Genomic DNA, 55,661 nt, shown 5'->3' on the forward strand with positions numbered 1-55,661 from the left:
CAGAAGTGTTATGTGGACGAAATACAGTACAAATCCGTCCAGGTGTGCGGAATGAATTTAATTTAGAAGAAATTAAAAAGCGCTTACAAAGAAGTGTGGATGTAAAGGCTACTCCGTATTTAGTATCTTTTCTAGTAGAGGAATTTCGTTTTGTTTTATTTACAGATGGCAGAGCTTTTATTCATGGGACGAATGATATAAATGTAGCAAAACGTTTATATGCAAGATATATAGGTTGAACCTAAAGGGAAATCCTTTAGGTTCAACAGGGAGAAGGTTAAGACTTTCTCGCATAATCGCCACTTTTTCCACCTGTTTTTTCAAGTAAGTACGTTTCGCCAATAATCATACCTTTATCAACAGCCTTACACATATCATACACAGTAAGAGCGGTAGCGGAAGCAGCTGTTAAAGCTTCCATCTCAACACCGGTGCTACCTTCTGTTTTAACTTTTACTTCAATCAGTAATCGATATTGTTCATCGGATTGTTTCCAATCGAAAGAAACGTCAACACCTTTTAATAATAAAGGATGGCACATTGGGATAATGTCAGAAGTGCGTTTTGCAGCCATAATACCAGCGATTTGTGCAACTGCTAATACGTCACCTTTCCCAATTTCATTATGAGAGATTTTATCGTAAATTTCTTTTGTAACGACAATGCTAGAGCACGCAATTGCTGTTCGAACGGTTGCTTTTTTGTCGCTTATATCAACCATTTTCGCGCGTCCTTGGTCATTAAAGTGTGTGAATGAAGACATGGAATTCCTCCTTGAAGTAATTTCTATTTAATATATAAAGTGTAATCGAGATAAAAAAAATTGCAAATATGGGGTGAGAAACGATGGTAGAAAAACGAATTCCGATTCAAGTTGCTGAGGCAGTAGAGAGAGTAATGGAATACGCGAAAATTGGTGAAGTAGAAGAGATTTCTATTACGGAAAGTTACGGGAGAATTCTTGGGGAGGATGTTGTCTCTGATCATGACGTTCCTCATTTTGATCGTTCTCCTTACGATGGTTTCGCAATTCGAGCGGAAGATACGAAAGAAGCAAATCAAGAGAATGCAATTGAGTTTGAAGTAATAGGAGAAATTGGAGCGGGGTCTGTTTTTCTAGATGCAGTAGGATCTTTTCAGGCGGTTCGTATTATGACAGGAGCAGCTATTCCAGCAGATTGTAATGCAGTCGTAATGCTAGAGCTGACGGAAGGTTTTGAGAAGGACGGAAAAACATATATGAAGTTAAAGCGTCCGTTTCATAGTGGTGACAATGTGTCATTTAAAGGAGAAGATATAAAGCAAAATCAAGTTCTCGTTCAGAAAGGTGTTGCAATCAATCCAGGTGTTGCGGCCTTATTAGCGACGTTTGGATATAGTAATGTGAAAGTTGTAAAACAGCCTGTTGTTGGTATTGTGACGACAGGAAGTGAATTGTTAGAAGTACATGAGTCGTTACAGCCGGGGAAAATTAGAAATAGTAACTCTTATATGATTGCTGCTCAAATTATGAAAGCTGGAGGTAAAGTTCGGTATTATGGCCAACTTGCCGACGAGTTAGATGCATGTTTTACAGCTGTTCAATCAGCGATGGATGAAGTTGATATTTTAATTACGACAGGCGGTGTGTCGGTAGGAGATTATGACTACTTGCCAGCTATTTATGAAAAATTACAAGCGAATGTACTCTTTAATAAAATAGCGATGAGACCAGGAAGTGTAACGACCGTAGCTGAAGTTGATGGAAAGTTACTTTTCGGTTTATCAGGGAATCCGTCAGCTTGTTACGTAGGATTTGAGTTATTTGTGCATCCGGTTATAAAAACATATTTGTATGCGAAAGAACCTCACGTATATAGAGCAGATGCTATTTTACAAAAGGATTTTCCAAAGCCGAATCCGTTTACTCGTTTTGTAAGAGCAAAGGTGACAATCGTGGACGGGGCATTACAAGCGATGCCGGTCGGTTTAGATAAATCGAGTGCGGTATCTTCACTTGCAGATGCGAATGCTTTTATTGTGTTGCCTGGAGGAACAAGAGGCTTTGAGGCAGGAATGAAAGTGTCTGTATTATTGTTAGAGCACGCTGAGGGATGTGATTGGCCATGGGCAAAGCCCCTTCAATCTTACAAATAGTAGGGTATCAAAATAGCGGGAAAACAACACTTGTTGAGAAAGTAGTGTATGCATTAGCTGAACAAAACATGAAAGTTGCTACCATTAAACATCACGGACACGGAGGTTTTCCAGAAGTAGCGCAAAAAGATAGTGAAAGGCACCGAAAGGCCGGTGCGATCGTAAGTAGTGTAGAAGGCGCTGGATTACTTTCCATGTCGTCATTAAGAGAAGAATGGTCTTTGCAAGAAATTATTCGCCTATATGAGTTTTTTGAAGTAGATACAATTGTAATCGAGGGCTATAAAAAAGAGAGCTATCCGAAAGTGGTGTTACTTCGTTCTGAAGAAGACGTTGAACTTTTACATAAAGTAGAAAATATAGTAGCGGTTATTACGTGGTATGATGCTCCTGCACACTTACGAGAAGAATATAAAGTATTTCATATAACAGAAGAAGATTTGTATATAGATTGGTTTGTACAAACGGTAAGGAGAAAGAAACAGTAAACAAAAACATAGACAAAAGTAGGCATATATAATAAAAAAGTACTTATGAAACAATATAAACCGAAAGAATTTTCAGAAATGCTTCTTAATGTTTCTGTTAAGACATTACGAAGGTGGGACAATCAAGGTGCTTTAACTGCTTACCGAAACCCAAAAGGAAGAAGATACTATGTTTCTATACTCTGTGAAGTGAAAGAGGTAAAACCAAATTCAATTCTCAATGCAGTAGGTATAGGAATTGATTTGGGAATTAAAGACTTCGCTGTACGTAGCGATGGAAAAACTCACAAAAATATAAATAGAACAGTACAAGTAAAAAAGATAGAAAAACGGTTAAAACGTGAACAACGCTCTTTATCACGCAAATTTGAAAATATAAGAAAGAGAGGTGAACAACCTGTTACTAATAAAAGAGCGAATATAAACAAAAATATTCTTAGGGTGCAAAAACTACATGCTAGGCTAGCAAATATTCGATTAGCGTATGTAAAGTCTATTGTAAATGATGTGGTGAAAACCAAGCCAACGTTTATTACAGTAGAAGATTTGAATGTGAAAGGTATGATGAAGAACAAACATCTATCTAAAGCTGTAGCGCAACAATGTTTTTATGCTTTTAAAACATGGTTATCAACGAAATGTAGGGAATATGGAATTGAAATACGGCAAGTGGACAGATTCTATCCATCTTCTAAAATATGTTCATGTTGCGGTCAAAAAAAGTCGGATTTAAAGCTGTCTGACCGAGTATATACATGTGATTGTGGAAATGTAATGGATAGAGATTTGAATGCGTCAATCAACCTTTTACAAGCAAAAAAATATACAATACTAACGTAAATAGATTGTATATATGTACGGTGGGCTACATCGGAATTTACGCCTGTGGAGTGTCACAGCAAACTGTAGTAGCAAGAGTGATTAGCGAGGCAGGGCACGTAGAAGCAGGAATACTCTAAGAATATACATTTGTCTATATTTTTAGTAGCAGTGCGAAATGACAAATACGTATTATGAAGTAATTGATACAGAAATCTCCATTGAAGAGGTAGCGAAGAGAGTAATTCGCCGCGAATGTGGTGCTGTTACAACATTTATTGGAACGGTTAGAGAGTTTACGAAAGGGCGTCGTACATTATACTTAGAATATGTCGCTTATAAAACGATGGCAGAAAAGATGCTAGAGAAAATCGGATTAGAAGTGAAAGAGAAATGGCCAGGTACACACGTTGCGATTACACATCGCATCGGTACACTGCAAATTTCTGATATCGCGGTTGTTGTGGCTGTTTCAACGCCGCATCGTAAAGCGGCTTATGAAGCAAATGAATATATTATGGAACGCATAAAACAAATTGTTCCGATTTGGAAAAAAGAGTTTTGGGAAGATGGAGACTCTTGGATTGGCGATCAATTAGAAAAAACGCCATATCCGGCGGGAGAGCCTGGGAAGGAGTTATAAGTATGATTCGAGTATTGTTATTTGCGAACTTGCAAGAAGAAGCAGGAAGAAGTGAATTACAAATAGAGAAAGAAAATATTACGGTTGCAGAGTTAAAAGATATTGTTGCAACTGAATATAATGTGCCAGTATCGACACCAATTATGGTTGCGATTAATGAAGAATATGCAAATGAAGATGATACGATTCAATCTGGTGATGTTGTTGCACTTATCCCACCAGTGAGCGGTGGTTAATATTGGATTTATTAAAACGACTTTCCTACATAGGGAAAGTCGTTTTTTTATGGCAGTTTTGAGAACACTAATGTATAGAACAAGGAGGGAACTATGAAAAAAATATGTGCAGTTATAACAATGCTATGTGTGACCTTTTTCTCTTCTCCAAGTGATTCTTTCGCGAAAGAATCAAGAGAACAACTTTTAGAGAGTGCATTATCGAATAGGTACTATTCAGTTATTAGGCAAGTGACAGAAGATCAATATGAATGTGCTTCAGTTATCAATATAAAGCGTCTCGGCAAGAACGGTGAGTTCGTTCCTAGATTTGAAATTACGCTACAATTTCTTACGTTCCAAGGTGCGCATAATCCACCGAATGATAAAGTTACACTTACTTTGGAGGATCATTTAGATCACGTAAAGATACAGAAAGTGGAGCGGGAAAAGAATGTTTCTGGTGCTATTGCAGAAAAGGTTTGTGAACGTCAAAAAGAAAAAATAAAAGCTCACTCTACTGATTCAGAGTGATAACCTATGACATTTAGTAAAGAAAGGTAATGAGCGATGGATATATTTTTAGCGATTTTACCAGCTATATTTTGGGGAAGTATTGTGCTATTTAACGTGAAACTGGGCGGAGGGCCTTATAGCCAAACGCTCGGAACAACGTTTGGCGCACTTATTTTCTCAATTGTTGTTTATATTTTTATGAAACCAGTATTGACTCCTACTGTTATCGGAGTTGGGATTGTATCAGGTTTATTTTGGGCGCTTGGTCAGGCGAATCAATTAAAAAGTATTGATTTAATGGGCGTTTCAAGGACGATGCCCATTTCAACAGGACTTCAATTAGTTGCGACAACTTTATTTGGAGTCATCGTATTTCATGAGTGGTCCACAACAATATCAGTCGTCCTTGGTGTATTGGCTCTCGTTTGTATTATTATTGGTGTTATTTTAACATCGCTTCAAAGTGAAGAAGAAAAGAATGCAGAGCAAGCGGGGAATTTTAAAAAGGGCATTATCATTTTATTGATTTCAACAGTCGGTTATTTAGTTTACGTAGTAGTGATTAGACTGTTTAACGTAGATGGTTGGTCAGCTTTGTTGCCACAAGCAGTTGGTATGGTGTTAGGAGGGATTTTGCTTACGTTTAAACATCATCCATTTAATAAATATGCAATACGAAATATTATTCCAGGATTAATTTGGGCAGCTGGAAATATGTTTTTATTCATTTCGCAACCGCGTGTCGGAGTGGCAACAAGTTTTTCGCTATCGCAAATGGGAATTATTATTTCGACGCTTGGCGGGATTCTTATATTAGGTGAAAGAAAAACGAAACGCCAATTAACAGGGATTGTTGTCGGTATCGTTTTTATTATTGCAGCCGGAATTATGTTAGGTATAGCAAAAAGTTAAAGGAGGTATTGGAATGTATAGTGATTTAGCAGGAAAGGTTGTCGTTATTACAGGATCAGCAACTGGTCTTGGAAGAGCGATAGGAGTAAGGTTTGCTGCGGAGAAAGCAAAAGTAGTAATTAACTATCGCTCACGAGAATCAGAAGCGAATGATGTGTTAGAAGAAATTAAAAAGGTAGGCGGAGAAGCGATTGCTGTAAAAGGTGATGTAACAGTCGAATCAGATGTGGTGAATCTCATTCAATCTGCTGTAAAAGAGTTTGGTACGCTTGACGTTATGATTAATAATGCCGGGATAGAAAATGCGGTACCATCGCATGAAATGCCGCTTGAAGATTGGAATCGGGTAATTAACACAAATTTAACAGGTGCTTTTTTAGGAAGCCGAGAAGCGATTAAATATTTTGTAGAACATGATATTAAAGGGTCTGTCATTAATATGTCTAGTGTTCATGAGAAAATTCCGTGGCCCTTGTTCGTGCACTATGCAGCAAGTAAGGGCGGTATGAAACTGATGACAGAAACGTTAGCGATGGAATATGCGCCAAAAGGTATTCGAGTAAATAATATAGGACCAGGTGCAATTAATACGCCGATCAATGCAGAAAAGTTTGCTGATCCTAAAAAACGTGCTGACGTAGAAAGTATGATACCGATGGGCTATATTGGAAAACCAGAAGAAATTGCAGCGGTAGCAACGTGGCTGGCTTCCTCAGAGGCGAGTTATGTAACTGGAATTACGCTATTTGCAGATGGTGGAATGACGTTATATCCATCGTTTCAAGCTGGGCGTGGGTAATAGAAAAGGACGAAGAGATAAAACTCTTCGTCCTTTTTTTACACAAAAAAATAGCGGCCAGCTATTTTAAATTTAGTGATTAATAGTGTCTTGAAGATATTCTGTTGCTTGATGTTCAGAAACATTTTGTACGAGTGCAACTTCACTAATCATCATTTTTCGGGCGTTATCTAGCATTTGTTTTTCGCTCGCATTTAAAGCTCTCTCTTTATTGCGGCGAAGTAAATCTCGAACAACTTCTGCACTATCTTGCAGATTGCCGTTTTTCATTTTTTCCATATTCATTGTATATCTTTGTTTCCAGGAAAGTGATGTATCTGATTCCCCGTTTTGAAATTCAAGAAGTATATCATCTAACGTACCTTTATCTACGATATAACGAATACCTGATTTTTGTAATTGATCCATCGGAAGCATTACTTGCATATCTTTACTAATGATACGTATCACACAATATTGACGTGTTGTTCCTAATATTTCTTTCTCTTCAATGGCTTCGATGACTCCTGCGCCGTTCATTGGATAAACGATTTTATCACCAATTTGAAACAAATCATCCACCTCCATATGTGGTAACCATCTTTAATGATAGCACAAGTGAATGAAAATGTCAAATTTTATATAATACCATAATAATTATATTTGAGTCAATAAGTAAAAGTTCCTTTTATATATATTTTTTTGCTTTTACTTATTGATGATTTTGTTAGAAAAATAGTACAGGCGGAGAAAGGAGGCATATCCACTTATTTTTAAGCATAAAATGTAAAATCGCTAATACAATATACCTAAATCCGTTCTTTGCAAAGGAGGGAGAGAAGGTGGGGCGCACAATAAAAATTGATATTACAAATAAAGTTGTAGCTAAATTTAGGCCAGATTATTTGGAATTATATACGAGTAAATTTATGATAGGTAAGTTTTATGTCTATACTGAAGGTAAACAATATGTGTTAGAAGACGGATATATATATGAAGACGGAAAGTTTTATCGCATCATAGATACGCACCGTGGCAATAATCAAGTGGCGGAGGGCTGCGATCTAGGATGGTGTTAACATGATTCGTGTGAAAGTGTTTGATGAAAGTCACGAAAAAGACTTAGAAGACGCTGTAAATGTTTTTTTGAAAAAGATTGATGATAGTAACTTTGTAGATATTAAGTACCAAGTCGGTGTTTCTATTAATGATGACGAAAACCAAATTTATTGTTTTTCAGCAATGATCGTTTATAAAACATAAAAAAGAGCTGGGTGAGCCAGCTCTTTTTTATGTTTTATGTTGGGACAACATGTGTCGGTAATACGTTCATAATAGATTGGGTTGTGCCTAATTGTTTTGTAGTTAAAAGAGGCTCCCCTGTCTGATGATTTTGGGCATCTTTACACATACCAAGGTGATAACGATCACCTAAAAATGGATCAATATAAAAACCGTTTTTGAATACTTTATCATTCGGATGTTTTTCATGGTGAATGTCAGAGCAGTTAATGCAATAGAACATAGCTTTCATCCCCTTTTTATTTTTGTTTGAAAAAGTGAGTCGGTAGTCATTTCGCTCCTGAGGAAATGTTGAGGAGAAGAGAAATAACTACCTACTCAAATGGTGGGCATATTCCTTCTGATTTTTCATATCTCGCGTAGTGTCCCTGAGGGAAGGAGGAGAGACGAAATACGCATGATATACGTAAGGCGCTTCTTTCAAGATGAATGATGGAGTTTCATATTGAGAAAAGTTTTTATTTTTTATTGCCTTTGTGAGTATATTATGAGGGAATGCTCAGAGGGTGTTTGTCCTGTTGAAAAAATGTTGAGAATTTCTCAACAGTAAAAAAGAGTTAGCGTTGACATGAAACTAAAAGGTGTTATATTATCTAAGTGTAACCAAAAGGTGTTATATTTGATTGCCGAATAAAGGAGAATGAAAATGGAACAACAAAATACATTAACTGACATTAAACAAACGATCGTTTTTAACGCGTCTATTCAAAAGGTGTGGAATGTAGTATCAACTGCAGAAGGGATTGCCTCATGGTTTATGCCAAATGATTTCGTATTAGAGGTAGGACATGAATTTCATGTACAATCACCATTCGGACCATCACCATGTAAAGTATTAGAAATCGATGAGCCAAATCACCTATCTTTCTCATGGGATACAGATGGCTGGGTTGTTTCATTTCATCTGAAAGACCTAGGAGATAATAAAACAGAATTTACGTTAATTCACGGCGGCTGGAAACACCCTGATGAAATTCTTCCGAAAGCGAATGCGAAGAGCTCTATTATTCGCGACAGAATGAGCGGAGGCTGGGTAGCGATTGTAAATGAAAAACTGAAAAAGGTTGTCGAAGGCTAAGTGTCCTCATCAGCAGCGAAATATGATGTGTTTCAAGCAATTGCTGATCCAACCCGCCGAGAAGTAATACGGTTATTAAGTGATAAAGAGTTACCGATTTCCAAAATAACGGATCATTTTCCGATGAGTCGTACTGCGGTTGTAAAGCACCTTCATATTCTTTCAGAAGCGAATTTAGTAAGCGGAAGAAAAAGCGGAAGAGAGAAAATATATCGCTTGCATCCAGAACCATTAGAGGAATTACAACAGTGGCTCTCGTATTATGAACGTTTTTGGGATAATAAATTGTCCATGTTGAAACATATTGTGGAGAATGAGGAGTAAAAAGAGGATGACCATTTTGGTCATCCTCTTTCTTATTGCTCACTCGTTTGTGTAGCGGGCTTTAATAAAAGCCAAGCGATAATTAATGTACATACTGCCAATACAAAAGTACTCATATAAATGACGTGTACACTTGATGCTAATGCGGATTGCGATTCGGTTACTACGTTTGTTGTAGTACCTCCATGTCCGCCAGATACAAGATCAAGGTTTTTAATACCACGTGCGTGAATCATCGTATTGAAGATTGTACCGAATATTGCCGCACCTAACGTTTGGCTAAATGTATTAATAAATGTGTTTAAACCAACGGCTGTTCCGCGTGTATGAGCTGGTACGGCTGCTTGAATTGTTACCATGTAAATCGGTGTTACAAGCCCCATTCCTAAGCCGAATAATCCGACTGCCACATAAATAAGGAACGATGGTGAGTTTGTTGATAATGTAAATAATAAGAATGTAGCGACTGATAAAATGCTAGCCCCAAGTAAAATGATTTGTTTCGTTTTTAATTTTCCTACTAAGTTACCAGAGAAAATAGCGCCAAATGTCCACATAACAGGGATTGGCATTAAAATAAGTCCAGCTTCTGTCGCATTTTTTCCTAATACTCCTTGGCTCCAAATTGGAAGGTACATTGTAATACTAATAATCATTGCGCCAGCAATAAGCGTTAATATATTAATCGTAGATAATGTACGGTTAGAGAAAAGTGCTAGCGGAATTAATGGTTCCGGAGATTTTTTCTCGATGAATAAGAAAATAAGGAATGAAACGACGGCGAAGATTAATAGGCCGATAATTGTTATGTCTCCCCAGTTTTGCTTACTGCTACCTGTTAATAACGCGTATAGTAGAGCAATCGTACTTAATGAGAAGACTGTTGCACCAAGATAGTCGATATGGTGTTTAGCAGGCTTAATAGATTCTTTGTAGTAAATGGCAATCATTAAGCAGGCAATAATTCCAAATGGAACGTTTAAGAAGAAAATATAACGCCAAGAAAGAGAATCAACTAAAAATCCACCTACTAACGGTCCGATAACACCAGATACACCCCAAACGGCACTCATCCAGCCTTGTGCTTTCGCGCGGTCTTTCGCTTCGCTATATAAGTCTCCAATAATCGTCATTGTGATCGGCATAACAGCACCAGCACCGATACCTTGAAGAGCGCGGAAGAAGATTAATTGTTCCATCGATGTAACGACACCGCAAAGTGCAGAACCGATTAAAAAGATTGTAGCTCCGATAAGTAAAACCTTTTTACGGCCGAATAAATCAGCGAGCTTTCCGTATATTGGAGTTGAAACCGCTGTGGCAAGCATGTAAATTGCATAAACCCAGCTAACAAGTTCAACGCCGGATAAATCACTCGTTATACGAGGGATTGCTGTACTAACAATCGTTCCTTCTACCGCAGAAAGAAACGTCATTAGCATTAAAGACATCATGACTTTTTTTCTCATATGTTTTCCCCTTACCCTTTTTCAAATATTCAACAATATAAAATATAAAGGTACTAAGGTAAATAAAGCAACAAAAAAGCAATGGGAAGTTAGCTGGAGCGTATATTTGTCGTTTTTTGTCGGTAAGTCGATATATTTGAAAAATCGCCGATATAAGTTGCAGAATCGCTGATATATTTGAAAAATCGCCGATATAAGTAGTAGAATCGCTGATATAATTTCATGTACCTATAAAAAAGAAACAGGAATCCCTGTTTCTTTTTTTAATACTTCATTTTCGCGTTTTCTCCAGCTGTCGTTCCGGCAATTCTACCAGTAACGAGAGCAGATGTAATATTATAGCCACCAGTATAACCGTGAATATCAAGAACTTCTCCACAGAAATATAAGCCGTTTGTGAATTTAGACGACATTTCTTTCGGATTAATTTCTTTAACGGATACACCGCCGCCAGTAACGAATGCTTTTTCAATTGACTGCGTACCATTTACATTTACAGTAAATTCTTTAAAGTCTTTCACAAGTGCACGAATCTTCTCATGAGAAACTTGTCCAGCTTGCTCGCTGCCATCAATTTCATTTTTTTCTAATAAGAATAGGAAGTAACGCTCAGGTACATAACCTTTTAAAACGTTTTTAATTCCTTTTTTCGGATCTTCTTTCATTTGTTTCAGCATGCGCTGGAATAGTTGTTCACTATTTTCTTCTGGCAATGCATCGATGCTCATTTGCACTGTATTCGTTTTGAACTTCTTCAGTGCTTTTACAACGAATTGACTACAGCGAAGGGCAGCAGGACCAGATAGGCCGAAATGAGTGAAAAGCATGTCCATTTTGTGAGAAATGATAGCTTTTCCTTTCGGGTTTAATACGCTTAAGTTTACGTCTCGTAAAGCGAGGCCTTGCAGTGAACGATCTCGAATAAATGGTTCGTTTGAAAGGATTGGTACTTCTGTTGGGAATAATTCTGTAATTGTATGACCAGCTTTTTCTGCCCAAGCATATCCGTCTCCAGTAGAACCAGTTTGAGGAACAGATTTTCCGCCAACAGCGATAACGACGTGATTTGTTTCTAACACTTCGCCTGTTTGCAGTACAACGGCTTTCGTTTGACCATTTTCATATTCAATCGTTTCAACAGGTGTATTCGTGCGGATCTTTACACCTAAATCTTTTAATCGTGTTAAAAGTGCGTCTACTACCGATTGGGCTTTATTTGAAACAGGGAACATGCGGCCATGATCCTCTTCTTTCAGTTTTACACCGAGATTTTCGAAGAATGTAATAATATCTTCATTATTAAAAATAGAAAAAGCGCTGTATAAGAAGCGGCCATTTCCTGGTATATGTTTAACGATCTCATCAAGTGGTAGACGGTTCGTTACGTTACAGCGGCCGCCACCAGAAATCGCAAGTTTACGCCCTAGTTTATTTCCTTTATCAAGAAGTAAGACGCTTGCGCCTTCTTCTGCAGCACCGATTGCAGCCATTAGCCCAGAAGGCCCGCCGCCGATGACAATAACATCATAATGCATAATATATCGACCTCATTTTCTACATTTCCTGCCTAAAAGAATAGCATGTTTTCCCTTAAAAGAAAAATAGAGTGAAGTACTGCTTAAGGAGAGAATTGTGGTACAATACAAAAGTTAGAGTTCAGCACTATCCTGCTATTTGTGGGCCATAGGACTAAAACCTTATGAGTTAGGGGAAGTCTAATAGTTCTCGAATGCTCGAATAGTTCAATTTATTATAGTTTCACTTTACCCCGCATTAACGGGCAGTAAGACTCCCACCTTAAAGTTTGCTTAGGTCAAAGAAGTAGGTGGGAGATTAACTGCCCCTAAATGCCCGATTGGTTCAACTAATAATCAGTGGGGAAGAACACCCCACTGATTAAAGTTTCACTTTATGTAGATGTAGGAGGATTTTTGTATGTCCGATTCGAAATTTCTGCGCGGAACGCTTATCGTTACGTTAGGGACATTTTTAGTGAAGTTCTTAGGCATGATTTACGTCTTTCCGTTTCATGCATTAGTAGGGACAGAAGGCGGAACGCTCTATACATATGGATACATTCCATATACTATCTTTTTAAGTATTGCAACGGCAGGGGTGCCGCTTGCTGTTTCAAAATTCGTTTCCAAATATAATGCGCTTGGCGATTATAAAACGAGCCGGAGAATGTTCCGCTCGGGAATGGTTATGATGATAGTAACAGGAGTTCTTTCATTCCTAGTACTGTACATGACGGCGCCGTTGTTTGCAGAAGCAATGCTTGGTAAACAAAGTGTACACAGTAATATAGGAGAAGTTACGACGATTATTCGTCTTGTAAGTTTTGCGCTTATTGTTGTACCGGCAGCGAGTTTAATTCGTGGTTATTTCCAAGGTCACCAATCGATGGGACCAACTACTGTCTCGCAAATTATTGAACAAATTATTCGTATCGTCTTTTTATTAGCGGGTAGTTTTATCGTTATTAAAGTACTTGGCGGTACAGTTGCAACAGCAGTTGGGGTAGCGACATTTGCTGCATTCGTTTCAGCAGTTGGAGCGCTCGGTGTACTCATTTGGTACTGGCTAAAACGTAAAAAACATTTGGATCAATATTTAATTGAACAAACTGCACCAGAATCGACAGTGAGTACTGTTCAATTATTTAAAGAATTATTTGCATATGCGATTCCTTACGTTGTAATTGGGTTAACAATTCCTTTATATCAACAAATCGATACATTGACATTTAACTCAATTATGCAAGCGATTGGTCAAGGAGATATTGCAGAGCGAGCGCTCGGTATTTTCACAATGTGGACGCATAAATTAATTATGATTCCTGTATCACTTGCGACAGCGTTTAGTTTAACGCTCGTACCAGCGATTACAAAATCATTTACTGAAAAGCAATACCGTTATTTAAAGTTACAGATTACACAAACATTCCAGGCAAATATGTTCTTAACATTGCCAGCGGTTGTCGGTATTTCATCACTTGCCTATCCGATTTATACTGCATTTTACGATTCAGATCCATTAGGTGGACAAGTATTAATGTGGTATGCACCGGTTGCGTTGTTATTTGCTTTATTTACAGTAACAGCGGCAATTCTGCAAGGTATTAACCAACAAAAGCATGCGATTATCGCACTTATAATGGGTGTTATTTTGAAATTTGTATGTAACGTAATCTTTATTCGTTATTTCGGTACAGTAGGGGCGATTCTAGCAACAGCTGTTGGTTTCCTAGTCTCTGTTTGGTACACAAATCAACAAATTAAAAAATACGCACACTATTCATTCGGTGTTGTATATAAGAGAACATTCCAAATTGCAGTATTAACACTTGTAATGGTCGTTACTGTGAAATTATCACAATGGATTCTATCCTTCATGATTTCACCGGATGGCCGAATGGGCGCTCTTATTACGGTTGCGATTTGTGCAAGTATTGGTGGTCTTGTTTACGGATTGTTAGCAATTCGCACAGGAGTACTTGAAAGAGTATTCGGCGGAGAAGCGTTAGAGAAAATCCAACGTAAACTTGGCAATAGATTCAAAATAAAGTTGAAATCAAAAGGGGCGTAATTACGTCCCCTTTTCTATGATAAATAAAGAAGGTGAAGAACGTGAGATTAGATAAATTATTAGCGAATATGGGATATGGAAGTAGAAAAGAAGTAAAGAAATTATTGAAAGACGGCGTTGTAAAAATTGATGGCATATCAGTGAAAGATGCAAAGGTTCATGTAAATGTAGAAGAACAAGAAGTTATGATTCACGGTGAAGTTGTGGAATATAAAGAGTTTGTTTACTTAATGATGCATAAACCACAAGGCGTTATTTCAGCGACAGAAGATGATAATCATGAAACGGTAATAGATTTATTAGAGTTAGAAGATGCGATTTTTAATCCGTTCCCAGTGGGAAGACTTGATATTGATACAGAAGGTTTCTTATTAATAACAAATGACGGGAAGTTATCACATCAATTGTTATCTCCGAAAAAGCATGTGCCGAAAAAATATTATGCACATGTTGCAGGAGTAGTAACAGAAGAGGATGTAAAAGAGTTTGCTAAAGGTGTTATTTTAGATGATGGCTATGAAACAAAGCCAGGTACACTTACAATATTAAAAAGCGATGATATTTCTGAAATCGAGCTTGTCATTACAGAAGGAAAATTCCATCAAGTGAAGCGTATGTTTGAAGCGGTAGGGAAAAAAGTAGTCTACCTAAAGAGAACAGAGATGGGGCCGTTAGTGTTAGATGAAGAGCTAGAACTTGGACAATACCGAGAGCTAACAGATGAAGAAGTAGAGATGTTAAAAACATATCAAGTAGATACTGAGAAATAGTACTATTTTTAGGCGCAGAAAAGACCCCTTTCTAATGAGTTAGAAAGGGGTATGTATTTATTTACATACAATTATTTTTCGTTATGAGGTCATTCTCACTTTCTTTCCTGTTGTTGTCCACTTACCGCGGCAAGGGCTATACACGAGTTCATTAAACTGCAACACATTTAGATCACGTTGTATCGTTCGCGGTGTGATCCCGAACTCATCTACAAGGTCTTTCGTCGTTACCGTTCCGTTTTCATTGATGTACATATAAATTGATTTAATGCGTGTTAGCATACGAGTAGTTGTAGGTTTCAAGAGAAAACCACTCCTCTACTAGTTTTTTTGACCCCATTCAGGAAAGAAGGTCGTTACTACCATTGTACTCTACATGATAAAATTCATGCTTTAATCTACTTAAATTTTACAGAAATTTAACAAATATTCATATAGAAAAATATTGGTAGTTGACATTGTATATATGGTCAGTCAACTAACACATAAAATTCTACGTAAAACGCCAAATTCCTGCAATTTTTTTTAGAAAAATAAAAGAAAAACTAATAAGAAATATCTGAAATATTACAATTGTTCGGTATTTGGTTTTCGTATATGGCATAAGAGATTTCGGTTTGTTATGATGAAAGAAACAATATAGTGAAGGATGGATGCGTGATGTCAGCAATTAATTGGACAGAAGAAGTTGCAAAACGAAAAGATGATTTAATTCGTGATACGCAACAATTTTTACAAATTAAAAGTGTATGGGAAGAAGAATCGGCGAAAGAGGGCGCACCATTCGGTGAAGGTGTAGAAAAAGCTTTATCTTTCATGTTACATAAAGGAGAAACGGAAGGTTTTACTTCTAAAAATTTAGAAGGGTATGCAGGTCATCTTGAAATGGGACAAGGAGAAGAATTAGTAGGTATTCTTTGTCACGTTGACGTTGTACCAGAAGGCGATGGCTGGACGACTCCTGCATATAGTGCAGATATTCGTGATGGAAAGATTTTTGCACGTGGTGCAATTGACGATAAAGGCCCAACGATGGCAGCTTACTATGCGATGAAAATTGTGAAAGAATTAGGATTACCTCTTTCAAAACGCGTTCGTATGATTTTAGGAACAGATGAGGAAAGTAATTGGAAATGTGTAGATCACTACTTTAAAAACGAAGAAATGCCAACAATCGGTTTTGCGCCAGACGCGGACTTTCCAATTATTAATGCAGAAAAAGGAATTTCTGATATACAAGTTGTGCAAAATGGTAGTGAAGAGAAGAAAGGTACATATGAACTTGTTTCATTTGAGTCAGGTCGCCGTTTAAATATGGTTCCTGATTTTGCAGAAGCGGTTGTTACAGGAGAGGATGTAAGTGCACTTACAGTAGCATATGAAGAGTATTTACAAACTGCTAAAAAAATAGGTGAAGCAATTGTAGAAGGTAATACAGTAACGTTGCAAATTAAAGGGGTTTCAGCTCACGGATCTACTCCAGAGAAGGGCGAGAATGCAGGTTTATTACTGGCAAACTTCTTAACGAAAGTTGCTCTTGATGGAAAAGGGGCTTCGTTTGCAACATTTGTAGCAGAAACATTTATTGGTGATATTTATGGTGAAAAGGCTACTATCGCTTATAAAGATGAGGTTAGTGGTCCGTTAACAGTGAATGTTGGTCGCCTTTCTTATACGAAAGAGAATGGTGGTAATTTAGGATTAAACGTACGTTACCCAGTTACGACTAACTTTGAAGAAACGATTGCAAAGTTAAAAGAATATGTGGGTACTCATGGATTTGAAGTGGCTGATTATTCGAACTCTCGTCCGCATCACGTTGATAAAGACCATGTATTAATTCGTACGTTGCAGCGCGTATATGAAGAACAAACAGGTGAAAAAGCAGAACTATTAGCAATTGGCGGTGGTACTTACGCTCGTTCGTTAAAAGCTGGTGTTGCATTTGGCCCATTGTTCCCTGGAAAAGAAGAACTTGCGCATCAAAAAGATGAGTATATTGAAATTGAAGACTTATTAAAGGCAACAGCAATTTACGCGCAAGCAATTTATGAATTAGCGAAGTAATGGATATATAAATAATAAAAGACCGTCCCGATACATACTTTGGGACGGTTTTCTATTACGTGCCGTTTGTTGGTAAGCAGCTGTTCCTTGTCGAAATGTAGATATCATTTCATCTATTAACGCGACCTGAACTTGGTTAGACTTGTAGGGAAGTTGGATTCTTTTTAATGGAATGAGATAAGAAAGAAAAGCAACAATAGAAAGAAGGAGAAGATGTACATGGAACTGCATTATTTTGTCGCAATTACGTTACCAAATCATATAAAAGAAGTGCTGTCTAACTATAAAGAGGAAATGCAAGAGGAATTACCATTTCGTTCATGGGTACATAAAGAAGACTATCATATTACCCTTTCGTTTTTAGGTAGTGCGACAGAGGAACAATTAGAAGGAATAAAGAATGGATTACAAGCACTTATAGAAATGAAAGAACTATTGTTCACATTACAAGGATTTTCAACGTTTGGTATGGAAGACAGGCCGCGTATTTTTTGGGCAAAGGTAAGCGAAAATCAAGATTTGTTTCAATTGCAAAAGCAAGTACACGTTATGTGTGAAGAGAATGGATTTTCTTTAGAAACGCGCCCGTATCATCCGCATATTACTGTTGCCCGTAAATGGGTAGGAGAAGAAAAGTTTGATTTAGAACATATAAAGGAAGTGCCTGAAATATCATTTCAAGCGGATACGATTACTTTATACGAATCTCATGTAAAGGAGACACCGAAATATAAAGCAATTGCTGAAATAAAATTACAAAAATAGAATGTATGAAAACGTTTTTTATACAGGTGAATATACTATAAAGAACAATGTGTTACTGTATAGGGCTTCGTTGATAAGAAAAGCCTTATCATTTGCAGCTCGTTTCATTTTAACTTTAAGAATGATGGTGATTTTTTTATGTTGAAAGTAAAACGTCCATTTGATGCCTATTTAGATGAAATGAATAAAATTACAATTTTGCTCCCACATGCGTATGGAACAAGTCGGACATTTCGTTTGCAAGAAGGAAGTAACGTGAAAGATCTACCGATTGCTCATACAATTGCGCTTCCGGATGCAACGAAGTATGAGTGCTTTATAGAAGAGCCGCTAGATGTGGGGAAGTATTATACAGTACGAGATGAACGGAATGAAGAAACAGATTTACAAATAGGTGCTGTCATAAGAACAGCGATTTTCGATGAAAAGTATTATTACGAAGGTACAGATTTAGGGGCAGTGCACCAAAAGGAAGCAACTACATTTAAAGTATGGGCTCCAACTGCGAGGCTTGCGAAAGTACGAATTTATAAAAATGATAAAGAATATACAGATTACGAAATGTACAGAGAAGAAAATGGAGTTTGGGCTCATACATTGCACGGTGATTTAGCAGGGGAAAAGTATACATTTCTTGTTTGTATAAATTTAATATGGAACGAAGCTGTGGATCCTTATGCAAAATCAGTGACTGTAAATGGGAAGTACGGCGTTGTTATTGATTTGGAAAAGACGAATGTAGCAAAGCGAGGGCAATTACCACCATTACAAGCAATGACAGATGCCATATTGTATGAACTGCATATTCGTGATGCTACTATTCATCCGGGCAGTGGAGTGAGTAAAAAAGGAACATATAAGGGACTAATGGAAGAAGGAACGACAGGGCGAAATGGGACGTTAACAGGTTTGTCTCATATAAAAGATTTGGGTGTTACACATGTTGAACTATTACCTTTATATTGTTTCGGTGGTGTAGATGAGGCAAACCCTTCCTCTGCATATAATTGGGGTTACAATCCATTATATTACAATGCGCCAACGGGATTTTATGCTACAAATCCCTCTGACCCGTATAACAGGATCGTAGAGTGTAAACAGCTGATTGAAACATTTCATGAGCATGGCATTAGGGTGATTATAGATGTTGTATATAATCATGTGTATGAAAGAGAGCTCTCATCATTTGAAAAGCTTGTCCCAGGATATTATTTTCGTCATGGTGAAAATGGTATGCCTTCTAATGGGACGGGAGTCGGAAATGACATAGCATCTGAACGGAAAATGATGAGGAAATTCATTGTAGAGTCTATTTTATATTGGCTTACGGAGTACAATGTTGATGGATTCCGGTTCGACTTAATGGGAATTTTAGATGTTGATACAATAAATATAATAGAAAAAGAAGTGCGAAATATAAAGCGAGATGCACTGCTATTAGGAGAAGGATGGGATCTACAAACACCACTTCCTCCAGAGGAAAAGGCAACGTTAAATAATGCAAAGAAAATGCCGCATATTGCGCAATTTAATGATCAATTTCGTGATGGGATAAAAGGGAGTACCTTTCATATAAATAAACGTGGTTTTGCATTTGGTGGGTATGTAGACTGTAATCATTTGCAATATATTGCATCAGGAAGCCTTTTGAGTATGAAAGAAACAGGTTTGTTTCTAGAGCCTGTGCAAAGCATTAACTATGTAGAATGTCATGACAATATGACGATGTGGGATAAACTAATGCGCAGTAATGAAGAGTCGGAAGAGATTTTGAAAAAACGTCACCTGCTAGCAACTGCAATGGTGATTCTGTCGCAAGGCATCCCTTTCTTACATGCTGGGCAAGAGTTTTATCGTACGAAGCAAGGAAATGAAAATAGTTATAATGCAAATGATGAAATTAATCAATTAGATTGGGATCGAAAAGAGAAAGAGATAGAGACCGTTAACTATATAAAAGGTTTAATTGCGATTCGTAAAGAGCACGGAGCATTCCGATTACAAAATGCAGACCTTATAAAAAAGCACATGACTTTTTTGCAAACATCTCCAGAAGTACTTGCATATCATTTAGAGCATGTAGAGTCGTTTGGACCGTGGAAAGAAATTGTCGTTTTATTTAATAGCAGTTTAGAAGCGAAAACGGTGCAACTTCCGAAAGAAGAAACGTGGCATGTGTTAGTAAACGAAAAGCAAGCTAAAATAGAGCCAATTTCTTCATTTAGAGGAAAGGAACTTAGGCTCGCTCCGATTAGCACGTATATATTGACGATAATGTGACAAATCGCTACTTGACGATGAGAATGTAATAAATGTAGAATTGACAAAGGTGACGATTTTGATAAGTTGTCATTCTATGGCTGGTTTTGTAAAATAAAATAGAGAGTTTTTGGCTTATGCCAAGTTTTCTTTTCATTTACAGTAAAATATATATGAATCCACAACATGTGTAGAAATGTTGCGGTTTTTCTTTTCATAACTATAAAAGATAAGGATTTGTTAACGGGTAATGAATATGGAATGGTTGGAACAATTATTAGGAAAAGAGTGGAGTCTTGTACCGGCTGGTGGAGTAACGGGCGATGCATATATTGCGCAAAACGGACAACAGAAGTTATTTTTAAAGCGGAATACATCGCCCTTTTTAGCGGTATTGTCAGCAGAAGGAATTGTTCCAAAATTACTTTGGACAAGAAGGGTAACGAACGGTGATGTAATTTCTGCTCAAAAATGGCTTCCGGGACAGAAGCTAGAGCCAGAGGATATGAAACTAGAACGTGTTGCGAAACTTTTGAAAAAAATACACTCCTCTAAAGCACTCGTGCAGATGATTCAAAGACTTGGGAAGCAGCCGCTTCACGCACAAGAGTTATTACAACAGCTACAACTCGTTTTAAGAGGAGATATAAGGGATGAGGAAACAATTCAGCAAGGTCTTCAATATTTAATGGATTCATTAAAAGATATTGAATACAATGAATTCGTTGTATGCCATTGTGATGTAAACCATAACAATTGGCTATTGTCGGATGAAGATGAGTTGTTTTTAATTGATTGGGATGGAGCTGTAATTGCTGACCCAGCTCTAGACCTCGGTATGTTATTATATTGGTACATTCCGCGCCAAGAATGGAGTGAGTGGCTCGGTTACTATGATATTGAAATGGATGAATCGCTGCTTAAACGTATGAGATGGTATGTGATAGCACAAACGATTTTGTCTATTCAATGGCATACAACAAAAAAGCAGCAAGCAGAAGCTGAATATTGGCATCAATATTTACAGCAACTACTTGCTTCAGAGTAATACTTAAGAAAAATTGTCCATTCCAGCAATCCACTGAGTAAGTTGTTCTTGATTATTGGAAATGTGGTTGTCCAAATTAGAGGAAGATTTACCCGATTGACTATAAGAATATACATCGTTTAGCATTGCTTTAGCGTCACTACTTATATTATCGTTTGCGAGTAACGATTGAATGAGACGCTCTAATTGCTCGCATTCAGAAACTGTCCCGCAACAATCACTTTGGTGATTGACTAAAATATCTTTCAGCACTTCTAATTGATGTTGTTGATTAATTGGCATGAACGGATCATCCTTTCGATTGTTTTTCTCTTCTTAGAAAAGTAAGAGAAAAAGCTGTTTCGTCATGGAATGTTTAATGCTGTATGTAGTTTTTATCAAAATGGTATATCTTATACTTGAAAGAAACGGACCGAGTGCTCGTACGTACTTGGTTTTTTGTTTGGTAGATTGATTAAAAACAGAAAGAAGGAATTATTCCTTTAAAATAGCTATGTAAAGAGAGGGAAACATCTATGCGTTTAAGACATAAACCATATGCAATGGATCGAATTAATGAGTATTCACATATCGTAATCGGAAACCCAGAGGAGCGCGCTGGTAACTGGAAAGAAGTATTTGGAAATGAGCAACCCATTCACATCGAAGTAGGTACAGGTCGTGGCCGCTTTATGTATGATATGGCAAAAGCGAATCCACATATTAATTATATTGGAATTGAAAAATTCACAAGTGTTGTTGTAGATGCACTGGATAAATTAATTGAAGAAGAATTACCGAACTTAAAGTTAATTAATAAAGATGCTGAAGATTTAACAGTTTTCTTTGCAAAAGGTGAGATTGATCGCGTTTATTTAAACTTCTCAGATCCATGGCCAAAGAAACGTCATACGAAGCGTCGTTTAACGTACAAAACGTTTTTACGCAATTATGAAGAAGTGTTAGTAGAAGGCGGAGAAATTCATTTCAAAACAGATAACCAAGGTTTATTTGAATATTCTCTTATGAGTATGGCGGAGTATGGTATGTTACTAACTTACTTAAGCTTAGATCTTCATAACAGCGACTTTGAAGGTAACATTATGACTGAGTACGAAGAGAAATTCTCTAGTAAAGGTCATCGTATTTACCGAGTAGAAGCAAAATATCGTACAGAGCCTATGCAGTAATGCATAGGTTTTTTGTATCTAAAATAATCAGAATTTTATGTTAGTATTAAAAGAAAAGGGGGATGAAAAATGGAACAGTTACAAGTTGGAGATATAAAAGTGACGTGGTTAAAAGGTGGGAACACACATTTAGACGGAGGAGCAATGTTTGGCGTTGTGCCGAAAGTACTTTGGTCACGTAAATATAAACATAATGATACAAATCATATTTATTTACGAACAGATCCGTTACTTTTACAAACGAAAGATGGCAACATGCTCATTGATTCCGGAATAGGAAACGGTAAATTGAGTGAGAAAATGAAGCGAAACCAAGGTGTAACAGAAGAATCATCGGTTTATGAGTCATTAGAAAAACTAGGATTAAAGCCTGAGGATATCCACTACGTTTTAATGACGCATCTTCATTTTGATCATGCATCCGGCTTAACAAAATGGGAAGGGGATCACCTTGTGCCAGCTTTTCCGAATGCGAAAGTTTACGTAAGCGAAACAGAGTGGCATGAAATGAGGAACCCAAATATTAGATCCCGTAATACATATTGGAAGGAAAATTGGGAGCCGATTGTAGACCAAGTTATTACGTTTCAGCAAGAAATAGAAATTACAGATGAAATAAAAATGGCACATACAGGCGGTCATAGTGATGGACATGCAGTTATCGCTTTAGAAAGCAAAGGAGAAACAATGCTGCATTTAGCAGACTTATTGCCGACGCACGCCCATCAAAATGTATTATGGGTAATGGCTTATGATGATTATCCGATGACATCCATTGAAAATAAGCAAAAGTGGATGAAGTATGGCACTGAAAACGATGCTTGGTTCACTTTTTATCATGACGCGTATTATCGCGCAGTAAAGTGGAATGAGGAAGGTCATATCGTAGAAAAAATAGAACGGAAAACGGGTATAGAAGCATAAAAATGGGAGGGTGTTCCAGCAGTCTGTTGGAGCAGTCTCATTTTTGTTGTCGTTTTTTGTCGGTAAGTCGATATATTTGAAAAATCGCTGATATAATTTGAGTTACGGTCAATATATTTGAAAAATCGCTGATATATTTGGAGTTGCAGTCGATATATTCGAAAAATCGCCGATATAATTTCAATCATTATCTGCAATTAAAAAATAAGAGGTTCACCTAATGGGAACCCTCCTGTTTATGCTGCTATAACCTCTAAAACAGTACCTGTTTTAGCATCAACTAAAAATTCAAATCGTTCTTGTATATCATTTAACATCGTTGTAAGACCGCCGCGATACACTTCATACGCGACATCATATTTTTCAAATGTCTCTGGAACCATATGTACCCAAGAGCCAGTAATTTCACCTTTATGACTTAATGCTTGTTTTACCATTTTCAATGCTTTTTCTGAAGAAATATGGGATTGTTCTTGTACTTTGTTTGCAACAAGATAACCAGCTGCGAACCCAACGCCAAGACCTGCTACTAAACCTTTCCAGCTCATATATTCACCTCAATTCTATAAAATAAAAATAGTGTACCGATAATAATTATAAAGCAAATACAGCTAAAAAAGAAGAAACTAGAAACATTTCGAAAATTTCGTTACAATAAAAGAGGTATTCTACTAAGGTTTGAAAGAAGGGGACTTCGTGAATAAAGAGACATTACAATTATTTCGTACGTTAACAGAATTACAAGGTGCATCAGGTTTCGAACATGATGTACGCCGTTTTATGAAGCAAGAATTAAGCAAATATGCAGATGAAATTGTACAAGACGGTTTAGGTAGCGTATTTGGTCTGAAAAAAGGGGATGAAACTGGCCCGCGTGTTCTTGTAGCAGGTCATATGGATGAAGTAGGTTTCATGGTTACGCAAATTACGAAAAACGGAATGCTTCGTTTTCAAACTTTAGGCGGCTGGTGGAGCCAAGTACTATTAGCTCAGCGCGTTCAAGTTATGACGAAGAATGGCCCTGTTATTGGGGTTGTTGGTTCTATTCCTCCTCATTTATTAAGTGACGCGCAACGTGCAAAACCGATGGATATAAAAAATATGTTAATTGATATAGGCGCAGATAGCTATGAAGATGCGATTGAGATTGGTGTAAAACCAGGACAACAAATCGTGCCAATCTGCCCGTTTACGCCGATGGCAAACGAAAAGAAAATTATGGCGAAAGCTTGGGACAACCGTTACGGATGTGGCCTTGCAATCGAATTATTAAAAGAATTAAAAGACGAAACATTACCAAACACATTATACTCTGGTGCGACTGTACAAGAAGAAGTTGGTCTTCGCGGTGCACAAACTGCTGCAAATATGATTCAACCAGACATTTTCTATGCGCTTGATGCAAGCCCAGCTAACGATGCATCTGGTGACAAAACACAGTTCGGTCAATTAGGAAAAGGTGCTCTTCTTCGTATTTATGACCGTACGATGGTAACGCATAGAGGAATGCGCGAATTCATTTTAGATACAGCAGAAACACATAACATTCCGTACCAATACTTTATTTCGCAAGGTGGTACAGATGCGGGCCGTGTACATACAAGTAACTCAGGTATCCCATCAGCAGTAATTGGTGTTTGCGCACGTTACATTCATACACATGCTTCTATTTTACATGTGGATGATTATGCGGCAGCAAAAGAGCTAATTACGAAGCTTGTAAGAGCAACGGATAAAACGACGTTAGAGACAATTAAGAATAACGCGTAGAGAAGAAGGGCGAAAAACCCTTCTTTTTTTAGGTTGAATAGATGCTCGAGCGATGTATGGTAGCGGTTAGTGCTTAATTGATTCTTGCACGGGGGATTAAAACCCCGGGTAGGAAGTGAGAGTAAGGTTGCTTTTTGGTTCGAGGTCCGCAATGTTGTGAGAAAAACTCTTCTTTTTAGAGTGAAGAGACAAACAAGCGATGTGTGGTGGCCGTGCATTCGTGTATAAAGAACAATTTGATTAAGGGAAAATGATAAATTTTTATAGAGGTGAATGAAATGAAAGTAGTAGTTGGATCTAAGAATAAAACGAAGGTTGGAGCTGTGGAGAAGGTTTGGAAAGGTGCTACAATTACATCTCTTTCTGTTCCTTCAGGGGTAGCAAACCAGCCATTTTCAGATGAAGAGACGATGCAAGGAGCGATCAATAGAGCGAAGCAAGCACTAGAGGAAGGGGAAGCTCAAATTGGCATTGGACTAGAAGGCGGCGTAATGAAAACAGAGCACGGTTTATTTATGTGTAATTGGGGCGCGCTAGCAACAAGTGATGGTAAAACATTCGTTGCCGGCGGGGCACGTATTACGTTACCAGATGATTTTTTAGCACCTCTTGAAGGTGGTAAGGAGTTAAGTGAAGTGATGGAAGAGTTTGTACAGAGAAAAGATATTCGTAGTCATGAAGGTGCGATCGGTATTTTTACGGATGATTATGTGGACCGTACGGAATTATTTGTACACGTTGTTAAGTTACTTGTTGGGCAATATAAGTATGATGAAAAGCAAGCATAAACCTTGCACCGTGCGCGATGTATGGTAGTATAAAAGAAAGATTATAACATGAAAAAATGCACTCGTTAGAGGAGGAAATATAGATGAAATCATTAGAAAGCATGGAGCAATTCCAAGAGTTAAAAAATGAAGAGAATGTAATCTTTATGTTCTCAGCAGAATGGTGTCCAGACTGCCGCTTCGTAGATCCATTTATGCCAGAAGTAGAAGAGAAATATAGTGATTTCTCATTTTACTATGTAGATCGTGATGAGTTTATTGATCTATGCGTAAAATTAGACGTATTTGGCATTCCGAGCTTTGTAGCGTACAATAAAGGTGAAGAAACAGGTCGCTATGTAAACAAAGATCGTAAAACACAAGAACAAATCGAAGAGTTCATTGAAGGTTTAAAATAAGGCAATTTGCCAATTGAATTGTAAAACAACCTCTACCTTCGCGGGGGAGGTTATTTTTTTGGAAGGGAGGAAAAAGAGATGAAGATGACAAGTAAAAAGATGAAAGACGAGTTAATGAAGAGATTATCTCGCCCGGAATGGGACTTTCAGTATGATAGTGAGAAAGAAGTTCTACGTATAGAACAGAAAGACTCAAAAAAAGGTATTAACGTATCGCTTCCAGGAGTTGTAGCAAAATGGGAAGTGAATAAAGAAAAGGCGATTGAAGAGGTTGCCTATTACGTACAAGAGGCGTTAATTGCGATGCATAAGGAAGAAAATAGCGCGGCGAAAATTTTACCTGTTATTCGCTCTACTTCTTTCCCGAAACAAGCAGAAGAAGGAAATCCGTTTATTATGACGGATCATACGGCGGAAACACGTATTTACTATGCGCTAGATTCGAATAAAACATATCGTCTCATTGACGAGCGTTTATTACAAAAATTAGGGCTTACAGAGCAACAAGTACGTGAAATGGCATTATTCAACGCTCGCTCATTAGGTTATGAATTTAAACAAGACACAGTAGCAGGTAATACATTCTACTTTTTAAACACAAATGATGGGTATGATGCGACTCGTATTTTAAACGAATCGTTACTACAATCGATGCGTGAAAAGATTTCTGGTGACATGGTTGTTGCTGTTCCTCACCAAGATGTGTTAATTATTGCTGATATCGTCAACGAAATCGGTTATGATATTATTGCACAAATGACAATGAAATTTTTTGCCGAAGGGCATGTTCCGATTACATCACTTTCATTCGTATATGAAGATGGGGACTTTGAACCAATCTTTATTTTAGCGAAGAATCGGAAGAAGAAAGATGGAAAAGAGAAAGGATGAACGAAGTGAACGTTTTTTACAACCTTGAAGGAATTGGTGACACTCTAATTGTTGCCTTACAAGATATTACTTTAGAGAACCGTACTTTTGATCGCAAAGGAGATGTTGCACGCGTATATGACCGTGAAAGCAACGAAACAGCAGGATTCAACATTTTTAATGCATCTTCTTACTTAGAAGTAAAAGAAACAGGTAACCTTACATTAACGAAAGAGCTTGTAGAAAAAATCAATGAAATTTTAGCGAAGAACGGCTTTGAAGAAACAGTAGAAGCTGATCTTTCTCCAAAATTTGTTGTAGGCTATGTAGCTGAAAAAGAAAAGCATCCAAATGCTGATAAGTTAAACATCTGTAAAGTAGAAATCGGTACAGAAACATTACAAATCGTATGTGGTGCACCAAACGTTGATGCAGGACAAAAAGTTGTCGTTGCAAAAATCGGCGCTGTAATGCCAAGCGGTATGTTAATCAAGCCAGCTGAGCTTCGCGGAGTTCCTTCTGCTGGAATGATTTGTTCAGCACGTGAATTAGAGCTTCCAGATGCTCCACAAGAAAAAGGTATTCTTGTATTAGAAGATAGCTTTGAAGTTGGACAAGAGTTTAAATTTTAATTGGTATAAGAAAAGAGAGGTTGTCCTTTTGGGCAGCCTCTCTTTTCTATTGAATCTTTGATATATTGTGAGTTGTGATAGATATATGTAGAAAATCGTTCATATTCATAAGGATGTCACCTTTTTTCTTAAAATCTATATTGTGTTTTATAAACAAAATAGTTAAAATTTAGAAAAATAGAAGGGGATAGAAATATGAAACAACAACTAAAAATCGCAGAACTTCTGAAACGAATTGAAACTTCAAAACAGCAAGATATCGAGTTAGGTTCCTATGAAATATATTTGTTTAGTGAAAATGAATTAGAAAAAGGACAAATCGGTTATCGATATGATAAACATAAAAATTCATTAATAAGTGAAGAAAACGGAAAGTGGCAAGAAGGATGGATTACAATTGGATATGAAACGGATATGGGTGATCCAGTTTTCGTAAATATAGATGATGACGCTTATCCGGTTTATACTGCAGAACGTGGTACAGAAAAATGGCATCCAGTTTATATTGGAAATATGGATGAGATTATAAAACAATTATAAGAAAAACTGCGAGATCGGTGCAAAGTGATGGGAGAAAAACATGAAGTATATAAAAATAATGAGCATGATTGCATTCATTGGAATATATATGGCCGGTTGTTCACAAGAGCAGCCGAAAAAAGAAACAACATCTTCTATAAAAGAAACAAGCGACAATAAAAAGGAAGACGCACCGGTAGAAAAGCAGCAAGAAGAACAAGAAAAGAAAGAAGAACCGCAAGCAGTTCAAACAAATGAGCAAGTGGAGCAAAAGCAGGAGGAAGTGCCGGCCGAAGAAAAGAAAGAGGAATCTACGCCAGCGCAGCCAGTAGAGCAACCAGTGCAAAATAATGAACAAAAAGTAGAGAGTAATGAAAAACAAGGAAAGTTTCTCGTTGTTATTGATCCAGGCCACCAACAAAAAGCAAATTTAAATTTAGAGCCGATTGGGCCAGGCGCAACGACGCAAAAATATAAAGTGACAGATGGTACAACTGGTGTTGTGACGAAAAAAAGAGAGGCTGTTCTTGTATTAGAAATGGCTTTCGTATTAAAAGAAAAGTTAGAAGCAAAGGGAATGCAAGTATTGATGACGAGAACGTCACAAGATGTGGATATAAGTAATAAAGAACGCGCGACATTTGCGAATGCTCATAAGGCAAACTTGTTTTTACGTCTTCATGCAGATGGTTCTGAAAATCCGAATCAAAGTGGATTCGCTGTATTGACGCCGGCAGAAGGAAGTCCGTATACGAAAGAGATTTATGCGGAAAGCCTTCAAATCTCTCAAACGATAGTAAATAAAATGAGAGAAAATCAGCAAGTGAAAGTAAGTGGAATTAAATTCAGGGATGATCTTTCGGGATTCAATTGGTCCAAAGTACCTGGCGTACTATTAGAACTTGGGTTTATGTCAAACCATGAAGAAGATAAAAAATTATCTGACCCGCAGTATGTAAATTCTTTATTGCAAAGTGTAACGGATAGTGTAGATGAATATCGGAAGAGTAAAGCTTAAACGCATTCTTACATGTAAGAATGCGTTTTTCTATATGAAAACACTCGTAAATTAGAATATTATGGATAAATATGACATGCTTAATTTTACCTGCACTTTTTGCCGAATGCTGATACAATAAAGGATGTTACTATTTAGTAGAAAGAGTGGTAAGCATGTTAGATTGGATGAAAAAGCTGTTTAACAAAGAGGAAGAACAAACAGCGATGAATAAAGAAGTACAAAAGCAAGTTGAAAGTCAGCCGAAAATTCCTCGTGTAAACCACTACACCGAAGCAAGAGAAGCACAAATGGCAAGTAGGAATGCAGGTAAATGCCGTTTTCCATTAGTACCGGATAATGGGTTCGATGAAGAGGATGTTATAGAAACAGGGCGTTTTGAAGAACAACCTGTTCAAGCTGTAACATATAAAGAGTCGCCTATTCAAAGAGGAATTAAAGTGGAAAGAAGCAGACGACAGTATGTGGAGAAGGTAGTTTCTACATATGAAGAGCCGGAAATGCAATATGAACCGGAGCGAGAGCCTGTCGTAAAGAAAGCATCTACACCAGCGCAAGAAAGTAACCGTAGACCATTTCGTCCAACAGAAATGATTTCGCCAATTTACGGATATAATCGTCCTTCAGTAGAGAAAAAGGAAGAAAAGCAGGAGGAAGTAAAGGAAAGAGAAGACCTTGAAATATCTGTAGAGGGCAAATCAGTCGTTGATGCATGGCTAGAGAAAAAAGGATATACATTATCTCATTTCTCAGAAGGGCAAGCACCGACTTCTTCCAGTCATGAAAGAGTTGAAGAGCAAGATCAACAGAGTAAAAAGGAAGAAAAGTCAGTTGTCGATCAATGGCTAGAGAAAAACGGTTATGAAATCGAACGCCAAGAGCCTATAGTAGAAGAAAAAGAAGTGGCTCAAGAAATGAGTGCACCGCAGGAAGTTCCAGCGGCTGAATTACTTCATGAAACAATTGCTGAGCGTATGGAAGATGCGAAGCAAGAAAAAGATGTAGTGGTAGAAAATGTTCTACAAACAGAATCATTAGCTTCTAAAGTAGAGCACGAGGATACAATATTATTAGAAGAAATGAAACGTAATACAGAAATAGACCAACCTACTATTGAAGTAGAAAAGCAAGCTCCAGAAGAATCAGTGATTGTCAAAGCAGAAGAAAAGCTTGAAGAAACAATCATTGTGGAAATACCAGAAGAATTTGAAGAGGTAGACGTAATTACAGAAACAGAAGAATCAGAAGAAGTGGAAGTAATTGCGGAAGCAGAAGAATCAGAAGAAGTGGAAGTAATTGCAGAAACAGAAGAGTCAGAAGAAGTGGAAGTAATTGCAGAAACAGAAGAGTCAGAAGAAGTGGAAGTAATTGCAGAAACAGAAGAATCAGAAGAAGTGGAAGTAATTGCAGAAACAGAAGAGTCAGAAGAAGTGGAAGTAATTGCGGAAACAGAAGAGTCAGAAGAAGTAGAAGTAATTGCGGAAGCAGAAGAGTCAGAAGAAGTGGAAGTAATTGCGGAAACAGAAGAGTCAGAAGAAGTAGAAGTAATTGCGGAAGCAGAAGAGTCAGAAGAAGTGGAAGTAATTGCGGAAACAAAAGCACCAGAAGAAGCCGAACCTGTAGTACTTGAGGAAACGCAGCAAGAAATGGTGTTAAATGAAGCAATCGAACAAAAGAATGAATTCATACATGTTGCTGAAGCTGATGAACAAACGAAAAAAGATGTTCAAAGCTTTGCGGACGTTTTAATTGCAGAAGAAGCAGCGATTGAAGAAGAACAATCAGTTGTAGAAGAAGCAGTGATTGAAGAAGCAGTGATTGAAGAAGAACAACCAGTTGTGGAAGAAGCAGTGATTGAAGAAGAACAACGAGTTGTGGAAGAAACAGTGATTGAAGAAGAACAACCAGTTGCAGAGGAAACACCGGTCGTAGAAGAGCCACCAGTTGTGGAAGAAGCAGCGATTGAAGAAGAACAATCAGTTGTAGAAGAAACACCGGTCGTAGAAGAACAACCAGTTGTGGAAGAAACAGTGATTGAAGAAGAACAACCAGTTGCAGAGGAAACACCGGTCGCAGAAGAGCCACCAGTTGTACAAAAAGAAGAACCTAAACGTGAGAAAAAGCGTCACGTACCATTCAATGTTGTTATGTTGAAACAAGATAGAGCGCGATTAGTGGAAAGACATGCAGCTAGAACGAATGCAATGCAACCTTCTATGAAAGAACGAGTAGAGAATAAGCCTGTACACCAAGTAGAAGAACAACCAATGCAGCAAGTAGTAGTAGAACCACAAGTGGAAGAACAACCAATGCAGCAAGTGGCAGTAGAACCACAAGTGGAAGAACAACCAATGCAGCAAGTGGCAGTAGAACCACAAGTGGAAGAACAACCAATGCAGCAAGTGGCAGTAGAACCACAAGTGGAAGAACAACCAATGCAGCAAGTAGTGGTAGAACCACAAGTGGAAGAACAACCAATGCAACAAGTAGTAGTAGAGCCACAAACAGAAGAACAACCAATGCAACAAGTAGTAGTAGAACCACAAGTAGAAGAACGCCCAGTGCAGCAAGTGGTAGTAGAATCTCAACAAGTACAAAAGCCAATTTCAAGTACGGAAGTAGAAGAGAAAGCATATGTTGTAAATCAAAGAGAGAATGATGTGCGAAATGTATTGCAAACACCACCGACGTATACGATTCCGTCGTTAACATTGCTATCGATTCCGCAGCAAGCAGCGTTAGATAATACGGAATGGTTGGAAGAACAGAAAGAATTATTAGATACAACGTTTAATAATTTCCACGTTGGCGCACATGTTATTAATGTATCGCAAGGTCCAGCAGTAACTCGTTTTGAGGTACAGCCAGATCCAGGTGTGAAAGTAAATAAAATTACAAACTTAAGTGATGATATTAAGCTAAGTTTAGCGGCAAAAGATATTCGTATTGAAGCACCGATTCCAGGGAAGAGTGCGATTGGAATCGAAGTTCCAAATAAAGAAAGCAAGCCAGTATTTCTTCGTGAAATTTTAAGAAGTCCTGTGTTTACAAAGAGCGAATCACCGCTTACAGTTGCGCTTGGACTTGATATTTCAGGTGATCCAATTGTAACGGATATTCGAAAAATGCCACACGGACTTATTGCGGGTGCAACAGGTTCTGGTAAAAGTGTGTGTATTAACGCCATTTTAACGAGCATTTTATATAAAGCGAAACCGCATGAAGTGAAGTTAATGTTAATCGATCCGAAGATGGTTGAGCTTGCACCATACAATTCTGTTCCACATCTTGTAGCACCTGTTATTACGGATGTAAAAGCAGCGACAGCTGCATTAAAATGGGCAGTTGAAGAAATGGAGCGCCGTTATGAATTATTTGCGCACGCAGGAGCTCGTGATTTAACTCGTTATAATACGATTGTAAGTGAGCGAGAAATTCCGGGAGAGACATTACCTTATATCGTTATTGTCATTGACGAGTTAGCCGACTTAATGATGGTAGCACCTGGTGATGTTGAGGAAGCGATTTGTCGTATTGCGCAAAAAGCACGTGCTTGTGGTATTCATTTATTAGTAGCGACGCAGCGTCCATCTGTAGATGTTATTACAGGTTTAATTAAGTCAAACATTCCAACGCGTATTGCGTTTACTGTATCATCTCAAGTTGATTCGCGTACGATTATTGATATTGGGGGCGCGGAGAAATTACTTGGCCGTGGTGATATGTTATTCTTAGGGAACGGTACATCTAAGCCAGTTCGTGTACAAGGTGTATATGTATCGGATGATGAGATTGAAAAGACAGTTGATCATGTGAAAAAGCAAATGAAACCGAATTACTTATTTAAGCAAGAGGATTTATTAGCGAAAACAGAACAGGCTGAGTCGGAAGACGAATTGTTCCTTGATGCATGTCAATTTGTTGTAGAACAAGGGGGAGCGTCCACATCTTCTGTACAGCGAAAATTCCGCATCGGTTATAATCGCGCGGCACGTCTCATTGAAGAGATGGAATCGCAAGGAATTATTTCTGAAGGTAGAGGAACGAAGCCAAGAGATGTCCTTATTTCTGAGGATGAATTTGCCGCTATGCAGGAAACAAATGTATAGTAAACGGTTTTGCTGTATACTAAGAGAAAATGTTGGATAGTAAAGTAGGGAGTAAAGCGACATGAAAGAAATTGAATTAAAATTAAAAGGTGAAATAAATAGACTAACAAATAAAACATTTAAATTTGACGAACGCGTTGGAGAAGGTTGGTTCTCTGCCGTTTACTTTTTAAAGACTAGAGAAATCATCGAAGAATTTCGCCCGAAAAGTGTTGTAACGATGCAATTTTTCCAAAAGGAAAATGCAGTTCTTTGCGGAACAGACGAAGTCATTGCATTGCTACAAACATTCGCTAAAAATCCTGAGGAACTTGAGATTAACTCTTTAAAAGATGGCGATAAAATTAGTCCATTTGAAACAGTGTTAACAATTCATGGTCCTTATGAAAATTTCGGATTTTTAGAAGGTGTCATTGATGGGATTTTAGCTCGTCGTACATCGGTTGCGACAAACGTATATAACGTTGTCCAAGCTGCGCGTAGCGTAGATAAAGAAAAACCAGTTATTTTCATGGGAGATCGTGATGATCATTATACACAACAAGCTGGTGACGGTTATGCAGCATACATCGGAGGTATGAGCGCACAAGCGACGCATGCGATGAATGAATGGTGGGGCAAAAGTGGTATGGGGACGATGCCTCACGCATTAATTCAAATGTTTAATGGTGATGTTGTGGAAGCAGCAAAAGCATATCATAAGAAATTCCCAGAAGACGAATTAGTTGTATTAATTGATTACAACAATGATGTTATTACAGATGCACTTCGCGTAGCGCGTGAATTTGGATCAACATTAAAAGGTGTACGTGTAGATACGTCCCGTACGATGATTGATCAATACTTCATTCGCCACCCAGAAGTACTTGGAACATTTGATCCACGTGGTGTAAATCCATCGCTCGTATTCGCACTTCGTAAAGCACTTGATGAAGAAGGATTCCAGCATGTAGACATCGTTGTAACTGGTGGATTTGATGAGAAGCGTATTCGTGAATTTGAAGCTCAAAACGTACCTGTTGATATATACGGAGTAGGAAGTAGCTTATTAAAAATGAATATTGGCTTTACTGGTGATAACGTAGAATTAAATGGAAAACCAGAAGCGAAAGCTGGTCGTAAATATCGTCCAAACCCACGTTTAGAGCGTGTTCAATTAGAAAAAAGAGAAGATATGTAAAAGAGAGAAAAACTGATAGGTGATTGACCCTATCAGTTTTTCTGTTATCATAGTATAGCGGCTTCTTTTTTGCTATAATGGATTTGTTATGGACATAAAAAAGAAGTACGTACGAGTTTATCCTGATAAGTGAAGGGAAGAATAACTTCACTACATCAAAAATGTATGATGATTACCAAAATAAGAAAAGATTCATATACTGTCTTATAGATAGGCCGTTGTATTAGTTCGAAATGTTGGAGGTTCTTTAAGATGACAGTTTACCATTTTGTAGGAATTAAAGGAACAGGAATGAGTTCATTAGCGCAAATTCTTCATGACATGAAGCATACTGTTCAAGGGTCTGATTATGAAAAGCGTTTCTTTACACAAACAGCGTTGGAAAAGCGTAGTATCTCGATTCTTCCTTTTGATAAAAGTAATGTAAAAGAAGGACAAGTGATTATTGCAGGAAATGCATTTCCTGATACGCATGAAGAAATCGTAGCAGCAAAAGAATTAAATATCCCAGTACATCGTTACCATCACTTCTTAGGTGACCTTATGAATCAATACACAAGTGTTGCTGTAACTGGTGCACATGGAAAAACATCAACAACTGGTTTGTTAGCCCATGTAATGCAAGGTGCACACCCTACATCTTACCTTATTGGAGATGGAACAGGGCATGGGGTAGAAAATAGTAAGTATTTTGTATTTGAAGCTTGTGAGTATCGTCGTCATTTCTTGTCTTACAATCCAGACTATGCGATTATGACAAACATTGATTTTGATCATCCGGATTATTTCACAGATATCAATGATGTATTCAGTGCATTCCAAGAGATGGCATTGCAAGTGAAAAAAGGCATTATTGCATGTGGAGATGATGAAGAACTTCAAAAAATTCAAGCGAAAGTACCTGTTATTTTCTATGGATTTGGAGAAGATAATGATTTCCAAGCACGTAACATTCAAAAGAGAACAGATGGTACTATTTTCGATGTATTCGTTCGTAATACGTACTATGACACGTTCAAAATTACAGGATACGGCAACCACAGCGTATTAAATGCATTAGCAGTAATCGCACTTTGCCATTATGAAAACGTTGATGTAGAGGCAGTTAAGCATCAGCTAACAACTTTTGAAGGCGTAAAACGTCGCTTTAATGAAAAGCCAATGGGAGAGCAAGTTATTATTGATGACTATGCACACCATCCGACAGAAATTAATGCAACGATTGAAGCAGCTCGTCAAAAACATCCAGAGCGTGAAATTGTCGCTGTATTCCAGCCACACACATTCTCACGTACAGAAAAGTTCTTAGATGAGTTCGCGGAAAGCCTAAGCAAAGCTGACCAAGTATACTTATGTGATATTTTCGGATCAGCGCGCGAAAACAAAGGTGAATTAACAATCGAAGATCTGCAAAAGCGTATTGACGGTGCAGAATTAATTACAGATACAACAACGGATGTATTAAAGAAACATAAAAACGGCGTTCTCATTTTCATGGGCGCAGGAGACATCCAAAAATTCGAAGCAGCTTACGTAAAAGAAGTTCAAGTTGCAGAGAAGTAATAGAAAAGACGCATAGCTTAGCTGTGCGTCTTTTTTTGTTGTGTTGTAGGGTGTAGTAATGTTGTCGAATTTAGTCGGTAAGTCGATATCCCTTGTCGAATCGTCGATATATTTTAAAAATCGTTGATATATTAGATGGGCATTTTCTATTTAGAAGTGTTAGAATAATAAGAAAAATAAAAAGGGGAGCTAAAAAACATGTTCACACTCCGGGTAGACGACGAAATCGAATTACAATTATTAGAGAAGCATCATAAAGAGGAATTATATCAATTAATAGATCAAAACCGTAACCATTTAAGAAGATGGCTTCCTTGGGTAGATGGGACGAAATCTGCTGATGCTTATAATGAGATTTGTCCGATGTGGTTAAAGAAGTTTGCAGAGGGAGACGGTTTTGAAAGTGGCATACGTTATAAAGGAAAGCTCGTTGGGATGGTAGGTATTCATCCAGTGAGCTGGGGGAAGAAAGCGGCAAGTCTCGGATATTATCTTGCAGAAGATGCTGGTGGGAAAGGTATTATGACGCGTAGCGTGAAGGCTGTACTTCACTATGCATTTGAGAATTTAAAATTAAATAAAATGGAAATTAGATGCGGTATTGAAAATGTGAAAAGTCGCGCTATTCCAGAACGTTTAGGGTTTAAGTTAGATGGTGTTTTAAGAGATGAAGAATGGTTATACGATCATTTTCATGATCTCGCAGTATATAGTTTACTAGCTTCAGAGTGGAAGGAGATTCGATGAACGAGAAGATACGCATTATTCCGTATGAAAGTACGTTTCAAGATGAAGTAGTAGATCTTATCGTTCATATTCAGAAAAAAGAGTACAATGTCCCCATTACGAAAGAAGAGCAGCCGGACCTGCTTGAAATAGAAACATTTTATCAAAGGAATCATGGCAACTTTTGGGTAGCAATTTATGATGGTAAAGTAGTTGGAACAGTAGCTTTATTAGATATTGGGAATCATCAAATAGCGTTAAGAAAAATGTTCGTAAAAAAAGAATTTCGCGGAAAAGAGTGGGGTGCATCACATAAGTTGCTCCAAACAGCAATTTTGTGGGCTGAGAATAAAAAGCTGAAGGATATTTACTTAGGAACGACAGTGAAATTTTTAGCGGCGCATCGCTTTTATGAAAAGAATGGTTTTGAAAGTGTGAGTATAGATGAGTTGCCAAAAAGTTTTCCAGTGTTGCAGGTGGATAAGAAATTTTATAGATATATTGTTTAAGAAGGTCATGTAGAAATGGCCTTTTTTTATTACTAAAATGGAAAAAGTGGTATAATTTAGGTTAGGGGGTGCGTATATGAATTTTCCGATTCAAAGAAGTAAGTCAGTAGTCATTTTCGTTTGTCTCACGTTAGCTTTTATGTTTGTGTATCCACTTGTCATGATTGTCACAAATAAAGAGCAGTGGATGACAGCGTTAATTGGAATGGGTTTATGCTTCCTTGTAAATGTACCACTCGTTTGGGAAGTATTTATTAAAAAGCATAAAGTAGAAAATGGTGTATTAAAGTACGGTATTTTAAATGATGATATCGTATTGAAAGAGATAAGAATCATTCGTCAAGTTGGGAAGTCTCTAGAAATTACGACGAATGCGTATAAAGTACATATGGTGGCGATGCCGCAACATATGACTGAATTCTTGGCGCTTATCGAGAAAGAGAACCCACATGTGAAAATAGAAATGACAGGTAAGAAATGAAATATGTAAAACCTTTGTTTTGTTTGGAAATATTGCTGGTGATTGTTATTTGCACTAGGGGATATATGAAATGGGATCTGCCTTTATATGTACCAATATTAATAGGTACTATCGCAGTGGTGCTTTTATATTATTTTCATTTTCAGCAAACGAAAGGCGAGAAAAGTAGCTCTATATAGTTAGGAGAATTAGAAATGAAAAAAGTCCTTATGTTATTTGTATTTCTGCTAACCGCATCTTTTCTTTTACTAGGATGTAGTACGAAGAAGGAAAAGACGAATCTAAACTTAGAAAAGGCACAAAAAGTTGAAATTGAATCACTTACTGATTCAAGTGAAAAGAAAGTAATTACCGATAAGAAAGAAATTGAAAAGCTGTTTGAAGTCATGAAAATGAATAAGTGGGAAATGCAGTCGGCTCCTTTAGATACTCCGCAAGGGAAAACATTTAAAATGTATCAAGAAGGTACAACAAAATTATCGGAGTCGAGTAAAGATAAAAAGGAATTACATGAAATTGGTACGATGACAGTATATAAAGATGTCCCGTATGTTGAAGTTGAAATGAAAAATAAGAAAATGAGTTTTAAAGTGCCAGAAGATGTGGCGAAAGACTTATTAAAGTATTAAAAAAACGCTCGGAAAAAATCCCGAGCGTTTTTCATTATTTTAAGTTCTCTGGGTTTAAAGCTTCTAATTCAGGTACAACGAATCGTCCGTCTTTACGGATTAGTACGTCGTCGAAGTAAATTTCGCCGCCGCCGTATTCAGGACGTTGGATGCACACTAAATCCCAGTGAATGTTCGAGTTATTGCCGTTCCATGCATCGTCGTAAGCTTGTCCAGGAGTGAAGTGGAAGCTGCCATCGATTTTTTCATCGAATAGGATGTCTCCCATTGGATGTAAGATGTATGGGTTTACGCCGATTGCGAACTCACCAACGTAGCGTGCGCCTTCGTCTGTATCGAAGATTTTGTTAATGCGCTCTGTATCGTTTGCAGTTGCTTCAACGATTTGGCCGTTCTCGAACTTAAGTTGTACATTTTCAAATGTATAACCGTTGTAAGGAGATGGCGTGTTGTAAGAAACTGTACCGTTAACAGAATCACGAACTGGTGCAGAGTATACTTCACCGTCTGGAATGTTTAAATGACCTGAGCATTTAATTGCTGGAATGTCTTTAATAGAGAATGTTAAGTCAGTTCCAGGACCAGTTAGGCGCACTTTATCTGTTTTATTCATTAATGTAACAAGGCTATCCATCGCCTTATCCATTTTACCGTAGTCTAAGTTACAAACTTCGAAGTAGAAGTCTTCGAAAGCTTCTGTGCTCATTTTAGCAAGCTGCGCCATAGAAGCATTTGGGTAGCGAAGAACAACCCAGCGTGTTTTTGGAACGCGAATGTCTCTATGAACTTTCTTACCAACTGTTTGACCATGAATTTGCATTCTTTCACTTGGCACGTCAGCTTGTTCGTTAATGTTATCGCCAGAGCGAAGACCGATATAAGCGTCCATATCTTTCATTACGCTTGCTTCATATGCAGCGATTTGTTCAAAATGTTCTTCAGTAGCACCCATTAATAAAGAGCGATCTACTTGATGATCTTTTAAAGAAACGAATGGGAAACCACCAGCTGCATATGCTTCTTTTACAAGTGCAGTTACAAGTTCTTTTTGTAAGCCAAAGTTTTCAATTAATACTTTTTCGCCTTTTTGTAAGCGAATAGAGTAGTTAATTAAATTGTATGCTAACTTTTCAATACGTGGATCTTTCATATGTAAAGCCTCCCTACTAATTATGTATCCTCTCCTATTGTAACCTACTTAGTGGAATTTGTTGAATCATTTATGTTAAAGTTAACGAATAAGTATGAAAATTCTAATGAAAAGATAGGGATTAGAACGAAACGGAAAATGATTGTATAATAGGAGAAAGTATGAAAAAGATAAAGGAAGTGATGAAATGCAAGTTCTTTTATATGTAAGTGCGGCTATTATCGCGGTTGCTTTCGCTGTATTAGTAGTGTATGTATGCAGAACGTTGTTATCGGTTCAGAAGACGTTAGAAAACGTTGCAAGCACGTTAGAAGGTTTAGAAAAGCAAATGCAAGGAATTAGCGTAGAGACGGAGCAATTATTACATAAAACAAATGCGTTAGCTGATGACATTCAACAGAAGTCACAATCATTAAATAAAGTAGTATCGGGTGTAGATGGAATTGGAACGACAATCCATTCCTTAAATACGAAACTTCGTAATGTATCAGAGTCTGTTACGGACGAAATTGAAAATAATGCAGATAAAGTAGCGCAAGTTGTACAGTGGAGTAGTGCAGCAATTGAAGTATACAATCATTATCGTGCGACAAGACAAGAGAAAAAGGTTGAAAAAGAAGAGCGTAAATTAGAAAGACTTGAGAAAAAAGCTGAAAAGAAAGAGAAGCGCTCTAGACTTCGTATGAGAGGTGAATCGTAATGAATATGACAAAACTTGAAACAATTGAAGAGCTCGAAGTATTAATAGAAAAAAACGAGCCTTATGTTCTTTTTAAACATAGTACGACATGCCCGATTAGTCATGGTGCCTATACAGAATTTCAAGCTTATTGTAGTGAAGAAAGAGCGGTACCAGCGTATTACTTATACGTACAAGATGCGAGAGATGTTTCGAATCGTGTTGCAGAACAGTACAGCATGAAACATGAATCTCCGCAAGTGTTATACATAAAAGATGGGATGGTAGTATGGAATACGTCTCATTGGAACATTAAAAAAGATGTTTTAGAAGAGAATATTAAGTAAAAAGAAGCAAGCGAAAGGTGCTTGCTTCTTTTTTTTGTTTTTGTTGAAATATATTTAATGGTAAACTGTTAATAGTTCAAACTAAATAACTAGATTGTTGAAAGTAGGTTTTAAGTAATGAAGAAAATGGCATTATCTTTCGCAGTCGTAAGTTTATTACTAGGAGCTTGTAGTAATGATACGATTAGTAAGAAGGATGAAGTTATACAGAAAGATACGAAAGAAAAAAGCATGATTCCGAGAACTGCTGTTTCTAAAGATTATTATAGAACTGTAATTCCTTTAAAAGAACAAAAGGTTATAAATACAGCTAATGTAAAAACAAATTCTAAATTAGATTTAGCAGAGTATGAAAATGGTTTAATGAATATTGCAAAAGAGCAATTTGATACAGAAAACCATGTGCTTCAATTAAATCAGTATGTTCCTGAGAAGTTAGTTGATGAACTAGTCGCAAAAGTAGAAGCACCCGTTTTGACAAATATTATAGAACAAGACTATTTCGGGAAGCAGAATTCAAATGAATTAAGTTTATCTGGCGTTGTGATTGGGTTAGCTATGTCTTCAAGTGTATCCAATGAAGAGGCAATGTCTAAGGGGACTGAAGTTGCTAAGCAACTTATTGAAGCTATTCATAAAAATGACAAGTATAATAAATCCCCAATTACGTTTGCTATCTTTAAGCAAGAAAGTACAAGTTCTTTAAAAAATGGTACGTATATTGCTAGTGCTACCGTTCAAAAGAATGATACGAATCTTGGAAATTGGAATGCGATTGAAGAAAAAGCGTATTCGTATCCTTCTGATGAATTTACACAAGCACATGGAGAAGATAATGAAAAAATAAATAAATTTGCTGAGGCAATGAAAGGTTTTTCTCCTGGAGACTTTATCCCAGTAAATGCTAAAGTTTCTTATAAGAAAAATCAAATGGATACATTAAATATGGATATTGTTATTAAATATAACGGTAAAACAGAATTAATGGCTCTTACTCAACTCGCCGCTCAAAGTATGTTAGACCAATTACCAAAAGATGCAAAAGTACAATTGCAGATAAAGTCCGAGAATAAAATTGAGGCAATTGTTATAAAAGAGAAAAACAGCGATAAACCGTTTGTTTCCTTCTTGTAAAAAAAGACAGTGTTTAAACTGTCTTTTTTTACTGTAAATGAAAGGGTACGATGGGACGGAGCGACACGTAATATGCTTCATATTTCCGCTGTACTGATTTCAAAGAAAGAAACCTATTTTTACCCCTTGCATTGTCGATGTAACGCATTCTACAGGGGGATGTGATCTTCTATTGCCAATTGTAGAGTACTCCCAGATCCAGCGCATCAAATGCCTATCATTGTCGATTTTTGTTGGTAAGTCGATATATTTGGAAAATCGCTGATATATTTTGAGTTGCGGTCGATATATTTGGAAAATCGCTGATATATTTCGAGTTGCGGTCGATATATTTAAAAAATCGCTGATATAAATTTCATGTACTATCGTACTGCTTAAAATAAGGTTTCTACTTATGAAACATCTATATTTTTACAAAAAATGCCCTTTTTTTCATAAAAAATACGAAAATACGAGAAAAGAAGCGAATTTTTTCGAAACTTTTGCGGGAAAATATTGTATGAGCCTGCGTTTTTATCGTATCATTAGTAAAAGGAAGAACTCGGGACGATTGGTGGCATCTGCAAATAGAGTTGATGTCTTTTTTTCATTCAAGTAACCGATACATAAAAATAGATAACAAAAATAGAAGGAGTGTGCGATGAGATGAACGTAACAATATATGATGTAGCGCGTGAAGCGAACGTTTCAATGGCTACCGTATCACGCGTTGTGAACGGTAATCCAAATGTAAAGCCTACAACAAGAAAGAAAGTATTAGAAGCAATTGATCGTTTAGGATACCGCCCAAATGCGGTAGCACGTGGACTAGCAAGTAAAAAGACAACTACAGTAGGTGTTATTATTCCTGATATCTCAAATACGTTTTATGCAGAACTTGCTCGTGGAATTGAAGATATCGCAACAATGTACAAATATAACATCATTTTAAGTAACTCTGACCAAAACAAAGAGAAAGAGTTCCATTTATTAAATACGATGCTTGGAAAACAAGTGGACGGAATTGTTTTCATGGGTGAAGATATTACAGATATTCACGTTGAAGAATTTAAAAAGTCTCCAGTACCAATCGTATTAGCAGCGTCATTTGATGAGCAAAATGAAACGCCATCAGTAAACATTGATTATACACAAGCGGCTTACGACGCAATGAAGCACTTTATTGAACAAGGACATAAGCGTATCGGTTTCGTCTCTGGTCCTTTCATTGATAAAGCGGGAAGCGCGAAGAAGTTACAAGGTTATAAAAAAGCTTTAGAAGAAGCAGGTATTTCATATGATGAAAATCTTGTAATCGATGGAGATTACACATATGATTCAGGTATCGAAGCATTCGAAAAGCTTTGGGGCCTTGATGAAAAGCCAACAGCGATCTTCGTATCTTCTGACGAAATGGCACTAGGTGTAATTCACGCAGCACAAGATGCTGGATTAAATGTACCAACTGATGTAGAAGTACTTGGTTTCGATAATACACGCCTTGCATTAATGGTTCGTCCACAACTTTCAACAGTTGTACAACCGATGTATGATATCGGTGCAGTAGCAATGCGTCTATTAACAAAGTATATGAACAAAGAAAAAGTGGAAGATCACACTGTTATCTTACCTCACCGTATCCAATTTAGAGATTCAACGAAGTAAGTATAAAAAAGCTCACAGCGATTGCTGTGAGCTTTTATTCGTATTCAGGATAGTATTTTTGTAAGACTGTATCCACTGTTTCATTTTTCTTAACTTGTAAAAATCTTGCGTATAATTCTTTTCCCGTTTCAAATGGTGTATCGTCTAATTCAAACACATGCAATACTTTTCGAAACGTCCACGTTATTTGCTCACCGTACATATTATCGTACGTATGCTCAGAATGTATAGCGATTTGTTCACCTAGTGCATGGGCCTCTTCCAAGCTGTGTGCCTTAACAAGAATAATACTTTCTTCAAAAAGTGTATCACAATCCTTTTTTTCATAATCCTTATCAATTTTTGGAGGATCAGGCTCACCAGAATGAACAGATTCAAACAATAATTTTACAGCGTACATATTATGCTGCATGTTTCACTTTATAAATAATACTTGCGACAAGCGAAGCAGGTATTGTAAATACGTTACTTTGATAATGGTAATGTATTTGGGATTCTTCATAAGACATGTTGTCATATAGTTCGTTTTGTGACATATTCATTTTCTTCTGTTTTTCTTTGAGTATTTTAATGTAGTTATACTGTATTGGGACGAGAATGATGAAATAGGCTAATACGATTAGTGAAATCCAGATCATTATGAACACTCCCTTATAAAGAATATTTGTATATGATAATTATATCAATTAATAGGAAAAATAACCATTTTTTTAAAAAGGGAGATTAATTCTTTTTCCAAAATGCAAAAAGTTCTTCAGGACTTCGTAAATGATGTTCAAGGCATATTTGTGCAGTGTGTTTAAAGCTTTGTATCAAACTCTCTAACCTAGAAGGGTCATATTGTTTCACATTGCCAGCAATAATAGTTTCATCTTTTTCTAAATTAAGTGATATTTTTAGCAAAGTTCTATTTGTTTCTAGTTGTACAATTTCGGTATAAAAAAACTTTTTGTCTAAGTCAATTGTAATATAATCATATCGCTCTACTTGTTTAAAGTATCCTACAATATCATCTTCCAATTGAAATCCTCCCGAGTTCTATAGCTTATTTGGGAGACTTCTCTATATGACTGTATAATTCCTTGTTATATGTCACATAAGTGCAAATTTAACTATTATAGGGCAATGTCATGTATAATAGAAAGAAAAGGCTTGTGAGGGGGGAGAAGAGATGATCGTTCTTTGGATAATTACGCTTTGTATGACTGCTATTTTTGCATATATGACGTTAAAACAAAATGGTTTAAAGCGATTTGTTCCAGGAAGTATTCTTGCAGGAATTGCCCTTATCACGTATGTAATTTCTATTTTTATTGAAAGTGTATCGGCGGACATGAGCACAAGTTTAATGTTTATCGGTATTACACTATTTGCAAGTAGTATTATGGTACTTATGGTTGCTGGTATTATTTTATTTATTCATATGAATTCGGAAACGTTATAGCATATAGAAAAGGCATGTCCCTAAGGGGCATGCCTTTTTATCCGTTCAATTATGCTCTATCTTTAGAAGAGTTTTGTTGTTTTAATAAGTCGCGAATTTCGCTAAGAAGAACTTCTTCTTTTGTTGGTTCTGGAATTTCTTCCTCTTTTTCTTCTTCTTTTTTAGATGTTAGTTTGTTGAACACTTTAACAAACATAAAGATAGAAGCTGCAATAATTAAGAAATCAAAAATTGTTTGGATAAAGTTACCATACATAACAGCAGATTTACCGTATCCAAAGTGTAAACTTGTAAAGTCAACGCCACCTAATACCATACCAAGTAATGGTGTAATAATATCTTTTACTAAAGAACTAACGATTTTACCGAATGCCGCACCGATTACAACCCCGACAGCTAAATCAACGACATTCCCTTTGAAAGCGAACTTTTTAAACTCGTTCCACATGTGTTAATCCCATCCTTTCCACGATTCATTATGAAATTTATAATTCCTATCAACATATTCTATAGAAATTTGCGTGAGAAATAAAGAGGAAATGGGAATGAAAGTAAATTCTGAAAAATGTATCCGTTTTAATTTTTGTTTACATCATTCAGAAGAGATTGCAACATTTGCTGCGTTTTTAATCCTTCTAATCCATCTACAACAGGCTTTGTATCTCCTTGTACACATGCAATAAAATGATGAACAGCATCTTCAAAACCACGTTGTTTTAACGTCGTATCCCATGATGGGGAACCAATTTGAGAAACTGTATTTTCTTGCTCAACTTCAAATGTGTTCATGTTTTTTACGCGAATGATTTTTCCTGCTGTGACAAGTTCAATTTGTTCTAAATTTGTACCGGCATGGCGGTGCATTGCGGTAGAAAGTAACATTCCATTTGCAGTTGTATATGTATGATGTCCGTAAAGAAGTTCATTCTTTTCATTGATTTGCATCATATTATGAACGACGTTAAGCTCATCGTTAGCTAACCAGCGAGCAGTATCTACAATATGTAAGTAATCATCTAACATCGTAAAGTCGTACGTATATGGCCCGACTTTATTTGTACGATGCTTTTCAATTCGAATCCATGAAATATTATGAGCTTGCTCTTTTGCCGCAACATACATAGGAACGAAGCGGCGATTAAATCCAACCATTAACTTTCGGTTATACTTTTCGCTCAACTCAACTAGTTTCTCAGCTTGTTCTACTGTAGCAGCTAGCGGCTTATCAACATAAACATCGATTCCTTTTTTCAGAAGTTCAGAAACGATTTCATAATGCGATGCAGTTGAACTATGAACGAAGATTGCATTGCATTCTGAAGCTAACGTTTCAATAGAATGGAAGTCTTGTATGCGGTATTGCTGGCAAACTTGTTTCCTTTTCTCTGCATTAGGTGTAAAAGCCCCTACAAAATTCCAATCTGTTTCTTTTGTAAGTGTTGGAAGATAGGCTTTTTGTGCGATACTTCCAAGTCCAATCATCCCAATTTTAGGTTTGTTCATATGTAATCCCACCCTATTCATATTGATATAACGGGTTAAATGTAGCATAGAGCGGGGGAGGAAGGCAAAAATTAGCTTTTTACTTATGTCCTTCCAGCGAGTCATTCTCTATTTCTTTAAAGTTATGAGCATGTTGCAATGAAGGAAACATTATCATTGCCGTGCATGTCTATAGCTGTAAGTAAAAGTATATATAAGGTAATTTATGTTAAAATGTAAAAGGGGATAAAACATCTGTGCCAACACACAAGATAGTTTGAGAGGGCGTGCAACATTTTGGGGGATATATTAAAAGATAATAAATCAAACAAGGCTCTAAAGATTGGAACCAATATCATACTTATCTTATTAATTATCGGTTCAATACAAATGTTTTATGATGAAGACCCTACAAATGATCATTTCGGTGGGTTATTTATGATGGTCTTTTTTGGAATTAAAATAATTTCTAGTTTTATGATGAGTATAAAAGAAGGAGATAAAAAGTCGATATTCATTGATTTAGGTTTAGTGACTTTTTGTGTTCTTCTTTTAATTGTTACTAGTTGAAATACTTCTTTTGAAAAAAGCTCATAGTCTTATAGAGACTGTGAGCTTTTCTTAATAATAACGGTACTGATGTAACAATTTATAAAATGTTCGAGTAGTAGAAGTAAACTGATCAGCTTCTTCCAAAAAGGGATAATGGTTACTCTCTTCAAATGTCACAAAAATAGAATTACGTATGCCCTCATGCATCTCGATAGAATACTGAATCGGGCACTGCACATCGTATCTTCCGCATATAATAAGCGTCTTTGTTTTCATAGAAGGTAAATGTTCTCTTGACACTCCCACGGCTAAAGCCGCAAGCTGACTAACGTCAGTGGGATTCTTGCTACCAAAGGCGACGTCTATTTCTAGTATCGCTGACGTGCAAGATTGCGGTGTGCCATCACCACTCCGTATCCAGTGCATCTAGCAGATACGGCACTCGTTCTATTACCAAACGAGTCAGATTGTGAGTTCTCAAATGTGTTTTAGCGTCTTGTACTTGACGACTCAATACATTTTACGGAGCAGAAGAATTTGTTACTCCAACCTCATATGTATTCTGTTTTCAGAGAACAAGATTGTTTTAGAGACTTTTACTTGTCTGTTATGAAAATTATACCATTTCAAATACTTGATGTACAGAACATACTTTCGGTATTTTATCTGTACATCGCATTTGACCTCACTATCATCCCACCCCTAAAGGGGGTACTATCGCACCGTAGTGGGCTTTCCTATTCGGAAAATCTGTAAATTAATGAGCAATACACGATGCGTAGAAGTGAAAACATCCGCAAAGTAATCACCAGTTTCATTAAATTGTGAATAGTGATGTGTAATGCAAAGCGGTTCGCCACTGCCTTTAGTAAAAAGCTCGAATGTGCCGCGTTTCGTGTGGATCATTTGTTGTGTCCACATAATATCACGACCTTTCCTTATAAAGTCCGTTAGTACATAAAAATATATCAGCGATTATTAGAATATATCGGCGCAACTTGAAATATATCAGCGATTATCAAAATATATCGGCGCAACTTGAAATATATCAGCGATTATTAAAATATATCGACTTACCGACAAAAAACGACAATAATAGCAAGCTATAAATAAAAGGAGGCTATTCAAAAACGAGCCTCCTTTTCGTTTAGTACAAAGATTTTGTCATATTATTCCGAATAATTTCAAGGGATTTCGCTACAGTTAATGCATTCTTTTCTTCAATTTCTGGTTTGCGGGGGATAGGTTTATACATGTTGTCTGGATCTTCCCATGTGAGGGGAAGTTCTGTTTCTGCTTGTCCTTTCCAAGCTTCAATCCATTCTGGAGGGAGATAACCTGAGATGTTTTGGATGTTGTTCATTTCGAGCCAAATGAGTGCCCAAGCTCTTGGGACGACGCGCCAATGGTCATAGCCACCGCCGCCGACAGCAATCCAACGACCTTCGCAATATTCGTTAGCGATTTCGCGAGCGAGCTTCGGTATTTCACGGTAAATATTCATCGTTGCGCAAAGGTGTGTAAGTGGATCGTAGTAATGTGCGTCAGCGCCATTTTGCGTTAAAATAATATCCGGTTTAAAGTATGCGGCCACTTCTTTTACGACAGTTCGATAGGAATCTAAGAAAGATTCGTCCTCTGTAAAAGCATCGAGTGGAACGTTAAAAGAATAACTGTAGCCATTACCTTGTCCGCGTTCATTTACAGCTCCAGTTCCAGGGAATAAATATCGACCAGTTTCATGTAGTGAAATGGTGCATACGTTAGGATCGTCATAAAAAGACCACTGTACACCATCACCGTGATGAGCATCTGTATCAATATATAAAACGCGTAAACCGTATTTCTTTTGAATATATTTCATTGCGATGGAGCTATCGTTATAAATACAAAATCCAGATGCTTTGCCGCGGAAGCCATGATGTAAGCCGCCTCCTAAGTTAAGCGCGTGTTTTGCTTTCCCGGAAAGAACAGCATCGACAGCTGTTAACGTACCACCAACGAGTAATGCGCTTGCTTCGTGCATATTTGGAAACATCGGTGTATCTTCTGTTCCGAGTCCATATGTCATCGCAATTGATTTTTCTAACTTTCCTTCTCCAGCACGTTTTACCGCATTTATGTACTCTTCTGTATGAACGTAGGCGATCTCTTCATCTGTAGCCATCCTTGGTGAGATGATTTGAGAAGGAGAGATGAAACCACCCTTTTGTAATAAGTCATACGTAAGTGTGACGCGCAGTTGGTTAAAAGGATGATCAGGGCTAAATGAATAGCCCCGAAAGTCATCCGAATAAATAAACGCGCTACTCATGCTTGCATCCCCATAATGTTCGGCCATAATACGCGGTAGCCTTCTGCTTCAAGTGCATCAATCACTTTTAGCGGATTCATCGTTTGAATGCGGAAAACGAGTACTTTATCATTCTCATCTTTTGCTGGGTAGACGAGAACGCTCACGATATTGATTTGTAAATCGCTAAAAATAGCAACGACTTTTCCAAGAATACCAGGTTCATTTTTTACTTGAATTTCAATTTGTGAACTCGGTTGATGTGCCCCTGTTAATTTCACTAACGTATGCAGTACAGTTGATTCAGAAATGATTCCGACTAACTTTCCAGCCTTTGTAACAGGAAGACAGCCAATTTTATTTTCAAAAAATAAAGTAGCAATTTCCTCAACGAAATCGAGAGGATGGCAAGTCATAACAGGATGTTTCATAATCAGTTCAAGCGGTTGCTTCAGCATATCGAGTGAAACTTGTTCATCTAAAATAGACGGACTTGCATCTCTTACATCCCGATCAGAAATAATGCCTACGACATGATTATTTTGATCGACAATTGGAATGTGCCGAATGCCTTTCGTACGTATCGTTCGGATTGCTGTTTCGATTGTATCGTTTGGATGTAATGTCACTACATCTTGATTCATAATTTCTTCTACAATCATTCCAGTTGCCCCCTTTATTAGTACATAAAACGATTGTGAAAACGTAGACGATCAAATGCTTGAATAGAATCCGTATCAACGCGTTTACCGATGCGGACCATTAAACAGTTAGCAGGATGTGAACAAATTTCAGGATCATCTGTAGCCATCCATTGTAACCCGCCAGCATTCATCATCTTTTCCATTACTTTTCGGTACTCCCAAACATTTAAGCCTGTTTGTTTTAAATCCCAGTGCCAATAATATTCAGTCGTCAATATAATGTAATCTTCCATATAATCGTCCATCATGGAAACTTCTAATAAGTTTTTTCCGACAGCGCAACCACGGAAGGCTGGGACAACTTCAATTGCCCCGAGTTCAATTAAGTTTTCCATTTTTCCTTCTGACCATCGTTCAAGTGGATCAGGATACAAGTATGTAACATACCCAACAATCGTTTGGTCATGTCTAGCAATAATGAGACGAGCTTCTGGCAATTTAGAAATTTCGACAATTGCTTTATATTGCTGCTCGGCAGGACGAAACGCAATTAAGTCTGGATGAAACTCATACATTTCTAAGTTATGTGTAGAGACAGGCCCTTCAATAATTAAAGTGCCTTTCGCTGTTTTTAAGTTTCTAGCATTATATATTTTTTTATGAATCAATGTATTGCTCACCACCTTGAGGGTTTGTGAATCTATTCATATCGTACTTTATAATATATGCGATGTGAATCGAAATTTGTCATTAAAAATTTGTCTAAAAATCAACAAATATACTGAAAATTTTAAATAATGTTATTATAATAGATAATAGAATACATAGGAGGGGGATGTAAAGTATGAAAGTAGAAACGCTTCCTGTCATTAAAGGAGAAAATAATTTGCCGAATTATGATGAGGCATACGCAAATTTTAACTGGGAAGAGGTTAATAAAAACTTTACTTGGAATGAAACAGGCCGAGTAAATATGGCGTATGAGGCAATTGATAAGCATGCGAAATCCGATCGAAAGAATAAAGTAGCCCTTTATTATCAAGATGGATCGCGAAAAGAGAAGTATACATTTAAGGAAATGAAGGATTTTTCTAATAAAGCAGGAAACGTCCTGAAAAATTATGGCGATGTAGAAAAAGGCGATCGCGTTTTTATTTTTATGCCGCGTTCCCCAGAGTTATATTTCGCCCTTCTTGGTGCAGTGAAATTAGGGGCAATTGTTGGTCCGTTATTTGAAGCATTTATGGAAGGCGCAGTTCGCGATCGTTTAGAAGATAGCGAAGCAAAAGTGTTAATTACAACGCCTGAATTGTTAGAGCGTGTACCATTAAATGATTTACCAGCTTTAAAAACAGTTTTCCTTGTTGGAGATCATGTAGAAGAAGGCGGTAAGACGGTAGCGTTCAATCCTTTATTTGAACAAGCTTCAAAAGAATTACATATTGAATGGTTAGGCCGTGAAGACGGTTTGATTCTACATTACACGTCTGGTTCTACTGGTAAACCAAAAGGTGTGCTTCATGCGCAAAACGCAATGGTTCAGCACTATCAAACGGCGAAATGGGTATTAGATTTAAAAGAAGACGATGTATATTGGTGCACAGCTGACCCAGGCTGGGTAACTGGTACAGCTTACGGTATTTTCGCACCGTGGTTAGTTGGAGCATCAAATGTTATTTTAGGCGGACGCTTTAGTCCAGAGGCTTGGTATGAAGCACTGCAAGATTACGGTGTAACAGTTTGGTATAGCGCACCAACAGCTTTCCGTATGTTAATGGGTGCTGGACAAGATGCAATTAAAAAATACGATTTATCACAAGTGCGCCACGTATTAAGCGTTGGTGAACCGTTAAATCCAGAAGTAATTCGATGGGGTATGAACGCATTTGGACTTCGTATTCATGATACGTGGTGGATGACAGAAACAGGTGGACAAGTTATTTGTAACTACCCTTGTATGGAAATCCGTCCAGGTTCAATGGGTAAACCAATTCCAGGTGTAAAAGCAGCGATTGTTGATAATGAAGGAAATGAAGTGCCTCCATACACAATGGGTAACTTAGCAATTGGTAAAGGTTGGCCAGCGATGATGCGTGGAATTTGGAATAACAAACAAAAGTATGAATCTTACTTTATGCCAGGAGATTGGTACGTATCAGGTGACTCTGCATACATGGATGAAGATGGATACTTCTGGTTCCAAGGGCGTATTGACGATGTAATTATGACGTCAGGTGAGCGCGTTGGACCATTTGAAGTAGAAAGCAAATTAATCGAGCATGCTGCTGTTGCAGAAGCTGGTGTAATTGGTATTCCTGATCCGGTGCGCGGCGAAATTATTAAAGCATTTATCGCGCTTCGTGCAGGTTACGAACCATCTGAAGAATTAAAAGAAGAAATTCGTCAATTTGTAAAGAAAGGTCTAGCAGCTCATGCAGCGCCAAGACAAATTGAATTTAGAGATAAATTACCGAAAACGAGAAGCGGTAAAATTATGCGCCGCGTATTAAAAGCGTGGGAGTTAAACTTACCAACAGGTGACTTATCGACGATGGAAGATTAAGAGAGAAAGGTCTGAACAAGTAATATGTTCAGGCCTTTCTTTTTGTAAACAATAAAGGGGGAATGGAGATGAAGATACCTGTTTTAGAAGGAAACATAGTATGCTTACGCTCTGTGGAACCGGAAAAAGATTACAAACAGTGGTATGAGGTAATGAAAGATCCAGATATGCACCATTGGACAGGGAATGTGACTCCAAAAGATAGTAATGAAATTAAGGACTTGTTACATACTTATAAAAATTTAAAAGATATTATGGCTTGGGCAATCGTAATGAAACAATCAAAGGAAATGATAGGAATCTATTGGATTTCTATGCCAATAATGAATGAAAATAAAAAATTAATTGTAACTTCGGAAGCTCAACGGATTGCGCGTAAGTATTGGCGTACAGGGGTCAATCGAGAAGCGAGAAACTTAATATATAATTACATATTTTTAACTTTAGACGTAGATGAGGTTTATGCGCAGGCATGGGATAAAAATATCAATTCATGCAGATCTATGGAGCAAATAGGATTTAAATTGGAGAAACAAGTGAAACGCTTATTCCTTAAATACAATGAACTATTTTTGGAAAACCATTATGTACTATTAAAAAAAGATTGGCTTGCATAAAAGATTATAGTTAAAAAACTAAAATAATATTTGAACGAAGTACCTTCCTCGTCTGTATACATTTATGAAAGAATAGATGAGGGAGGCTTTTTGTATGTCTAATAAATTCCTCTTTATGGCGTTATAAAGGATTGGCAAGAAGAGAAATCCGACCCTTATTTGACACGCCTATATAAATGATGGTATAAAGAAAAGTATATGAATAATTGAGCGTGGAAAGGGAGAAGTAGTGATCATTTCCCTGTTTTAGAGAGCTGATGGCCGGTGAAAATCAGCACATAGATGATCGCGAATTACGCCCCTAGAGCATCTTTTTTCGATTGAATTGTATTCAAAAGGGAAGAGACGGTGCTAAGCCGTTATGTAAATAAGGTGGTAGGCTTTTTTGGTCTGCAACTAGGGTGGTAACGCGATAATCAAAATCGTCCCTTATTTGAAGGGGCGATTTTTTTATGTTTTCAACCTTCACGCCAGTAATGAACTTAAAGGAGAGTATGTAGGATATGGGTATTTTACAAGATCTTGAATTTCGCGGTCTAATTAATCAGCAAACAGATGCTGAGGGCCTTGAGCAATTATTAGAAAAAGAAAGCGTTAAATTATACTGTGGTTTCGACCCGACAGCGGATAGCTTACACATCGGTCATATGTTACCAGTATTAATGTTACGTCGTTTCCAATTAGCTGGTCACCAACCAATCGCACTTGTTGGCGGTGGTACTGGTATGATCGGTGATCCAAGTGGTAAAAAAGCAGAGCGTACATTAAATACGAAAGATACAGTTGCTTACTACACAGAAAGCATTAAAAACCAACTTTCAAACTTCTTAGAGTTCGAAAACGTGGAAAACCCAGCAACAATGGCTAACAACTATGACTGGCTTGGTAACTTAGATGTCATTTCATTCTTACGCGATATCGGTAAAAACTTCGGTTTAAACTATATGTTAGCAAAAGATACAGTAGCATCTCGTTTAGAGACTGGTATTTCATTTACTGAGTTTAGTTACATGATTTTACAATCATACGACTTCTTAAACTTATACCAACACCATAATTGCCGCCTACAAATCGGTGGTAGTGACCAATGGGGTAACATTACAGCTGGTCTTGAATTAATCCGTAAATCAGAAGAAGATGCGAAAGCATTCGGTTTAACAATTCCACTTGTTACGAAATCTGACGGTACGAAGTTTGGTAAAACAGAAGGCGGCGCAATTTGGTTAGACCCAGAGAAAACAACTCCTTACGAGTTCTACCAATTCTGGATTAACACAGATGACCGCGACGTTGTTAAATACTTAAAATACTTCACATTCTTATCTCATGAAGAAATTCTTGAGCTTGAGAAACAAGTAGCTGAAGCACCAGAAAAACGTGCAGCACAAAAAGCATTAGGTGCGGAAATGACAAAACTTGTTCACGGCGAAGAAGCATTAGAGCAAGCGATTAAAATTTCAGCTGCATTATTCAGCGGTTCTGTAGCAGAACTGACTGCAAGCGAAATCGAGCAAGGCTTCAAAGACGTACCATCTGTAGAACGTACTGCAGAAGATACAGTATTAATCGACTTACTTGTAGAAAGCAAAATCTCTCCATCAAAACGTCAAGCGCGTGAAGATGTAACGAACGGCGCAATCTACGTAAACGGTGAGCGTACACAAGCATTAGACTACGTTGTAACAGAAAAAGACCGCATCGAAGGTAAATTCACAATCATTCGCCGCGGTAAAAAGAAATATTTCTTAATTCGTTACTAATTCGAAACGAATGTAAAACAAATAGTGCCCCGAATTGTAAACTGAAAAGTTTATCCCGCTTTAATGGGCAGTAAGACCCCCACCTCAAAATGCAGCGAAAGCAAAGAAGTTAGGTGGGGGATCAACTGCTCATAAAAGCCTGATTGGTTCAACTAATAATCAGTGGGGGATGAAGAAAACCCCCACTGATTAAAGTTTCACTTTATGATTCGGGGTTTTTATGTATGGATTTAAATCGCCGGATCTTTTCTTTTAAATAGAATATAAAGAATTAATACGAGCATATACAGTAAGCTAATGAGCAGAACGATAAATGCTGTTGGATAAAATTTTGCTGCATATATAAAGAAATCGATTTGATAAATATCTTCGTAATTAGAAACGGTGCCTTTGAAGTAATTCGTAAACTTAGCGCTATATTTCCATTCATCAGGATCATCTATTAAATTACTTCCTTGATACCAATTAATAAGCGCGGAAGTAATAAACAACATACATGCACTGCCTAACTGAACCATTTGGTTTATTGTCAAAATGAATCAACCTCCTATTTTATGGTTATTATAGCGTGCATTCATATACTTGTAACCATTTTGTTGTAATCTCCTTTTCGAGTTCATACGGAAATCACATGTAAGCGGTATGATAAATGTATAACAACTAGAAAGGAGTGGTAAAACGAAATGTCACTAGAAGCGCTCATTATTTTTTCTTTGCTAAACGCGGGTCAGCTTGCAGAGAATTCGAAGGTGGATGTACATAAAGAGCAGAAAGATGCTTATGTATATGTTCAGAAAGAGGAAAATAAATAACTTTAATATATATAAATAAAAGCTACTCGAAATAACTGTTTTAGTTGTCTTCGGTAGCTTTTTACATTATGAATAAAT

The 55,661-nt window shown here is 37.2% G+C and carries 65 protein-coding genes, 2 pseudogenes and 1 other annotated feature (2 of these 68 running past the window's edge); of the genes and pseudogenes, 46 read left to right on the forward strand and 21 right to left on the reverse strand.

Features of this window, described 5'->3' with window-relative positions; all coding sequences use genetic code 11:
- A protein-coding gene (locus LMD38_RS03285) for a molybdopterin-synthase adenylyltransferase MoeB (protein ID WP_062822634.1) crosses the window boundary here: on the forward strand, positions 1 to 239 show its end. Its footprint begins 775 nt before the window's first position; the window shows 239 of its 1,014 coding nt (coding positions 776-1,014); its start codon lies off the left edge, out of view; its stop codon occupies positions 237 to 239.
- Between the two features lie 38 nt (positions 240 to 277).
- Here the strand turns inward: LMD38_RS03285 and moaC are convergent, their stop codons facing one another.
- Positions 278 to 763: a cyclic pyranopterin monophosphate synthase MoaC gene (gene moaC / locus LMD38_RS03290; RefSeq protein WP_000094140.1), complete on the reverse strand. Its 486-nt coding sequence runs from the start codon at positions 761 to 763 to the stop codon at positions 278 to 280.
- Between the two features lie 83 nt (positions 764 to 846).
- Between moaC and moeA the strand changes: the two genes are divergently transcribed.
- The 8 genes from moeA (at position 847) to LMD38_RS03330 (ending at position 6,528) form a co-directional block, all read left to right on the forward strand.
- Positions 847 to 2,136 carry a molybdopterin molybdotransferase MoeA gene (gene moeA, locus LMD38_RS03295; RefSeq protein ID WP_062822635.1) on the forward strand — a complete coding sequence of 430 codons (1,290 nt, stop codon included), beginning with the start codon at positions 847 to 849 and terminating at the stop codon, positions 2,134 to 2,136.
- Positions 2,106 to 2,624 carry a molybdopterin-guanine dinucleotide biosynthesis protein B gene (gene mobB / locus LMD38_RS03300; RefSeq protein ID WP_062822636.1) on the forward strand — a complete coding sequence of 173 codons (519 nt, stop codon included), beginning with the start codon at positions 2,106 to 2,108 and terminating at the stop codon, positions 2,622 to 2,624. The genes moeA and mobB overlap by 31 nt, the downstream gene beginning before the upstream one ends.
- 45 nt (positions 2,625 to 2,669) lie before the next feature.
- Positions 2,670 to 3,464, forward strand: coding sequence for an RNA-guided endonuclease TnpB family protein (locus LMD38_RS03305; RefSeq protein WP_080454441.1), 795 nt, complete (start codon positions 2,670 to 2,672; stop codon positions 3,462 to 3,464).
- Between the two features lie 157 nt (positions 3,465 to 3,621).
- Positions 3,622 to 4,086: a molybdopterin synthase catalytic subunit MoaE gene (gene moaE / locus LMD38_RS03310; RefSeq protein WP_000185933.1), complete on the forward strand. Its 465-nt coding sequence runs from the start codon at positions 3,622 to 3,624 to the stop codon at positions 4,084 to 4,086.
- Positions 4,087 to 4,088: 2 nt separating this feature from the next.
- Complete coding sequence (gene moaD / locus LMD38_RS03315; RefSeq protein ID WP_061183145.1) at positions 4,089 to 4,322, forward strand: molybdopterin converting factor subunit 1; 234 nt, start codon at positions 4,089 to 4,091, stop codon at positions 4,320 to 4,322.
- 93 nt (positions 4,323 to 4,415) lie between these two features.
- Positions 4,416 to 4,835, forward strand: coding sequence for a DUF3888 domain-containing protein (locus tag LMD38_RS03320; RefSeq protein WP_062822637.1), 420 nt, complete (start codon positions 4,416 to 4,418; stop codon positions 4,833 to 4,835).
- 36 nt (positions 4,836 to 4,871) lie between these two features.
- Positions 4,872 to 5,729 (forward strand): glucose uptake protein GlcU, encoded by an 858-nt coding sequence (glcU, locus tag LMD38_RS03325; RefSeq protein WP_062822638.1) that lies wholly within the window; start codon positions 4,872 to 4,874, stop codon positions 5,727 to 5,729.
- A gap of 13 nt (positions 5,730 to 5,742) precedes the next feature.
- A complete protein-coding gene (locus tag LMD38_RS03330; protein WP_000286661.1) occupies positions 5,743 to 6,528 on the forward strand; it encodes a glucose 1-dehydrogenase in 786 nt (261 codons plus the stop codon).
- A gap of 72 nt (positions 6,529 to 6,600) precedes the next feature.
- Here LMD38_RS03330 and LMD38_RS03335 read toward each other — a convergent pair whose 3' ends face one another.
- Positions 6,601 to 7,095: a CarD family transcriptional regulator gene (locus tag LMD38_RS03335; protein ID WP_001993652.1), complete on the reverse strand. Its 495-nt coding sequence runs from the start codon at positions 7,093 to 7,095 to the stop codon at positions 6,601 to 6,603.
- Positions 7,096 to 7,349: 254 nt separating this feature from the next.
- Between LMD38_RS03335 and LMD38_RS03340 the strand changes: the two genes are divergently transcribed.
- Both LMD38_RS03340 and LMD38_RS03345 read left to right on the forward strand, forming a co-directional pair.
- Positions 7,350 to 7,586 (forward strand): DUF2553 family protein, encoded by a 237-nt coding sequence (locus tag LMD38_RS03340; RefSeq protein ID WP_228920179.1) that lies wholly within the window; start codon positions 7,350 to 7,352, stop codon positions 7,584 to 7,586.
- 1 nt (position 7,587) lies between these two features.
- Entirely contained in the window at positions 7,588 to 7,770 is a 183-nt protein-coding gene (locus tag LMD38_RS03345; RefSeq protein WP_000621752.1) for a sporulation protein Cse60, read from the forward strand.
- A gap of 34 nt (positions 7,771 to 7,804) precedes the next feature.
- Here the strand turns inward: LMD38_RS03345 and LMD38_RS03350 are convergent, their stop codons facing one another.
- A complete protein-coding gene (locus LMD38_RS03350; protein WP_000498992.1) occupies positions 7,805 to 8,032 on the reverse strand; it encodes a DUF3973 domain-containing protein in 228 nt (75 codons plus the stop codon).
- Positions 8,033 to 8,455: 423 nt separating this feature from the next.
- Here LMD38_RS03350 and LMD38_RS03355 point away from each other — a divergent pair, with 423 nt between their 5' ends.
- Both LMD38_RS03355 and LMD38_RS03360 read left to right on the forward strand, forming a co-directional pair.
- Positions 8,456 to 8,887 carry an SRPBCC family protein gene (locus LMD38_RS03355; RefSeq protein ID WP_000437775.1) on the forward strand — a complete coding sequence of 144 codons (432 nt, stop codon included), beginning with the start codon at positions 8,456 to 8,458 and terminating at the stop codon, positions 8,885 to 8,887.
- Entirely contained in the window at positions 8,888 to 9,211 is a 324-nt protein-coding gene (locus tag LMD38_RS03360) for an ArsR/SmtB family transcription factor (protein WP_000098837.1), read from the forward strand. It begins immediately after the preceding gene.
- Positions 9,212 to 9,243: 32 nt separating this feature from the next.
- On the opposite strand, the gene LMD38_RS03365 is transcribed toward LMD38_RS03360, so the two are convergent.
- Positions 9,244 to 10,680, reverse strand: coding sequence for an MDR family MFS transporter (locus LMD38_RS03365; RefSeq protein ID WP_001227998.1), 1,437 nt, complete (start codon positions 10,678 to 10,680; stop codon positions 9,244 to 9,246).
- Positions 10,681 to 10,943: 263 nt separating this feature from the next.
- Positions 10,944 to 12,215, reverse strand: coding sequence for a BaiN/RdsA family NAD(P)/FAD-dependent oxidoreductase (locus tag LMD38_RS03370; protein ID WP_000558888.1), 1,272 nt, complete (start codon positions 12,213 to 12,215; stop codon positions 10,944 to 10,946).
- Between the two features lie 400 nt (positions 12,216 to 12,615).
- Here LMD38_RS03370 and LMD38_RS03375 point away from each other — a divergent pair, with 400 nt between their 5' ends.
- Together LMD38_RS03375 and LMD38_RS03380 are read left to right on the forward strand one after the other, a co-directional pair.
- Positions 12,616 to 14,268 carry a putative polysaccharide biosynthesis protein gene (locus tag LMD38_RS03375; RefSeq protein ID WP_062822639.1) on the forward strand — a complete coding sequence of 551 codons (1,653 nt, stop codon included), beginning with the start codon at positions 12,616 to 12,618 and terminating at the stop codon, positions 14,266 to 14,268.
- A 41-nt stretch (positions 14,269 to 14,309) separates the two neighbouring features.
- Positions 14,310 to 15,038: a pseudouridine synthase gene (locus tag LMD38_RS03380; RefSeq protein WP_062822640.1), complete on the forward strand. Its 729-nt coding sequence runs from the start codon at positions 14,310 to 14,312 to the stop codon at positions 15,036 to 15,038.
- 81 nt (positions 15,039 to 15,119) lie between these two features.
- Here the strand turns inward: LMD38_RS03380 and LMD38_RS03385 are convergent, their stop codons facing one another.
- Complete coding sequence (locus tag LMD38_RS03385; RefSeq protein WP_000805512.1) at positions 15,120 to 15,341, reverse strand: DeoR family transcriptional regulator; 222 nt, start codon at positions 15,339 to 15,341, stop codon at positions 15,120 to 15,122.
- Between the two features lie 357 nt (positions 15,342 to 15,698).
- On the opposite strand from LMD38_RS03385, the gene pepV reads away from it, so the two are divergent.
- The 4 genes from pepV (at position 15,699) to LMD38_RS03405 (ending at position 21,177) form a co-directional block, all read left to right on the forward strand.
- Complete coding sequence (gene pepV, locus LMD38_RS03390; RefSeq protein WP_062822641.1) at positions 15,699 to 17,105, forward strand: dipeptidase PepV; 1,407 nt, start codon at positions 15,699 to 15,701, stop codon at positions 17,103 to 17,105.
- A gap of 219 nt (positions 17,106 to 17,324) precedes the next feature.
- Entirely contained in the window at positions 17,325 to 17,870 is a 546-nt protein-coding gene (gene thpR, locus LMD38_RS03395) for an RNA 2',3'-cyclic phosphodiesterase (protein ID WP_062822642.1), read from the forward strand.
- 138 nt (positions 17,871 to 18,008) lie between these two features.
- Positions 18,009 to 20,150, forward strand: a complete 2,142-nt coding sequence (gene pulA / locus LMD38_RS03400) for a type I pullulanase (protein WP_062822643.1) — start codon at positions 18,009 to 18,011, stop codon at positions 20,148 to 20,150.
- 229 nt (positions 20,151 to 20,379) lie between these two features.
- Positions 20,380 to 21,177, forward strand: coding sequence for a phosphotransferase family protein (locus LMD38_RS03405; RefSeq protein ID WP_001055736.1), 798 nt, complete (start codon positions 20,380 to 20,382; stop codon positions 21,175 to 21,177).
- Positions 21,178 to 21,180: 3 nt separating this feature from the next.
- Here the strand turns inward: LMD38_RS03405 and LMD38_RS03410 are convergent, their stop codons facing one another.
- Positions 21,181 to 21,459, reverse strand: a complete 279-nt coding sequence (locus tag LMD38_RS03410) for a YtzH-like family protein (RefSeq protein WP_001122234.1) — start codon at positions 21,457 to 21,459, stop codon at positions 21,181 to 21,183.
- A gap of 233 nt (positions 21,460 to 21,692) precedes the next feature.
- Between LMD38_RS03410 and trmB the strand changes: the two genes are divergently transcribed.
- Together trmB and LMD38_RS03420 are read left to right on the forward strand one after the other, a co-directional pair.
- Positions 21,693 to 22,346: a tRNA (guanosine(46)-N7)-methyltransferase TrmB gene (trmB, locus tag LMD38_RS03415; RefSeq protein ID WP_001239380.1), complete on the forward strand. Its 654-nt coding sequence runs from the start codon at positions 21,693 to 21,695 to the stop codon at positions 22,344 to 22,346.
- Between the two features lie 69 nt (positions 22,347 to 22,415).
- Positions 22,416 to 23,270, forward strand: a complete 855-nt coding sequence (locus LMD38_RS03420) for a YtnP family quorum-quenching lactonase (protein ID WP_062822644.1) — start codon at positions 22,416 to 22,418, stop codon at positions 23,268 to 23,270.
- 236 nt (positions 23,271 to 23,506) lie between these two features.
- Here LMD38_RS03420 and LMD38_RS03425 read toward each other — a convergent pair whose 3' ends face one another.
- Entirely contained in the window at positions 23,507 to 23,818 is a 312-nt protein-coding gene (locus LMD38_RS03425; protein WP_000118543.1) for a PepSY domain-containing protein, read from the reverse strand.
- Between the two features lie 148 nt (positions 23,819 to 23,966).
- Here LMD38_RS03425 and LMD38_RS03430 point away from each other — a divergent pair, with 148 nt between their 5' ends.
- From LMD38_RS03430 to LMD38_RS03500, 15 genes are all read left to right on the forward strand, one after another.
- Positions 23,967 to 25,040: a M42 family metallopeptidase gene (locus tag LMD38_RS03430; RefSeq protein ID WP_001031515.1), complete on the forward strand. Its 1,074-nt coding sequence runs from the start codon at positions 23,967 to 23,969 to the stop codon at positions 25,038 to 25,040.
- A 278-nt stretch (positions 25,041 to 25,318) separates the two neighbouring features.
- Positions 25,319 to 25,828: a DUF84 family protein gene (locus tag LMD38_RS03435; RefSeq protein ID WP_016718693.1), complete on the forward strand. Its 510-nt coding sequence runs from the start codon at positions 25,319 to 25,321 to the stop codon at positions 25,826 to 25,828.
- Between the two features lie 83 nt (positions 25,829 to 25,911).
- Positions 25,912 to 26,226: a thioredoxin family protein gene (locus tag LMD38_RS03440; protein ID WP_000838188.1), complete on the forward strand. Its 315-nt coding sequence runs from the start codon at positions 25,912 to 25,914 to the stop codon at positions 26,224 to 26,226.
- Between the two features lie 78 nt (positions 26,227 to 26,304).
- Positions 26,305 to 27,117, forward strand: coding sequence for a DUF1444 domain-containing protein (locus tag LMD38_RS03445; protein ID WP_062822645.1), 813 nt, complete (start codon positions 26,305 to 26,307; stop codon positions 27,115 to 27,117).
- Positions 27,114 to 27,728, forward strand: a complete 615-nt coding sequence (gene ytpR, locus LMD38_RS03450; RefSeq protein ID WP_001006759.1) for a YtpR family tRNA-binding protein — start codon at positions 27,114 to 27,116, stop codon at positions 27,726 to 27,728. The genes LMD38_RS03445 and ytpR overlap by 4 nt, the downstream gene beginning before the upstream one ends.
- Positions 27,729 to 27,923: 195 nt before the next feature.
- Complete coding sequence (locus LMD38_RS03455; RefSeq protein ID WP_062822646.1) at positions 27,924 to 28,268, forward strand: hypothetical protein; 345 nt, start codon at positions 27,924 to 27,926, stop codon at positions 28,266 to 28,268.
- 40 nt (positions 28,269 to 28,308) lie between these two features.
- The gene (locus tag LMD38_RS03460) at positions 28,309 to 29,265 is read left to right on the forward strand and encodes an N-acetylmuramoyl-L-alanine amidase (protein ID WP_062822647.1); all 957 of its coding nucleotides are present in this window, start codon (positions 28,309 to 28,311) and stop codon (positions 29,263 to 29,265) included.
- Between the two features lie 155 nt (positions 29,266 to 29,420).
- Positions 29,421 to 33,374: a DNA translocase FtsK gene (locus LMD38_RS03465; protein WP_228920180.1), complete on the forward strand. Its 3,954-nt coding sequence runs from the start codon at positions 29,421 to 29,423 to the stop codon at positions 33,372 to 33,374.
- Between the two features lie 61 nt (positions 33,375 to 33,435).
- On the forward strand, positions 33,436 to 34,554 hold the full coding sequence (locus LMD38_RS03470) for a nicotinate phosphoribosyltransferase (protein ID WP_000658369.1): 1,119 nt from the start codon (positions 33,436 to 33,438) through the stop codon (positions 34,552 to 34,554).
- Positions 34,555 to 34,806: 252 nt separating this feature from the next.
- Positions 34,807 to 36,117 (forward strand): UDP-N-acetylmuramate--L-alanine ligase, encoded by a 1,311-nt coding sequence (gene murC / locus LMD38_RS03475; RefSeq protein WP_000219470.1) that lies wholly within the window; start codon positions 34,807 to 34,809, stop codon positions 36,115 to 36,117.
- Positions 36,118 to 36,315: 198 nt separating this feature from the next.
- Positions 36,316 to 36,864, forward strand: coding sequence for a GNAT family N-acetyltransferase (locus LMD38_RS03480; RefSeq protein ID WP_016718689.1), 549 nt, complete (start codon positions 36,316 to 36,318; stop codon positions 36,862 to 36,864).
- Positions 36,861 to 37,352 (forward strand): GNAT family N-acetyltransferase, encoded by a 492-nt coding sequence (locus LMD38_RS03485; protein ID WP_016718688.1) that lies wholly within the window; start codon positions 36,861 to 36,863, stop codon positions 37,350 to 37,352. Before LMD38_RS03480 ends, LMD38_RS03485 begins: the two co-directional genes overlap by 4 nt.
- A 76-nt stretch (positions 37,353 to 37,428) precedes the next feature.
- A complete protein-coding gene (locus LMD38_RS03490) occupies positions 37,429 to 37,833 on the forward strand; it encodes a PH domain-containing protein (RefSeq protein WP_061183819.1) in 405 nt (134 codons plus the stop codon).
- The gene (locus LMD38_RS03495) at positions 37,830 to 38,012 is read left to right on the forward strand and encodes a hypothetical protein (RefSeq protein WP_061183820.1); all 183 of its coding nucleotides are present in this window, start codon (positions 37,830 to 37,832) and stop codon (positions 38,010 to 38,012) included. Before LMD38_RS03490 ends, LMD38_RS03495 begins: the two co-directional genes overlap by 4 nt.
- A 15-nt stretch (positions 38,013 to 38,027) precedes the next feature.
- Entirely contained in the window at positions 38,028 to 38,462 is a 435-nt protein-coding gene (locus LMD38_RS03500; RefSeq protein WP_061183821.1) for a hypothetical protein, read from the forward strand.
- Between the two features lie 34 nt (positions 38,463 to 38,496).
- Here LMD38_RS03500 and LMD38_RS03505 read toward each other — a convergent pair whose 3' ends face one another.
- The gene (locus LMD38_RS03505) at positions 38,497 to 39,612 is read right to left on the reverse strand and encodes an aminopeptidase (protein ID WP_000654739.1); all 1,116 of its coding nucleotides are present in this window, start codon (positions 39,610 to 39,612) and stop codon (positions 38,497 to 38,499) included.
- A gap of 187 nt (positions 39,613 to 39,799) precedes the next feature.
- Here LMD38_RS03505 and LMD38_RS03510 point away from each other — a divergent pair, with 187 nt between their 5' ends.
- From LMD38_RS03510 to ccpA, 4 genes are all read left to right on the forward strand, one after another.
- Positions 39,800 to 40,312, forward strand: coding sequence for a DUF948 domain-containing protein (locus LMD38_RS03510; RefSeq protein WP_001197726.1), 513 nt, complete (start codon positions 39,800 to 39,802; stop codon positions 40,310 to 40,312).
- Positions 40,312 to 40,638 (forward strand): bacillithiol system redox-active protein YtxJ, encoded by a 327-nt coding sequence (ytxJ, locus tag LMD38_RS03515; protein ID WP_001057460.1) that lies wholly within the window; start codon positions 40,312 to 40,314, stop codon positions 40,636 to 40,638. The genes LMD38_RS03510 and ytxJ overlap by 1 nt, the downstream gene beginning before the upstream one ends.
- 117 nt (positions 40,639 to 40,755) lie before the next feature.
- Positions 40,756 to 41,772, forward strand: a complete 1,017-nt coding sequence (locus LMD38_RS03520; protein WP_062821716.1) for a CamS family sex pheromone protein — start codon at positions 40,756 to 40,758, stop codon at positions 41,770 to 41,772.
- 645 nt (positions 41,773 to 42,417) lie between these two features.
- Positions 42,418 to 43,416, forward strand: coding sequence for a catabolite control protein A (ccpA, locus tag LMD38_RS03525; RefSeq protein WP_001103311.1), 999 nt, complete (start codon positions 42,418 to 42,420; stop codon positions 43,414 to 43,416).
- A gap of 34 nt (positions 43,417 to 43,450) precedes the next feature.
- Here ccpA and LMD38_RS03530 read toward each other — a convergent pair whose 3' ends face one another.
- The 3 genes from LMD38_RS03530 to dhp61 all read right to left on the reverse strand — a co-directional run bounded on the left by LMD38_RS03530 (position 43,451) and on the right by dhp61 (position 44,436).
- Positions 43,451 to 43,816 (reverse strand): DUF4288 domain-containing protein, encoded by a 366-nt coding sequence (locus tag LMD38_RS03530; RefSeq protein WP_061183852.1) that lies wholly within the window; start codon positions 43,814 to 43,816, stop codon positions 43,451 to 43,453.
- 1 nt (position 43,817) lies between these two features.
- Entirely contained in the window at positions 43,818 to 44,054 is a 237-nt protein-coding gene (locus tag LMD38_RS03535; protein ID WP_000637879.1) for a DUF3949 domain-containing protein, read from the reverse strand.
- An 85-nt stretch (positions 44,055 to 44,139) separates the two neighbouring features.
- Positions 44,140 to 44,436, reverse strand: coding sequence for a protein Dhp61 (gene dhp61 / locus LMD38_RS03540; RefSeq protein WP_062821717.1), 297 nt, complete (start codon positions 44,434 to 44,436; stop codon positions 44,140 to 44,142).
- 151 nt (positions 44,437 to 44,587) lie between these two features.
- On the opposite strand from dhp61, the gene LMD38_RS03545 reads away from it, so the two are divergent.
- A complete protein-coding gene (locus LMD38_RS03545; RefSeq protein WP_016718680.1) occupies positions 44,588 to 44,860 on the forward strand; it encodes a DUF3917 domain-containing protein in 273 nt (90 codons plus the stop codon).
- A gap of 49 nt (positions 44,861 to 44,909) precedes the next feature.
- Here LMD38_RS03545 and mscL read toward each other — a convergent pair whose 3' ends face one another.
- Together mscL and LMD38_RS03555 are read right to left on the reverse strand one after the other, a co-directional pair.
- Positions 44,910 to 45,308: a large conductance mechanosensitive channel protein MscL gene (gene mscL, locus LMD38_RS03550; RefSeq protein WP_000267012.1), complete on the reverse strand. Its 399-nt coding sequence runs from the start codon at positions 45,306 to 45,308 to the stop codon at positions 44,910 to 44,912.
- A gap of 128 nt (positions 45,309 to 45,436) precedes the next feature.
- Positions 45,437 to 46,363: a Gfo/Idh/MocA family protein gene (locus LMD38_RS03555; protein WP_061183825.1), complete on the reverse strand. Its 927-nt coding sequence runs from the start codon at positions 46,361 to 46,363 to the stop codon at positions 45,437 to 45,439.
- 276 nt (positions 46,364 to 46,639) lie between these two features.
- Between LMD38_RS03555 and LMD38_RS03560 the strand changes: the two genes are divergently transcribed.
- Positions 46,640 to 46,912, forward strand: coding sequence for a hypothetical protein (locus tag LMD38_RS03560; protein WP_062821718.1), 273 nt, complete (start codon positions 46,640 to 46,642; stop codon positions 46,910 to 46,912).
- A 51-nt stretch (positions 46,913 to 46,963) separates the two neighbouring features.
- On the opposite strand, the pseudogene LMD38_RS03565 reads toward LMD38_RS03560, so the two are convergent.
- The 5 genes and pseudogenes from LMD38_RS03565 to acuA all read right to left on the reverse strand — a co-directional run.
- Positions 46,964 to 47,188, reverse strand: a pseudogene (locus LMD38_RS03565) (alpha/beta fold hydrolase); the annotation flags it as partial.
- Positions 47,189 to 47,638: 450 nt separating this feature from the next.
- Positions 47,639 to 47,836 (reverse strand): annotated as a pseudogene (locus LMD38_RS03570) (alpha/beta fold hydrolase); the annotation flags it as partial.
- A 205-nt stretch (positions 47,837 to 48,041) separates the two neighbouring features.
- Positions 48,042 to 49,208: an acetoin utilization protein AcuC gene (gene acuC / locus LMD38_RS03575; RefSeq protein ID WP_073529824.1), complete on the reverse strand. Its 1,167-nt coding sequence runs from the start codon at positions 49,206 to 49,208 to the stop codon at positions 48,042 to 48,044.
- A complete protein-coding gene (locus tag LMD38_RS03580; protein ID WP_000634566.1) occupies positions 49,205 to 49,849 on the reverse strand; it encodes an acetoin utilization AcuB family protein in 645 nt (214 codons plus the stop codon). The genes acuC and LMD38_RS03580 overlap by 4 nt, the downstream gene beginning before the upstream one ends.
- A gap of 17 nt (positions 49,850 to 49,866) precedes the next feature.
- Positions 49,867 to 50,499, reverse strand: coding sequence for an acetoin utilization protein acetyltransferase AcuA (gene acuA / locus LMD38_RS03585; protein WP_000581384.1), 633 nt, complete (start codon positions 50,497 to 50,499; stop codon positions 49,867 to 49,869).
- Positions 50,500 to 50,675: 176 nt separating this feature from the next.
- Between acuA and acsA the strand changes: the two genes are divergently transcribed.
- From acsA to tyrS, 3 genes are all read left to right on the forward strand, one after another.
- On the forward strand, positions 50,676 to 52,394 hold the full coding sequence (gene acsA, locus LMD38_RS03590; RefSeq protein WP_000862042.1) for an acetate--CoA ligase: 1,719 nt from the start codon (positions 50,676 to 50,678) through the stop codon (positions 52,392 to 52,394).
- Between the two features lie 68 nt (positions 52,395 to 52,462).
- Positions 52,463 to 53,011: a GNAT family N-acetyltransferase gene (locus LMD38_RS03595; protein ID WP_062821125.1), complete on the forward strand. Its 549-nt coding sequence runs from the start codon at positions 52,463 to 52,465 to the stop codon at positions 53,009 to 53,011.
- A 204-nt stretch (positions 53,012 to 53,215) separates the two neighbouring features.
- Positions 53,216 to 53,444: a binding site (T-box leader), on the forward strand.
- 70 nt (positions 53,445 to 53,514) lie between these two features.
- Entirely contained in the window at positions 53,515 to 54,771 is a 1,257-nt protein-coding gene (gene tyrS, locus LMD38_RS03600; RefSeq protein ID WP_000512096.1) for a tyrosine--tRNA ligase, read from the forward strand.
- A 230-nt stretch (positions 54,772 to 55,001) separates the two neighbouring features.
- Here the strand turns inward: tyrS and LMD38_RS03605 are convergent, their stop codons facing one another.
- Positions 55,002 to 55,304 (reverse strand): YjdJ family protein, encoded by a 303-nt coding sequence (locus LMD38_RS03605; RefSeq protein ID WP_062821894.1) that lies wholly within the window; start codon positions 55,302 to 55,304, stop codon positions 55,002 to 55,004.
- A 150-nt stretch (positions 55,305 to 55,454) separates the two neighbouring features.
- Here LMD38_RS03605 and LMD38_RS03610 point away from each other — a divergent pair, with 150 nt between their 5' ends.
- A complete protein-coding gene (locus tag LMD38_RS03610) occupies positions 55,455 to 55,583 on the forward strand; it encodes a hypothetical protein (protein ID WP_000050944.1) in 129 nt (42 codons plus the stop codon).
- A 66-nt stretch (positions 55,584 to 55,649) separates the two neighbouring features.
- Here the strand turns inward: LMD38_RS03610 and LMD38_RS03615 are convergent, their stop codons facing one another.
- A protein-coding gene (locus tag LMD38_RS03615; protein ID WP_062821895.1) for a hypothetical protein crosses the window boundary here: on the reverse strand, positions 55,650 to 55,661 show its 3' end. Its footprint extends 453 nt past the window's final position; 12 of the gene's 465 nt are visible here — the last part of the coding sequence; its start codon lies beyond the right edge, outside the window; its stop codon occupies positions 55,650 to 55,652.

Origin of the sequence: Bacillus pacificus (assembly GCF_020861345.1) — a bacterium.
In the GTDB taxonomy this organism is placed as follows: domain Bacteria; phylum Bacillota; class Bacilli; order Bacillales; family Bacillaceae_G; genus Bacillus_A; species Bacillus_A pacificus.

Excerpts from the sequence above, each read along its gene's own strand:
- LMD38_RS03410 (WP_001122234.1), bottom strand. The coding sequence starts at position 21,459 with ATGCCAATTAATCAACAACATCAATTAGAAGTGCTGAAAGATATTTTA.
- LMD38_RS03470 (WP_000658369.1), top strand. The coding sequence starts at position 33,436 with ATGAAAGAAATTGAATTAAAATTAAAAGGTGAAATAAATAGACTAACA.
- acuC (WP_073529824.1), bottom strand. The coding sequence starts at position 49,208 with ATGAGTAGCGCGTTTATTTATTCGGATGACTTTCGGGGCTATTCATTT.
- pulA (WP_062822643.1), top strand. The coding sequence starts at position 18,009 with ATGTTGAAAGTAAAACGTCCATTTGATGCCTATTTAGATGAAATGAAT.
- murC (WP_000219470.1), top strand. The coding sequence starts at position 34,807 with ATGACAGTTTACCATTTTGTAGGAATTAAAGGAACAGGAATGAGTTCA.
- ccpA (WP_001103311.1), top strand. The coding sequence starts at position 42,418 with ATGAACGTAACAATATATGATGTAGCGCGTGAAGCGAACGTTTCAATG.
- LMD38_RS03580 (WP_000634566.1), bottom strand. The coding sequence starts at position 49,849 with ATGATTGTAGAAGAAATTATGAATCAAGATGTAGTGACATTACATCCA.
- LMD38_RS03330 (WP_000286661.1), top strand. The coding sequence starts at position 5,743 with ATGTATAGTGATTTAGCAGGAAAGGTTGTCGTTATTACAGGATCAGCA.
- LMD38_RS03345 (WP_000621752.1), top strand. The coding sequence starts at position 7,588 with ATGATTCGTGTGAAAGTGTTTGATGAAAGTCACGAAAAAGACTTAGAA.
- moeA (WP_062822635.1), top strand. The coding sequence starts at position 847 with ATGGTAGAAAAACGAATTCCGATTCAAGTTGCTGAGGCAGTAGAGAGA.
- LMD38_RS03465 (WP_228920180.1), top strand. The coding sequence starts at position 29,421 with ATGTTAGATTGGATGAAAAAGCTGTTTAACAAAGAGGAAGAACAAACA.
- LMD38_RS03530 (WP_061183852.1), bottom strand. The coding sequence starts at position 43,816 with ATGTACGCTGTAAAATTATTGTTTGAATCTGTTCATTCTGGTGAGCCT.
- LMD38_RS03305 (WP_080454441.1), top strand. The coding sequence starts at position 2,670 with ATGAAACAATATAAACCGAAAGAATTTTCAGAAATGCTTCTTAATGTT.
- LMD38_RS03455 (WP_062822646.1), top strand. The coding sequence starts at position 27,924 with ATGAAACAACAACTAAAAATCGCAGAACTTCTGAAACGAATTGAAACT.
- LMD38_RS03490 (WP_061183819.1), top strand. The coding sequence starts at position 37,429 with ATGAATTTTCCGATTCAAAGAAGTAAGTCAGTAGTCATTTTCGTTTGT.
- LMD38_RS03480 (WP_016718689.1), top strand. The coding sequence starts at position 36,316 with ATGTTCACACTCCGGGTAGACGACGAAATCGAATTACAATTATTAGAG.
- LMD38_RS03425 (WP_000118543.1), bottom strand. The coding sequence starts at position 23,818 with ATGAGCTGGAAAGGTTTAGTAGCAGGTCTTGGCGTTGGGTTCGCAGCT.
- LMD38_RS03405 (WP_001055736.1), top strand. The coding sequence starts at position 20,380 with ATGAATATGGAATGGTTGGAACAATTATTAGGAAAAGAGTGGAGTCTT.
- LMD38_RS03440 (WP_000838188.1), top strand. The coding sequence starts at position 25,912 with ATGAAATCATTAGAAAGCATGGAGCAATTCCAAGAGTTAAAAAATGAA.
- LMD38_RS03370 (WP_000558888.1), bottom strand. The coding sequence starts at position 12,215 with ATGCATTATGATGTTATTGTCATCGGCGGCGGGCCTTCTGGGCTAATG.
- ytpR (WP_001006759.1), top strand. The coding sequence starts at position 27,114 with ATGAACGAAGTGAACGTTTTTTACAACCTTGAAGGAATTGGTGACACT.
- pepV (WP_062822641.1), top strand. The coding sequence starts at position 15,699 with ATGTCAGCAATTAATTGGACAGAAGAAGTTGCAAAACGAAAAGATGAT.
- LMD38_RS03510 (WP_001197726.1), top strand. The coding sequence starts at position 39,800 with ATGCAAGTTCTTTTATATGTAAGTGCGGCTATTATCGCGGTTGCTTTC.
- LMD38_RS03495 (WP_061183820.1), top strand. The coding sequence starts at position 37,830 with ATGAAATATGTAAAACCTTTGTTTTGTTTGGAAATATTGCTGGTGATT.
- acsA (WP_000862042.1), top strand. The coding sequence starts at position 50,676 with ATGAAAGTAGAAACGCTTCCTGTCATTAAAGGAGAAAATAATTTGCCG.
- LMD38_RS03365 (WP_001227998.1), bottom strand. The coding sequence starts at position 10,680 with ATGAGAAAAAAAGTCATGATGTCTTTAATGCTAATGACGTTTCTTTCT.
- thpR (WP_062822642.1), top strand. The coding sequence starts at position 17,325 with ATGGAACTGCATTATTTTGTCGCAATTACGTTACCAAATCATATAAAA.
- trmB (WP_001239380.1), top strand. The coding sequence starts at position 21,693 with ATGCGTTTAAGACATAAACCATATGCAATGGATCGAATTAATGAGTAT.
- LMD38_RS03350 (WP_000498992.1), bottom strand. The coding sequence starts at position 8,032 with ATGTTCTATTGCATTAACTGCTCTGACATTCACCATGAAAAACATCCG.
- mobB (WP_062822636.1), top strand. The coding sequence starts at position 2,106 with ATGGGCAAAGCCCCTTCAATCTTACAAATAGTAGGGTATCAAAATAGC.
- LMD38_RS03335 (WP_001993652.1), bottom strand. The coding sequence starts at position 7,095 with ATGGAGGTGGATGATTTGTTTCAAATTGGTGATAAAATCGTTTATCCA.
- LMD38_RS03445 (WP_062822645.1), top strand. The coding sequence starts at position 26,305 with ATGAAGATGACAAGTAAAAAGATGAAAGACGAGTTAATGAAGAGATTA.
- LMD38_RS03435 (WP_016718693.1), top strand. The coding sequence starts at position 25,319 with ATGAAAGTAGTAGTTGGATCTAAGAATAAAACGAAGGTTGGAGCTGTG.
- LMD38_RS03505 (WP_000654739.1), bottom strand. The coding sequence starts at position 39,612 with ATGAAAGATCCACGTATTGAAAAGTTAGCATACAATTTAATTAACTAC.
- LMD38_RS03535 (WP_000637879.1), bottom strand. The coding sequence starts at position 44,054 with ATGATCTGGATTTCACTAATCGTATTAGCCTATTTCATCATTCTCGTC.
- moaE (WP_000185933.1), top strand. The coding sequence starts at position 3,622 with ATGACAAATACGTATTATGAAGTAATTGATACAGAAATCTCCATTGAA.
- LMD38_RS03610 (WP_000050944.1), top strand. The coding sequence starts at position 55,455 with ATGTCACTAGAAGCGCTCATTATTTTTTCTTTGCTAAACGCGGGTCAG.
- glcU (WP_062822638.1), top strand. The coding sequence starts at position 4,872 with ATGGATATATTTTTAGCGATTTTACCAGCTATATTTTGGGGAAGTATT.
- moaD (WP_061183145.1), top strand. The coding sequence starts at position 4,089 with ATGATTCGAGTATTGTTATTTGCGAACTTGCAAGAAGAAGCAGGAAGA.
- tyrS (WP_000512096.1), top strand. The coding sequence starts at position 53,515 with ATGGGTATTTTACAAGATCTTGAATTTCGCGGTCTAATTAATCAGCAA.
- LMD38_RS03320 (WP_062822637.1), top strand. The coding sequence starts at position 4,416 with ATGAAAAAAATATGTGCAGTTATAACAATGCTATGTGTGACCTTTTTC.
- LMD38_RS03555 (WP_061183825.1), bottom strand. The coding sequence starts at position 46,363 with ATGAACAAACCTAAAATTGGGATGATTGGACTTGGAAGTATCGCACAA.
- LMD38_RS03460 (WP_062822647.1), top strand. The coding sequence starts at position 28,309 with ATGAAGTATATAAAAATAATGAGCATGATTGCATTCATTGGAATATAT.
- LMD38_RS03485 (WP_016718688.1), top strand. The coding sequence starts at position 36,861 with ATGAACGAGAAGATACGCATTATTCCGTATGAAAGTACGTTTCAAGAT.
- mscL (WP_000267012.1), bottom strand. The coding sequence starts at position 45,308 with ATGTGGAACGAGTTTAAAAAGTTCGCTTTCAAAGGGAATGTCGTTGAT.
- LMD38_RS03420 (WP_062822644.1), top strand. The coding sequence starts at position 22,416 with ATGGAACAGTTACAAGTTGGAGATATAAAAGTGACGTGGTTAAAAGGT.
- LMD38_RS03355 (WP_000437775.1), top strand. The coding sequence starts at position 8,456 with ATGGAACAACAAAATACATTAACTGACATTAAACAAACGATCGTTTTT.
- LMD38_RS03500 (WP_061183821.1), top strand. The coding sequence starts at position 38,028 with ATGAAAAAAGTCCTTATGTTATTTGTATTTCTGCTAACCGCATCTTTT.
- moaC (WP_000094140.1), bottom strand. The coding sequence starts at position 763 with ATGTCTTCATTCACACACTTTAATGACCAAGGACGCGCGAAAATGGTT.
- LMD38_RS03545 (WP_016718680.1), top strand. The coding sequence starts at position 44,588 with ATGATCGTTCTTTGGATAATTACGCTTTGTATGACTGCTATTTTTGCA.
- ytxJ (WP_001057460.1), top strand. The coding sequence starts at position 40,312 with ATGAATATGACAAAACTTGAAACAATTGAAGAGCTCGAAGTATTAATA.
- LMD38_RS03520 (WP_062821716.1), top strand. The coding sequence starts at position 40,756 with ATGAAGAAAATGGCATTATCTTTCGCAGTCGTAAGTTTATTACTAGGA.
- LMD38_RS03595 (WP_062821125.1), top strand. The coding sequence starts at position 52,463 with ATGAAGATACCTGTTTTAGAAGGAAACATAGTATGCTTACGCTCTGTG.
- LMD38_RS03375 (WP_062822639.1), top strand. The coding sequence starts at position 12,616 with ATGTCCGATTCGAAATTTCTGCGCGGAACGCTTATCGTTACGTTAGGG.